Annotated in this window: 49 protein-coding genes (1 of these 49 running past the window's edge); 25 read left to right on the plus strand and 24 right to left on the minus strand. The window is 65.9% G+C overall.

The genetic code is table 11. The features are described 5' to 3' along the window. Positions 1-200 precede the first annotated feature (200 nt). The 6 genes from VGV07_RS06775 to VGV07_RS06800 all read left to right on the plus strand — a co-directional run bounded on the left by VGV07_RS06775 (position 201) and on the right by VGV07_RS06800 (position 8,965). On the plus strand, positions 201-1,097 hold the full coding sequence (locus VGV07_RS06775; protein ID WP_326867930.1) for a sugar ABC transporter permease: 897 nt from the start codon (positions 201-203) through the stop codon (positions 1,095-1,097). A gap of 5 nt (positions 1,098-1,102) precedes the next feature. Then, positions 1,103-1,957 (plus strand): carbohydrate ABC transporter permease, encoded by an 855-nt coding sequence (locus VGV07_RS06780; protein WP_326867931.1) that lies wholly within the window; start codon positions 1,103-1,105, stop codon positions 1,955-1,957. A gap of 15 nt (positions 1,958-1,972) precedes the next feature. Then, positions 1,973-4,528 carry a GH116 family glycosyl-hydrolase gene (locus tag VGV07_RS06785; protein ID WP_326867932.1) on the plus strand — a complete coding sequence of 852 codons (2,556 nt, stop codon included), beginning with the start codon at positions 1,973-1,975 and terminating at the stop codon, positions 4,526-4,528. Positions 4,529-4,530: 2 nt separating this feature from the next. Next, positions 4,531-5,649, plus strand: coding sequence for a sn-glycerol-3-phosphate ABC transporter ATP-binding protein UgpC (locus VGV07_RS06790; RefSeq protein ID WP_326867933.1), 1,119 nt, complete (start codon positions 4,531-4,533; stop codon positions 5,647-5,649). A gap of 152 nt (positions 5,650-5,801) precedes the next feature. Then, positions 5,802-6,851, plus strand: a complete 1,050-nt coding sequence (locus VGV07_RS06795; protein ID WP_326867934.1) for a DUF4185 domain-containing protein — start codon at positions 5,802-5,804, stop codon at positions 6,849-6,851. A gap of 89 nt (positions 6,852-6,940) precedes the next feature. Next, entirely contained in the window at positions 6,941-8,965 is a 2,025-nt protein-coding gene (locus VGV07_RS06800) for a putative bifunctional diguanylate cyclase/phosphodiesterase (protein WP_326867935.1), read from the plus strand. A 167-nt stretch (positions 8,966-9,132) separates the two neighbouring features. On the opposite strand, the gene VGV07_RS06805 is transcribed toward VGV07_RS06800, so the two are convergent. The 15 genes from VGV07_RS06805 to VGV07_RS06875 all read right to left on the minus strand — a co-directional run bounded on the left by VGV07_RS06805 (position 9,133) and on the right by VGV07_RS06875 (position 25,767). Then, positions 9,133-10,158, minus strand: a complete 1,026-nt coding sequence (locus VGV07_RS06805) for an aldo/keto reductase (RefSeq protein WP_326867936.1) — start codon at positions 10,156-10,158, stop codon at positions 9,133-9,135. A gap of 28 nt (positions 10,159-10,186) precedes the next feature. Then, on the minus strand, positions 10,187-11,209 hold the full coding sequence (locus tag VGV07_RS06810) for an ABC transporter ATP-binding protein (RefSeq protein ID WP_326867937.1): 1,023 nt from the start codon (positions 11,207-11,209) through the stop codon (positions 10,187-10,189). Beyond that, positions 11,206-12,240, minus strand: coding sequence for an ABC transporter ATP-binding protein (locus tag VGV07_RS06815; protein ID WP_326867939.1), 1,035 nt, complete (start codon positions 12,238-12,240; stop codon positions 11,206-11,208). The genes VGV07_RS06810 and VGV07_RS06815 overlap by 4 nt, the downstream gene beginning before the upstream one ends. Next, positions 12,240-13,100, minus strand: coding sequence for an ABC transporter permease (locus tag VGV07_RS06820; protein ID WP_326867940.1), 861 nt, complete (start codon positions 13,098-13,100; stop codon positions 12,240-12,242). Before VGV07_RS06820 ends, VGV07_RS06815 begins: the two co-directional genes overlap by 1 nt. Further along, positions 13,097-14,101 carry an ABC transporter permease gene (locus VGV07_RS06825; protein WP_326867941.1) on the minus strand — a complete coding sequence of 335 codons (1,005 nt, stop codon included), beginning with the start codon at positions 14,099-14,101 and terminating at the stop codon, positions 13,097-13,099. The genes VGV07_RS06820 and VGV07_RS06825 overlap by 4 nt, the downstream gene beginning before the upstream one ends. Before the next feature lie 218 nt (positions 14,102-14,319). Further along, positions 14,320-16,101: an ABC transporter substrate-binding protein gene (locus VGV07_RS06830; protein WP_326867942.1), complete on the minus strand. Its 1,782-nt coding sequence runs from the start codon at positions 16,099-16,101 to the stop codon at positions 14,320-14,322. A gap of 228 nt (positions 16,102-16,329) precedes the next feature. Then, on the minus strand, positions 16,330-17,514 hold the full coding sequence (locus tag VGV07_RS06835) for an enolase C-terminal domain-like protein (RefSeq protein WP_326867943.1): 1,185 nt from the start codon (positions 17,512-17,514) through the stop codon (positions 16,330-16,332). 253 nt (positions 17,515-17,767) lie between these two features. Further along, positions 17,768-18,658, minus strand: coding sequence for an amidohydrolase family protein (locus VGV07_RS06840; protein ID WP_326867944.1), 891 nt, complete (start codon positions 18,656-18,658; stop codon positions 17,768-17,770). Between the two features lie 7 nt (positions 18,659-18,665). Then, positions 18,666-18,971 (minus strand): L-rhamnose mutarotase, encoded by a 306-nt coding sequence (locus VGV07_RS06845; protein ID WP_326867945.1) that lies wholly within the window; start codon positions 18,969-18,971, stop codon positions 18,666-18,668. A 19-nt stretch (positions 18,972-18,990) separates the two neighbouring features. Then, the gene (locus VGV07_RS06850; RefSeq protein ID WP_326867946.1) at positions 18,991-19,782 is read right to left on the minus strand and encodes an IclR family transcriptional regulator; all 792 of its coding nucleotides are present in this window, start codon (positions 19,780-19,782) and stop codon (positions 18,991-18,993) included. Positions 19,783-20,298: 516 nt separating this feature from the next. Next, positions 20,299-20,910, minus strand: a complete 612-nt coding sequence (locus tag VGV07_RS06855) for a glutathione S-transferase family protein (protein WP_326867947.1) — start codon at positions 20,908-20,910, stop codon at positions 20,299-20,301. Between the two features lie 204 nt (positions 20,911-21,114). Further along, the gene (locus VGV07_RS06860) at positions 21,115-21,795 is read right to left on the minus strand and encodes an RraA family protein (RefSeq protein ID WP_326867948.1); all 681 of its coding nucleotides are present in this window, start codon (positions 21,793-21,795) and stop codon (positions 21,115-21,117) included. Positions 21,796-22,190: 395 nt separating this feature from the next. After that, positions 22,191-23,228 (minus strand): LacI family DNA-binding transcriptional regulator, encoded by a 1,038-nt coding sequence (locus VGV07_RS06865; protein WP_326867949.1) that lies wholly within the window; start codon positions 23,226-23,228, stop codon positions 22,191-22,193. 44 nt (positions 23,229-23,272) lie between these two features. After that, positions 23,273-24,169 (minus strand): amidohydrolase family protein, encoded by an 897-nt coding sequence (locus VGV07_RS06870; RefSeq protein ID WP_326867950.1) that lies wholly within the window; start codon positions 24,167-24,169, stop codon positions 23,273-23,275. 8 nt (positions 24,170-24,177) lie between these two features. Then, on the minus strand, positions 24,178-25,767 hold the full coding sequence (locus VGV07_RS06875) for a hypothetical protein (protein WP_326867951.1): 1,590 nt from the start codon (positions 25,765-25,767) through the stop codon (positions 24,178-24,180). Between the two features lie 177 nt (positions 25,768-25,944). Between VGV07_RS06875 and VGV07_RS06880 the strand changes: the two genes are divergently transcribed. The 5 genes from VGV07_RS06880 to VGV07_RS06900 all read left to right on the plus strand — a co-directional run bounded on the left by VGV07_RS06880 (position 25,945) and on the right by VGV07_RS06900 (position 31,164). Continuing rightward, positions 25,945-27,036 carry a Gfo/Idh/MocA family oxidoreductase gene (locus VGV07_RS06880; RefSeq protein ID WP_326867952.1) on the plus strand — a complete coding sequence of 364 codons (1,092 nt, stop codon included), beginning with the start codon at positions 25,945-25,947 and terminating at the stop codon, positions 27,034-27,036. A gap of 432 nt (positions 27,037-27,468) precedes the next feature. Continuing rightward, positions 27,469-28,755, plus strand: coding sequence for an ABC transporter substrate-binding protein (locus VGV07_RS06885; RefSeq protein ID WP_326867953.1), 1,287 nt, complete (start codon positions 27,469-27,471; stop codon positions 28,753-28,755). A gap of 248 nt (positions 28,756-29,003) precedes the next feature. Then, on the plus strand, positions 29,004-29,933 hold the full coding sequence (locus VGV07_RS06890) for a sugar ABC transporter permease (RefSeq protein WP_326867954.1): 930 nt from the start codon (positions 29,004-29,006) through the stop codon (positions 29,931-29,933). After that, positions 29,930-30,811 (plus strand): carbohydrate ABC transporter permease, encoded by an 882-nt coding sequence (locus VGV07_RS06895; RefSeq protein WP_326867955.1) that lies wholly within the window; start codon positions 29,930-29,932, stop codon positions 30,809-30,811. The genes VGV07_RS06890 and VGV07_RS06895 overlap by 4 nt, the downstream gene beginning before the upstream one ends. Then, entirely contained in the window at positions 30,808-31,164 is a 357-nt protein-coding gene (locus VGV07_RS06900) for an L-rhamnose mutarotase (RefSeq protein WP_326867956.1), read from the plus strand. The genes VGV07_RS06895 and VGV07_RS06900 overlap by 4 nt, the downstream gene beginning before the upstream one ends. A gap of 182 nt (positions 31,165-31,346) precedes the next feature. Here VGV07_RS06900 and VGV07_RS06905 read toward each other — a convergent pair whose 3' ends face one another. After that, positions 31,347-32,252, minus strand: a complete 906-nt coding sequence (locus VGV07_RS06905) for an IclR family transcriptional regulator (RefSeq protein WP_326867957.1) — start codon at positions 32,250-32,252, stop codon at positions 31,347-31,349. A gap of 162 nt (positions 32,253-32,414) precedes the next feature. Here VGV07_RS06905 and VGV07_RS06910 point away from each other — a divergent pair, with 162 nt between their 5' ends. Both VGV07_RS06910 and VGV07_RS06915 read left to right on the plus strand, forming a co-directional pair. Then, on the plus strand, positions 32,415-33,437 hold the full coding sequence (locus VGV07_RS06910) for a succinylglutamate desuccinylase/aspartoacylase family protein (protein WP_326867958.1): 1,023 nt from the start codon (positions 32,415-32,417) through the stop codon (positions 33,435-33,437). After that, a complete protein-coding gene (locus tag VGV07_RS06915) occupies positions 33,434-34,372 on the plus strand; it encodes a threonine ammonia-lyase (RefSeq protein WP_326867959.1) in 939 nt (312 codons plus the stop codon). The genes VGV07_RS06910 and VGV07_RS06915 overlap by 4 nt, the downstream gene beginning before the upstream one ends. A gap of 168 nt (positions 34,373-34,540) precedes the next feature. Here VGV07_RS06915 and VGV07_RS06920 read toward each other — a convergent pair whose 3' ends face one another. From VGV07_RS06920 to VGV07_RS06935, 4 genes are read right to left on the minus strand one after another with little or no spacing between them, the layout of a single operon-like run. Next, positions 34,541-35,833 carry a class II D-tagatose-bisphosphate aldolase, non-catalytic subunit gene (locus tag VGV07_RS06920; protein WP_326867960.1) on the minus strand — a complete coding sequence of 431 codons (1,293 nt, stop codon included), beginning with the start codon at positions 35,831-35,833 and terminating at the stop codon, positions 34,541-34,543. Further along, entirely contained in the window at positions 35,830-37,875 is a 2,046-nt protein-coding gene (locus tag VGV07_RS06925; RefSeq protein ID WP_326867961.1) for an ROK family protein, read from the minus strand. Before VGV07_RS06925 ends, VGV07_RS06920 begins: the two co-directional genes overlap by 4 nt. After that, positions 37,875-38,735: a transcriptional regulator gene (locus tag VGV07_RS06930; protein WP_326867962.1), complete on the minus strand. Its 861-nt coding sequence runs from the start codon at positions 38,733-38,735 to the stop codon at positions 37,875-37,877. The genes VGV07_RS06925 and VGV07_RS06930 overlap by 1 nt, the downstream gene beginning before the upstream one ends. After that, entirely contained in the window at positions 38,735-40,735 is a 2,001-nt protein-coding gene (locus tag VGV07_RS06935; RefSeq protein WP_326867963.1) for a DUF5107 domain-containing protein, read from the minus strand. Before VGV07_RS06935 ends, VGV07_RS06930 begins: the two co-directional genes overlap by 1 nt. A gap of 275 nt (positions 40,736-41,010) precedes the next feature. Here VGV07_RS06935 and VGV07_RS06940 point away from each other — a divergent pair, with 275 nt between their 5' ends. Genes VGV07_RS06940 through VGV07_RS06950 form a run of 3 tightly spaced genes read left to right on the plus strand, consistent with a single transcriptional unit; the run spans position 41,011 to position 44,701 of the window. Beyond that, the gene (locus tag VGV07_RS06940; protein ID WP_414649918.1) at positions 41,011-41,616 is read left to right on the plus strand and encodes a 2Fe-2S iron-sulfur cluster-binding protein; all 606 of its coding nucleotides are present in this window, start codon (positions 41,011-41,013) and stop codon (positions 41,614-41,616) included. After that, positions 41,613-42,566 (plus strand): xanthine dehydrogenase family protein subunit M, encoded by a 954-nt coding sequence (locus tag VGV07_RS06945; RefSeq protein WP_326867965.1) that lies wholly within the window; start codon positions 41,613-41,615, stop codon positions 42,564-42,566. The genes VGV07_RS06940 and VGV07_RS06945 overlap by 4 nt, the downstream gene beginning before the upstream one ends. Beyond that, positions 42,563-44,701 (plus strand): xanthine dehydrogenase family protein molybdopterin-binding subunit, encoded by a 2,139-nt coding sequence (locus tag VGV07_RS06950; protein WP_326867966.1) that lies wholly within the window; start codon positions 42,563-42,565, stop codon positions 44,699-44,701. Before VGV07_RS06945 ends, VGV07_RS06950 begins: the two co-directional genes overlap by 4 nt. 200 nt (positions 44,702-44,901) lie before the next feature. On the opposite strand, the gene VGV07_RS06955 is transcribed toward VGV07_RS06950, so the two are convergent. From VGV07_RS06955 to VGV07_RS06965, 3 genes are all read right to left on the minus strand, one after another. Further along, positions 44,902-45,465: a nucleotidyltransferase family protein gene (locus tag VGV07_RS06955; RefSeq protein ID WP_326867987.1), complete on the minus strand. Its 564-nt coding sequence runs from the start codon at positions 45,463-45,465 to the stop codon at positions 44,902-44,904. Beyond that, complete coding sequence (locus tag VGV07_RS06960) at positions 45,458-46,450, minus strand: XdhC family protein (protein ID WP_326867967.1); 993 nt, start codon at positions 46,448-46,450, stop codon at positions 45,458-45,460. The genes VGV07_RS06955 and VGV07_RS06960 overlap by 8 nt, the downstream gene beginning before the upstream one ends. A gap of 205 nt (positions 46,451-46,655) precedes the next feature. Beyond that, on the minus strand, positions 46,656-47,396 hold the full coding sequence (locus tag VGV07_RS06965; RefSeq protein ID WP_326867968.1) for a FadR/GntR family transcriptional regulator: 741 nt from the start codon (positions 47,394-47,396) through the stop codon (positions 46,656-46,658). A gap of 151 nt (positions 47,397-47,547) precedes the next feature. Between VGV07_RS06965 and VGV07_RS06970 the strand changes: the two genes are divergently transcribed. The 5 genes from VGV07_RS06970 (at position 47,548) to VGV07_RS06990 (ending at position 52,773) form a co-directional block, all read left to right on the plus strand. Then, positions 47,548-48,198 carry a GDSL-type esterase/lipase family protein gene (locus VGV07_RS06970; RefSeq protein WP_326867969.1) on the plus strand — a complete coding sequence of 217 codons (651 nt, stop codon included), beginning with the start codon at positions 47,548-47,550 and terminating at the stop codon, positions 48,196-48,198. Between the two features lie 112 nt (positions 48,199-48,310). Continuing rightward, complete coding sequence (locus VGV07_RS06975) at positions 48,311-49,294, plus strand: substrate-binding domain-containing protein (RefSeq protein WP_326867970.1); 984 nt, start codon at positions 48,311-48,313, stop codon at positions 49,292-49,294. Between the two features lie 304 nt (positions 49,295-49,598). Then, positions 49,599-50,642, plus strand: coding sequence for an ABC transporter permease (locus VGV07_RS06980; protein WP_326867971.1), 1,044 nt, complete (start codon positions 49,599-49,601; stop codon positions 50,640-50,642). After that, positions 50,642-51,409: an ATP-binding cassette domain-containing protein gene (locus tag VGV07_RS06985; RefSeq protein ID WP_326867972.1), complete on the plus strand. Its 768-nt coding sequence runs from the start codon at positions 50,642-50,644 to the stop codon at positions 51,407-51,409. The genes VGV07_RS06980 and VGV07_RS06985 overlap by 1 nt, the downstream gene beginning before the upstream one ends. A 200-nt stretch (positions 51,410-51,609) precedes the next feature. Next, complete coding sequence (locus VGV07_RS06990) at positions 51,610-52,773, plus strand: serine hydrolase domain-containing protein (protein ID WP_326867973.1); 1,164 nt, start codon at positions 51,610-51,612, stop codon at positions 52,771-52,773. Between the two features lie 172 nt (positions 52,774-52,945). Here the strand turns inward: VGV07_RS06990 and VGV07_RS06995 are convergent, their stop codons facing one another. Further along, the gene (locus tag VGV07_RS06995; RefSeq protein ID WP_326867974.1) at positions 52,946-53,266 is read right to left on the minus strand and encodes a nuclear transport factor 2 family protein; all 321 of its coding nucleotides are present in this window, start codon (positions 53,264-53,266) and stop codon (positions 52,946-52,948) included. Positions 53,267-53,754: 488 nt separating this feature from the next. Between VGV07_RS06995 and VGV07_RS07000 the strand changes: the two genes are divergently transcribed. The 4 genes from VGV07_RS07000 to VGV07_RS07015 all read left to right on the plus strand — a co-directional run. Continuing rightward, positions 53,755-55,104 (plus strand): extracellular solute-binding protein, encoded by a 1,350-nt coding sequence (locus VGV07_RS07000; RefSeq protein WP_326867975.1) that lies wholly within the window; start codon positions 53,755-53,757, stop codon positions 55,102-55,104. 142 nt (positions 55,105-55,246) lie between these two features. Further along, positions 55,247-56,164 (plus strand): sugar ABC transporter permease, encoded by a 918-nt coding sequence (locus VGV07_RS07005; protein WP_326867976.1) that lies wholly within the window; start codon positions 55,247-55,249, stop codon positions 56,162-56,164. Then, positions 56,161-56,988, plus strand: coding sequence for a carbohydrate ABC transporter permease (locus VGV07_RS07010; RefSeq protein WP_326867977.1), 828 nt, complete (start codon positions 56,161-56,163; stop codon positions 56,986-56,988). The genes VGV07_RS07005 and VGV07_RS07010 overlap by 4 nt, the downstream gene beginning before the upstream one ends. A 23-nt stretch (positions 56,989-57,011) precedes the next feature. Next, positions 57,012-57,671, plus strand: partial view of a Gfo/Idh/MocA family oxidoreductase gene (locus VGV07_RS07015; protein ID WP_326867978.1) — the 5' portion only. It continues 597 nt past the right edge of the window; the window shows 660 of its 1,257 coding nt (coding positions 1-660); the start codon lies at positions 57,012-57,014; its stop codon lies off the right edge, out of view.

The raw sequence follows: 57,671 nt of genomic DNA on the forward strand, positions 1-57,671 counted from the left end.
ACCAGATTTTCATGCGGTACTTCAACGCCATCATGACCGACGAAATGACCATTCCTGATGCCGTCGCCAAGGCGGACCAGGAACTGACCCGCTCGTTCGAGCGCATCAAGCGCGTCACCCAGTAGTCCTCCCCCGGACTGCCCGCGTCGGACCCTCGGGTTCGGCGCGGGCACTTGGTTCTCCTCCGGCCCGAGATGGTTATGGCGACGCGACGACTCTCCGACCTCCGCAAGGCGCAGATGCAGGCGGGCTATGTGTTCGTGCTGCCCTCGATCCTGCTCTACGCGGCCTTTGTGCTGGCGCCCGTCGCCATCACCATCATCCTCAGTTTCACCTATTACGACATCAGCTTCGGCGCCGACTGGGTGGGGTTCGAGAACTATGTGCGCTTCCTCACCGAGCCGCGCTCGCTCGAGATCTTCTGGAACACGCTGCGCTTCGCCTTCCTTGCGGTGAGCTTCAACGTGGCGGTCGGGCTGATCCTGGCGCTGGCACTGAACCGGGCGATGCCGACGTTCATGCTCTACTTCTTCCGCCTCGCCTTCTTCCTGCCGGTGATCATCTCGGCGGCGTTCGTGGCGGTGGTGTGGAGCTATTTCTACAGCGTCGATTTCGGCGTCATCAATTACTACCTGGCGCAGCTCGGCATCGGGCAGGTGCCTTGGCTGTCGTCGTCGAAATTCGCCATGACTTCGATCGTCATCATGGATGTGTGGAAGAACACCGGCTTCTTCATGATCATCCTGATCGCGGCGCTGCAGGGCGTGCCCAAGCCGATCATGGATGCTGCCTCGATGGATGGCGCCTCGGCCTGGCGGCGGTTCTCCCGCATCACCCTGCCGTTCATTTCGCCGGTGCTGTTCTTCTGCATCGTCTTCGCCTCGATCGGCGCGCTGCAGGTGTTCGAGTCGATCATGATCCTCACCGGCGGCGGGCCGGGCGACTCGACCCGTTCGCTGTCGATCTACCTGGTTGACGAGGCGTTCGGCAGCTTCGAGCTCGGCTACGCCGCGGCAGTCAGCGTCATCATGATGATCCTCGTTCTCATCATCACCATCATCCAGATCATCGGCTCGCGCCGCTGGGTGCGGGAGTAGCGGCCATGCAGACCAGATCCATGCAGACGCGCGAAGCCAAGAAGTGGGTCGATCGCGCCATCATCGCGGTGTTGCTGCTGATGGGCATCCTGATGCTGATGCCGTTCTTCTGGCTGTTCTCGATGTCGTTCCGCCCGGCGGCCGAGGCCTACAAGATGCCGCCGAGCTTCTTTCCGCCGAGCTTCGACCTCAGCAACTACCAGACGGTGCTCGAGTCCTCGGTGCCGTTCCTCAAGATCTACTGGAACAGCCTTTATGTTGCTGTGCTGGTGACCATCGGCCAACTCGTCACCTGCACGCTCGCCGCCTTCGCTTATGCGCGGCTCAGGTTCCCAGGCCGCGACAGCCTGTTCTTCGTCATGCTGATCGGGCTGATGTTTCCGGCGCAGGTGACGATCCTGCCGATCTACCTCGGCTACGCCAAGCTCGGCCTGCTCAACAACCCGATCGGGCTGGTGCTGATGGGGCTGACCTCGAGCTTCGGCGTATTCATGCTGCGCCAGTTCCTGCGTTCGCAGCCCAAGGAGCTCGAGGAAGCGGCGCTGATGGATGGCGCCGGCTACTTCAAGATCTTCTGGCGCATTTCGCTGCCGCAACTGATGCCGGCGCTCGGGGCGCTCGCCATCATCACCTTCACCGGGGCCTGGAACGCCTACTTCCAGCCGCGGGCGCTGATCACCTCGCAGGACTCGATGACCCTGCCGATCGCGATGGACCTGCTGCGCGGCTACATGAGCCAGGGCAACCTGTCGGTGGTCATGGCCGCGATGAGCATGGCCATCCTCCCCGTCGTCCTCCTGTTCCTCGTCGCCCAGAAGATGGTGATCGAGGGCGTCACTTTCTCAGGCATTCGGGCCTGACCAATGGATTTCAGCATGAGCAAGACCGACAAGCGTTTCATCTACGAAGGCGACCGCCTCGGCCATATCGCCTTTCCCCTCGGCGGCATCGGCGCCGGTGGCCTGGCGCTGTCGGGCAGCGGCAGGCTGGTCGACTGGTCGATCCGCAACCGGCCGGGGCTGCAGAGCTTCAACGGCTACAGCCACTTCGCCATCAAGGCCGAAGCCGGCGGCGAGCTGCTCGATGCGCGGGTGCTGAACGGCCCCTATGAGGGCCTCCCCACCGGCTCGCCGACGACGCGGAAATTCTTCGACGGGTTCGGCTGGGGCGCCAACCGCAACACGCTGGCCGGGGTGCCGCATTTCGAGGGCACCACGTTCACCGGCACCTTCCCGGTGGCCGAGGTGGCGTTCCATGATGCAACCTTCCCCGGCGAAGTGAAACTCACCGCCTGGAGCCCGTTCATCCCGACCAACGAGCGCGATTCCTCGCTGCCGGCGGCGATGTTCGAGATCGCGGTGACCAACTCGGGCAAGGGGCCGATCGACTACACCATCGGCGGGACGCTGGGAAACCACGGCTGCCAGAACGGCCGGCACAGCTATGCCGAAGCGAGCGGAGTGAAATCGCTGCTCCTCACCGCTGCCGACCCGCTGCCGGACTGGCAGACGGGTGACGTGTCGATCGCCACCGATGCCGATGATGTGGATCATCTCGACTACCATTTCCGTGGCCAGTGGTTCGACGATCTCAACCTGTTCTGGCGTGAGTTCGCGCGGGCAGGGCGGCTGCCCGAGCGGCACTACGACAAGCCGCGGCTCAACAGGAACATGTTCGACCAGCCCGAGCACGGCACGCTCGCCGCGCGGGTCACCGTGGCGCCCGGGGAGACGAAGACCATCCGTTTTGCCATCGCCTGGCATTTCCCGGTCGGGCAGGTCTACTGGCGCCCGGGGCAAGTCAACGGCGAGACCGGCACCTGGCGCAACTACTATGCCAGCCAGTGGACCAATTCCGGCGCGGTGCTGGCCGAAGCGTTCGCGCGCTGGGACGAGTTGCGCGCCCCGACCTTCGCCTTCCGCGACACGCTGTTCGGCACCTCGCTCCCCGTGGACATCGTCGATGCGGTACAGGGGACGATGAGCATCCTCCGCACCGCGACGGTGATGCGGCTCGAGAACGGCGAGTTCTGGGCCTGGGAAGGCCAGTTCACCAACGAGGGCAGCTGCGAAGGCTCGTGCACCCACGTCTGGAACTACCAGCAGACACTGCCCTACCTGTTCCCCGGGCTGGAGCGGACGCTGCGCGAGACCGACTACGCCTACAACCAGCTGCCCAATGGCGGGCTGACCTTCCGGCAGATCATCCCGCTCGGCTCGGCCTTCTTTCCGCTCAACCCCTGCGCCGACGGCCAGTTCGGCTCGGTCATCAAGACGTATCGCGACTGGAAGATTTCCGGTGATACCGAGTGGTTGAAGCGGTACTGGCCGAAGGTGCGGGCGGCGCTCGAATACGCCTGGTCGCCCGACAATCCGGACCAGTGGGACCCCGAGCGCACCGGGATCCTCTGGGGCCGCCAGCACCATACGCTCGACATGGAGCTGTTCGGGCCCAACTCGTGGCTCTCGACCATGTATGTCGCAGCGCTGAAGGCCGGTGCCGAAATGGGCCGCGCTGCGGGTGACGCAGCGTTCGCCGCCGAGCTCGACAAGATGGGGCAGGCGGGCGCCGATTACCTCAACCGCGAACTGTTCAACGGCGACTACTTCATCCAGAAGACCGACCTCGGCGACAAGGCGCTGATCGAGAAGTTCGATCAGGCCGCCGGCAAGGTCGGCGTCATCGCCGACGGCTTCATGGAGACATACTGGTCGGACGAGTACGGCCAGATGAAGTACCAGTTCAACGATGGCTGCGCGACCGACCAGATCCTCGGGCAATGGCATGCCGACCTCGCCGGGCTCGGCAGCTTTCTCGACCCCGACAAGGTGAAGACGGCGCTGGCCTCGGCCTACCGCCACAACTATCGGGCCGACCTCAAGGGGCATTTCAACCCCTGCCGGGTCTATGCCTATGAGGACGAAGGCGGCGTGCTGATCGCCACCTGGCCCGCAGGCACCACCAAGCCGGCGGTGCCGGCGCCGTACTCGGAGGAGGTGTGGACCGGGCTCGAATATATGCTCGCCTCGCACCTGATCTTCCGCGGCCTCACCGACGAAGGCCTCGACATCGTCCGCACGGCGCGCGCCCGGCACGACGGGCATCGCCGCAACCCCTGGAACGAGATCGAGTGCGGCAGCTACTACGCCCGCTCGATGTCGAGCTTTGCGCTGGTCAACGCCTGGTCGGGGTTCAGCTACGACCTGACCAAAGGCGAGATCGGCTTTGCGCCGAAGGACACCGGCGACGGGAGCTGGTTCTGGTCGGTGGGCGAGGGCTGGGGCGTGGTGACACGCAGCGGCAACGAGGTCCGCCTCGAGGTGCGCTATGGCAGCCTCGATCTGACAACGCTGAGCTTTGCCGGGACCACTGCCCGCATCGGGCGGAGGCTCGGCGCCGGCGACACCGCAGATCTGGCAATCGGAGGCTGAGCATGGCGGAACTGCAGCTCAAACAGGTGCGGAAGAGCTTCCAGAGCCTCGAAGTCATCCACGGCATCGACCTCACCGTCGAGGATGGCAGTTTCACGGTGTTCGTCGGCCCCTCAGGCTGCGGCAAGTCCACGCTGCTCAGGATGATCTCGGGGCTCGAGGAAACCTCGGACGGCGAGATCTGGCTCGATGGGGCGCGCTGCGACCACCTGCTGCCCTCGGCGCGCGGCATGGCGATGGTGTTCCAGTCCTATGCGCTCTATCCGCATATGAGCGTCGAGGAGAATCTGCGCTTCGGGCTCGAGAACCAGAAGCTGGGCAAGCCCGAGATCGCCGCTCGCGTCGACAAGGCGGCGGAGATCCTGCAGATCAAGCACCTGTTGAAGCGCCGGCCCAACCAGTTGTCGGGCGGGCAGAGCCAGCGCGTCGCCATCGGCCGCGCCATCGTCAAGGAACCCAAGGTGTTCCTGTTCGATGAACCACTATCGAACCTCGACGCCGAGTTGCGGGTGAAAATGCGCTCGGAGATTTCGGCGCTGCACCGGCGGCTCGGCACCACCATGATCTATGTGACGCACGACCAGGTCGAAGCCATGACCATGGCCGACCGCATCGTGGTGCTGCGCGAAGGGGTGATCGAGCAGGCCGGGGCGCCGATCGAACTCTATGCCCGGCCGCGCAACCAGTTCGTCGCCGGCTTCCTCGGCGCGCCGCAGATGAACTTCTTTGCCGGCAGGCTCACGGAGGCGGGAGAACGGCTTGGCGTGGAGCTGAACAAGGGCGGGCCGGTGCTGAACCTCGCGCGTCGCGAGGGGGCGGTGAAACCTGGCGATGCGGTAACGATCGGGGTGCGCCCCGAGCACCTGATCCCCACCGCCAATGGCGCGCTCGCCGTCGAGGTGCTTTCCACAGAAGTGCTGGGCGCCGAAACCGTGCTGCACGGCAAGACCGCCGGCGGCGAGCAGGTAACCGCCACCATGCGCGGCATCCTTGCGACATCGCGCGGCGACACGCTGCGCTTCGAAATTGCTGATGCCTTCACCCACGTGTTCGACGCCAACGGACTGACCCTGCAGCCGACGCGGGCGTGGACGGATGACTATATGAGGAAGATTGCGTGATGCGGATGTGCTGGACAAAAGGCCCCCTCACCCGGCCTTCGGCCGACCTCTCCCCCAAGGGAGAGGTGAAGCTGCGGCACGATCTCGCCCCACGGACACCTCTCCCTGGGGGGAGAGGTCGCCGCGTAGCGGCGGGTGAGGGGGCCTTTGCGGTGGCTCTGCTCGCCCTCTTCGCCACCCCAGCCCTCGCCACCGACTACAGCGTCACCTCCGAGAAGGTGAAAGCCCTCACCGGACCCAACGCGCCGGCGCCGATGAAAGGCCCGGACATCTGCGGCACCGATCTCGGCACCATGGCCGAGATCGACGGCAAGGTCGTGCTGGCTTTCGGCGATACCTTCGGCTGGAACGACAATGCCTGCATCCGCTTCGGGCCGAACTGGCGGTCTAATGTCGTCGCCTTCACTTCCGACCTCGATGCTTCGGACGGCATCGTCATCGACGACTGGGTGAAGGGTGAGGACGGCAAGGCGGTCGAGATCGCCAAGGGCGCGCACCAGGATGCGTTCAAGGGCGAGCAGACCAAGATCCCGACTGCCATGGTGACGGTCGGCGATACGCTCTACCTCCACTACATGTCGGTGAACGGCTTCTCGTCGATGGGCGGCGTATGGCTCTGCAACTGGTCGCGCTTCATCTCCTCCAAAGACGGCGGCAAGACCTGGAGCCCCGGCCCGGACGAGTTCGGCAGCTTCAAATCGAGCTTCAACATGCTGGCGCTCTCGGCCCAATCGGGCGCCGGCAACGAGGATGGCAAGTATGTCTATGCTGTCGGCACGCCTTGCGGCCGCTTTGCCGGGGCGCGCGTCGGGCGCGTTGCGGCCGACAAGGTGCTCGACACCAAAGCCTGGGAGTATTTCGACGGCAACGGCTGGGTCAGCGACCGGGCGCAGGCGGTCGAGGTGATCAAGCCGGGCGCCGGCGAAGGCTCGCTGGTCTGGAACCCCGGCATCAAGCTCTGGATGTACACGACGCTCAACGAGCTGTCGGAAGCGATCGAACTCCGCTTCGCCGAGCGGCCGGAAGGTCCGTGGTCGGCGCCCAAGGTGCTGGCCCGCGGCTCCGACTATGCCCAGGCCTATGGCGCCTACATGACCCCCTCATGGATTTCCGAGGACGGCCTGGCGTTCTGGTTCGTGATGAGCCAGTTCGGTCCGTACAACACCTATGTGATGAAGGCGACACTAACGCCCGATGGGTAAAACTACGGGACTCTGCGCAGTCATATTGGGTCAAGTCGTTAACTCGGGGCTGCGTAGGTTCGAAAGGACCATTGTACCCAGGCTGTTCCATGCAGAAGCGTGGCGGGCCGTTGCCCTCCGACAAGAAGTCGAGCCTCAGGCTTGTTGCCGTTGCGTGGCCCTTCATCGCCATCATTGTCACGCAGGCCATTCTCGCCACCTTCAGCTTGCAGATGGTCACGTCGCTCAGGTCCTATGTGACCGGCGAGAGCATGTGGTCGAAGGGCCAACATGACGCGATCTACTTCCTCAGCCGCTATATCGACACCACCCAGTCGAGCTACCTGGAGCGGCACCGGCAGGCGCTGAGCGTGCCGCTCGGCGACCACGATGCGCGGGTCGCGCTCGAGGCCAGCCCGCCCGACCTCGTGGCGGCGGCGGACGGGTTCCGGCGCGGCGGCAACCATCCGGACGATATTCCGGGGCTGATCTGGCTGTTCCAGAATTTCTCCTGGTTCAGCTACATGAGCGCCGCCATCGAGGATTGGCGCAATGCCGAAGTCACCCTGTTCCAGATGGAGGACCTGGCCGACGAGATGGCGCGGGCAGCCTTGGTGCAGCCATGGCAGCGGCGCGACTGGGCCGAACGGCTCGACGCCATCAACGACCAGGTGACGCCGCTCACCCACGCCTTCTCCAACTCGCTCGGGCAGGGCACGCGGTTCGTGCAGACCAGCCTGCTGGTCGCCAATCTCGCTATCGCGGCTTTGTTCGTGGGGCTGACGCTGTGGCGGCTCAACAGTTTCCTGAGGCATCGTCGCTCGATCGAACACGAGCTGTCCTGGCGCGCCTCGCACGATGCGCTCACCAAGCTGCCAAACCGCGCCGCGTTCGAGCGGGCAGTGGAGCAGGCGATCGCCGACAGCTCGGCGACGGCGCTGCTGTTCGTCGATCTCGACCAGTTCAAGGTGGTCAACGATTCCGGGGGGCACGCCGCCGGCGACGAACTGCTCTGCGTCCTGGCCGATCGGCTGCCGGGCCTGCTCGGGCCTGGGGCTTTGCTGGCCCGGCTGGGCGGCGATGAGTTCGGCGTGCTGCTCAATACCGGTTCGGTCGACGAGGGGCTGATCACCGCGCAGCAGCTGCGCCGCGCGGTAGCCGAGCTACCCTTCGTGTGGAACGATCAGCATTTCGCGGTTTCCGCCAGCATCGGTTTCGTACGCCTCGACCGCACCGTGGGGAGCCTCGCGACGGCGCTGCGGGCGGCTGACATCGCCTGCTACATGGCCAAGGAGAAGGGCCGCAACCGCGTACACGTCTACTCTCCCGATGATGCCGAACAGGCCGAGATGGCCGGCAATATCGGCTGGGTGCAGCGGCTGCAGCGGGCGCTCGACCGCGACAGCTTCGTGCTCTACGCCCAGGACATCGTGCCGCTGAGCCGAAAGGCCGACAGCGAGCATTGCGAGATCCTGGTGCGGCTGGCCGACAATGGCGACCTGATCGGGCCGGGCCGCTTCATCCCGGCGGCCGAGCGCTTCGGGCTGATGCCGCAACTCGATCGCTGGGTGGTGCGTCATGCGCTCGAAGTTATCGCGATGCGCATGGAGCAAGGGGTGAAGCCGCATCGGTGCACCTATGCCATCAACCTCAGCGCACCGGCGATCGGCGACGAAAGCTTCCTGCCGTTCCTCAAGCGGCAGTTCGAGGTGACGGGGGTGCCGCCGCAACTGATCTGCTTCGAGATCACCGAGACCAGCGCCGTCGCCAATCTGGAGCGCGCCGCCGCCTTCATCACCGCACTGAGGGGGATCGGGTGCAAGTTCGCGCTCGATGATTTCGGCGCCGGCATGTCGTCGTTCCACTACCTGAAGCGCCTGCCGGTCGACTACCTGAAGATCGACGGCGGCTTCGTCAAAGGCATGCTGCGCGACAGCACCGACCGGGCGGTGGTCGAAACCATCAACCACCTGGGCCATGTCACCGGCATCAAGACGGTAGCCGAGTTCGTCGAGACGGCGGATGTCCTCGCGGCGCTCGAGGCGATCGGGGTGGACTACGCCCAGGGGTATTTTATGGGGATCCCGAAGCCGTTCGCGGCGGAGGTGGCGGAGGTGGAGCGGTTGTCGGCTTAGGGGGGCTGGATGGTGCGGTATCCTCCCCCGCGTGGCGGGGGAGGGGGACCGCCGAAGGCGGTGGAGGGGGGATGAAATGCCGATGGTTTGGCCGCCCCCTCCACCAGCTTCGCTGGTCCCCCTCCCCCGCCACGCGGGGGAGGATCACGGAGAGGCCGGTGCCTCGCTCACCCCGGCACCGGCGCCGCCGCATCGATCAGCCCCGCCGCCTTGAGATCTCCCCAGAACGCCACCGGGATCGCCTCCTGCAGATAGCCGATATTGCTCGTCACTTCCTCGGGCTTCGCGCCGCCCGGGATCACCGACACGACCGTGGGATGCGCGAGGGGGAACTGCAGTGCTGCGGCCTGCAGCGAGACGCCGTGCTTGGCGCACACCGCCTGGATGCGGCGGACCTTGTCCTGCACCTCTTCCGAAGCGATGCCATAGCCGTAGCGGGCAGTTGGGCCGGGGCCGGTGGCGAGGATGCCGGAGGCGTAGGGGGCGCCGATGATCACCGAAATGCCGTTGTCGAGGCAGCGCTTCAGCCCGGTGCCGAGCGCCGCCTGATCGAGCAGGGTGTAGGGCATGGCGACGATGCAGAAATCGAGCGGCACCTGGGTGGCGAAGCTCAGCAGCGACGGGGCGGCGTTGAGCCCCATGCCGATGGCCTTGATCTGGCCCGACGCCTTCAACTCCTCGAGCGCCTTGATGCCACTGCGGACCATGTCCTCCATGCGGGGGCCATCGGGGTTGCTGGCGAGCGAGGCCTCGGGGTCGTGAATCAGCAGCGCATCGACGCTGTCGAGGCCGAGCCGCAGGAGGCTCTGCTCGTAGGAGCGCATCACCCCGTCATAGCTGTAGTCCCAGACGATCTCCATGTTCAGCCCGCCGCCCCAGGGGGTGCGGTCGAAGGTCCTGGGGTCGGCCGGGCGACGGAAATAGCGGCCGACCTTGGTGGTCAGCAGAAACTGATCGCGCGGCTGATCGATGAGGAAATCGCCGACCCGGTGCTCGCTGAGGCCACGACCATAGAACGGCGCGCTGTCGAAATAGCGCACCCCGCCGTCCCAGGCGGCTTTCAGCGTGGCATGCGCCGTCTCGCCGGAGACGCGGTGGTACATGCCGCCCAGATGGGCGGCGCCGAACCCCATGGGCGGCAGTTCGAGAGCGGTGGAGCCGACGCGATGCCGGTCGGTGAGCTTGATGGACATGGTCGGTGCAATCGGTTCGAAATGAAAATCAGGGTGCAGTAGCGGCGATAGGATGGTTCGGCGGGCGGAAGGCTGAGGCCACGTCGTCGCTCGCCGAAACCGGGGCGTCGCGATAAAGGAAGCAGGTGGCGAGCCGCTCGCTGTCGGGCACGTATTTGGGCGGCAGGTTATCCCAGCACATCTCCATGACATGCGGGCAGCGCGGCGCGAACTTGCACCCCGGGTTGGGGCGGGCAGCGGAGGCCTCGGACACCGGTATCTCCTCGCCGCCCCAGGCCTTGGAAAGGTCTGGCAGCGGGATCGAGGAGACCAGCAGCTGCGAGTAAGGGTGTTTTGGCGTGCCGATCACCCGCTCCACTGCGCCGGCCTCCGAGACGTTACCGCGATAGAGGATCAGGATGTTGTCGCAGATCTGGAAGGCGGTGGTGAGGTCGTGGGTAATGTAGACGATCGAAATGCCGAGCTCGCGGTTGAGCGTCTTCAACTCGTCGAGAATGGTGGCGCGCAGCGACGCATCGACCATCGACACCGGTTCGTCGGCGACGATCAGCTTGGGCCTGAGCAGTACGGCGCGGGCCACCATGATGCGCTGGCGCTGGCCGCCGGAGAGTTCGTGCGGGAAGCGGCCGAGTGTATCCTGGGGCCTGAGGCCGACCCGCTTCAGCGCATCCTCGATCATGGCCCGAGCGGCGCTTTCGCTGTCGGCGAGCTTGTAGCGTTTCACCGGGGTCTCGAGCACGTGGTCGATCCGGTAGAACGGGTTGAAGACGTCGAAGGGATCCTGGAACACCGGCTGCACTTCGCGGCGGAACTGCCGCTGCTCGGCGCCGGTCATCCTGGCGACGTCCTTGCCCTGGTAGAGCACCTGGCCATGCGAGGGGTTGATGAAGCCCAGCATCATCCGCGCCAGCGTGGTCTTGCCGCTGCCGCTCTCGCCGGCCACGGCGGTCATCGACGGGCTGGTGTCGGACAGCGACAGGGTGACGTCGTTGAGCGCGGTGAAGGCGCCATAGGTCTTGGTGACACCACGCATTTCAATGAGTGTGGTCACGGGCGGAGCTCCTGGTGGGCACGGGTCATCGGCGGCAGCGGCGGCAAAGCCGCATGCTCCGGATAGAGGTGGCAGGCGGCGCTCTGGCCCGGCGCCACTTGCTGCAGCAGCGGCGTCTCGCGCCGGCAGCGCTCGAAGGCGAGGGGGCAGCGCGGATTGAAGCTGCAGCCGGGCGGCAGGTCGACCAGCGGCGGCGGCAGGCCGGGGATGCCGGTGAGCTCGCGCTTCACTTCGATGCCGGGGAGGCTATCGACGAGAAGCCGGGTGTAGGGGTGCTTGGGGCTCTCGATCATCTGGCGCACCGGGCCGATTTCGACGAGCTTGCCGGCATACATCACGCCCACCGTATCGGCGAACTGGGCGATCAGCCCCATGTCGTGGCCGATCAGCACCACGGCAGCGCCGAGCCCATCCTGCAGGCGGCCGAGCGTCTGCATCACCTGGCGCTGCACCACCACATCAAGGGCACTGGTGGGCTCGTCCGCGACGATCACCTTGGGCGAGAGCGAGGTGGCGATGGCCATGGCGGCGCGCTGCTTCATGCCGCCCGAGAGTTCATGCGGGTAGCGGCGCGCTACTTCCGGGGCGAGGCCGACATTCTTCAACAGCTCCTGGACACGCGCGTCGAGCTCGGCGCGCTTCATCCCCGGCTTGTGGGCGACGATGGCGTCGATCATCTGCTCTTCGAGCCGCATCACCGGGTTGAGCGAGCTCATGGCGCCCTGCGGGATCAGGGCGATGTCGCGCAGTCGCGTTTCGCGCAACTCCTTGGTGCTCATCTTGAGAATGTCGCGGCCGTCGAGCTCCACCGAGCCGCCGGCGATGCGGCCGGGGGCGCGGGTGAGGCGCATCAGCGCCGTCGCCATCGTGGTCTTGCCCGAGCCGCTCTCGCCGATCAGCCCGAGCCGTTCGCCGGGCCGCAGCGAGAACGATACATCGTTCACCGCCTTGGCCGGGCCCTTGCCGGTGTCGTAGTGGACGTTCAGACCTTCGACGACGAGGATGGGTTTCAAGTCTCGAGCGACAGACATCAGCGCCTCGCCAGCTTGGGGTTGGCAAAGCGGTCGAAGCCGACCGAGGTCAGGAACAGGCCGATGAAGATCAGGGCGATCACCACGATCGGCGGGCCCCACCACCACCAATAGCCGCGCAGCACCGCCGAGGATTGCTGGCTCCAGTAGATGGTGTTGCCGAGCGTCATTTCGTCGAGCGCGCCGAGGCCGAGCGCCTCGAGGCCGATGACGGCGAGGATCGAGCCCGAGACGGTGCCGACGAAGCTCGCGACGATATAGGGCATCAGGTTGGGCATGATCTCGGTGAAGAGGATTTCCCACTGGCTCTCGCCGTTCACCCGCGCCACTTCGACATAGGATTTCTCGCGGATGGTGAGCACCTGGGCCCGCACCGTGCGGGTGGTGAACATCCAGCCGAGCGAAGCCACCACCAGCGCCATGATCACGGTGTTCATGCGGTCGATATTGCCGGCAATGATGACGAGGATGGCGATGGCCGGCACGGTCAGGAGCGCGTCGGAGATCACCCGGATGACGGCGTCGACGATGCCGCCGAAATGCCCGGCGATCAGCCCCAGCGCGGTGCCGAAACCGACGCCGATGAAGCCGGCGATCAGCCCCATCTTCAACGTGTTGGGGGTGGCGTAGATCAAGAGAGTCCACATGTCGCGGCCCTGGGAATCCGTGCCGAGGAGGTACTCGGCGCCGGGGGGTCTGCGCGGCCGCACGGCGCCGACCTGAGCATTCACCGCATCGACGAAGAACGGGCCGATGACGCTGAACAGCACGATGGCGAGGAGGATGCCGAGGCCGAGCAGCAGGACGCCGCTGATCCGGCCCTGCTCGTAGTTGCGCCGGAGGGAGGTCAGAAAGCTCATCGCCGGATCCTCGGGTCAAGCAGTGGGTAGATGAGGTCGACGAGGAACAGCAGCACCGCGAGCGAGACGATCAGCATCAGCACCACGCCCTGGATGACGAAGTAATCCTGGCCGCGGATCGCGACATAGAGGAGCGAACCGAGTCCTGGGTAATTGAAGATCACCTCGACCAGCACGGCGCCGGACACCACCGAGCCGAGCGACAAGGCCAGGGCGGTGACCTGGGCGAGCAGTGCATTGCGCATGCCGTACCAGACGAAGATGCGCTGCGGGTGCAGCCCCTTGGCTTCGGCGAAGGTGATGTAATCTTCGCCCAGGACCGAGACCATCTGGCTGCGCATGCCGAGGGCCCAGAAGCCGATATTGCCGAGGATAATGGCGAGGCAGGGGAGGAACGCGTGCCGCAGGATATCCTCGGTGGTGGCCCAGTCGAGCCGCATGATGCGGGTGGTGTCGACGCCGCCGGCGGGTGGGAACCACTTCAGCACCACGGCGAAGAAATAGATCAGGATGATGGCGAGCAGGTAGAACGGGATCGAGGTCAGGATCATCATCAGCGGCACGATCGACTTGATGGTGCGCCCCGATCCCGGCCAGGCCAGCCGGGCGCCGAGGAGCGAACCGACGCTGAAGGCGATCAGGGTGGCGACCGCCAGCAGCGTCACCGACCAGGGCAGCGCATTGCCGATCATGGTCGAGACCTTCTCGGGGAAGTTGGCGAACGACACGCCGAGATCGAGCCGGAACAGGTCGAGCCAGTAGTTGAGGTACTGCTCGAGGATCGGCGCATCGAGCCCGTACTTGGCGCGATAAGCGGCCGACACGGCCTGGATATCGACATTCTGCGCGCCGCCAGTGGTCTGCAGCCGGGCCAAGGCGGTCTGCACCGGATCGCCGGGAAGGAGGCGCGGAATGATGAAGTTGATGCTCACCGCGACGAAGACGATCAGCAGCAACTGGCCGAAGCGGGTGGCGAGGTAGCGGAGGAGTTCGCGGCTCATCGGAGGACCAATTCGGTGGTGGTGCACCGCAAACACCAAATACTCGATGTCATCCCTGCGAAAGCAGGGACCCAAGCCTCCGCCAGCGCCAGCCGATAGTTGGGTCCCTGCTTTCGCAGGGATGACACCGGTGGGTGTTGCACTACTCAGTCTCCCAGGAACTGTTGGTCAGGTCGCGGGCGGCAGTAAATGCCGCCCGCGGAGGTCGAGGCCGGCGCTTACTGCGCGCCGGTGGGCTTCAGGTTGTGGATCACCACGTTGAACGCTTCCCACGGGGTGTACGGGGCAACGTACGGGTCGGCCGCGGACGGCCAGCCGGTCCAGTAGGTGTTGTTGAAGGTCACCACATGGTACTCCTCGAGCATGTCGATCTGCGGCAGGTCGCGCAGCGCGATGTCGAGGGCCGCGACGGCGTTCTTCATGTACTCGGAGTTCGGATCGGTATCGGCCGGGACGGCGTCCATGGCATCGATCAGCTTGTCGTATTCCGGGTTCATGTAGCGTGAGGCGGCGATGGCGTTCGGGATGTTCTCGCCGAGCGGCCGGGCGAACTTCGAATGGTAGTGCTGCAGGGTCTCGAGCGGTTCCGACAGGCTGCCGCAATGGACGAAGATCATGGTGTCGAAGTTGCCCGACTGGATGTCAGGCAGCCAGGTATCGTCCACCGGAGCCTGCACCGCATCGAAGCCGGCGTTCTTGAACTGCTGGGTCAGCGGGGCGAGCGTCGGCTGGATAAAGGCCGGGGTGCGCACCGTGACGGTCAGCGGCTTGCCATCCTTGGCCCAGAGGCCATTGGCGTCCTTGGCGTAGCCTGCCTTGGTCATGTACTCCTCGACCTTGGCCGGATCGGGATTGTCGAGATTGTACTTGTCGAGCACGGCCTTGAGCGGGCTGCCCTCGCCGAGCCAGGTGCCGGCCATGTAGTTGGAGAAGGCGAAGGTCACCGGCTTCTGGCCGCCTTCGTAGCCGATGTCGTTGATGGCGGCGCGGTCGATGGCATAGTTCATCGCATAGCGGACGTTCACGTCGTTCCACGGCTCACGCATCTGGTTGAACACCAGCGAGTAGTCGCAGCCATCGGGAGCGCCCCAGTTCGGGCCTTCGGCGTTCCACGAGCTGAGCTTGTCGTTCTGGGCGCGGGCGGCCTCGAAGGTGCCGATCAGGAGCTGGCGGCCACCGTCGATCTGGTTGGCGATGTGCAACTGGCCCATCGCGTCATCGCTCGATACCGGGACGAGCGTGATGCGCTTGGGGGCCGGCAGATCCTGGAAGCCGACCTTGGCGCCCCACCAGTCGTCGCGACGATCGAAGATCTCCTGCTGGTTGGTGGTCGAGACCAGCTTGTAGGCGCCGGTGCCGACCGGCCAGCCCTTGGCCGGGTCGTAGTTGGTGAAGGTCGCGATGTCCTGACCTTCCCAGATATGCTTGGGCAGGATCGGGTAGTGGTTCTCATGGCCAAGGGCCAGGAAGTCGCGCACGAAGCGCGGCGCGGCCTTGGTGAAGTTGATGGTGACGTTCAGCGGATCGACGACGGTGACATCCTTGATCCACTCCTTGAACGCTGCCGAGCCGCCGACTTCCGGCGGGGCATCGCGCACCGCCTCGAGGGTGAACTTCACGTCGTCGGCGGTGAACTTGGTGCCATCCGACCACTCGACGCCGTCACGCAGCTTGATCGAGGCGCTCATGAAGTCCGGAGCATACTCGAAGCTCTCGGCCTGCCAGGGGATCAGCGTGCCGTCGTTGAGGTTGGTATAGAACAGCGCCTCGTTGATGGTGATCTGCATCACATCGCGCTGGTGGGTGACCGAAGTCAGGTAGGGGTGCCAGTTCTCGGTATTGGCGAACTGCGCCGGCTGGTCGCCCCACGGGGTCAGCACCAGGGTTTCGTTGCGCGGCATGTCGGCCACCTGCGCGAGCGCGGTCGATGCCAACAACGGCACCGCCAGCAGCGCGATGGCGCCGCCGATGAGGTGCTGCTTGATGGATGCACGGTTCATAATGGTCCTCCTCCGGCCGGTTCGCGGCCACTCGTTGAATTGCTCCGAGGCGGGGCAGGGCCTCGCCACCTGGTCGCTTCTCCTCGCGGGTCCCCCATCCACCGGGTCATCCCCGCGAAAGCGGGGACCTCCGTTTGCGATGGTGCGGCAGGCGAGAAAACAGAGGTTCCCGCTTTCGCGGGAATGACCCGGTGGATGGGATGAGATCCCGCCCACCGGCCTCGATACTCAGAGCGCCATCTTCTCGATGGCGTCCTTGCTCAGTCCGTGGCCGAAGCCGGGCTCGTCGCTGACCACGACGTAGCCATCCCTAGGGACGGCCATGCCGGGATAGTTGTTGGTGTGCTTGAGCGGGATACCGGGGGCGCCGCCGACGAAATACTCACCCCAGCGCGAGTTGGGCGCCGAGTAGTTGAAGTGCTGACCATAGGGCGTGTTCATGCCGGCATGGCAGATCACTTCCAGGCCCGAGGCATCGGCGATGGCGGTGATCTTCTGCACCGCGGTGAAGCCGCCGACCCAGTTGATATCGGGCTGGAAGATATCGACGACGCGATCCTTGGCCGCCTCGAAGAAGGTGTAGGGGGTGTACCAGTGCTCGCCGGTGGCCAGCGTCTGCCAGGGCAGGCGTTCGCGCAGCGCCTTGTGCGAGGTGTGATCCTCGGGGATCAGACAATCTTCCATCCACTTGAGGTTGAACGGCTTCAGCCGATGCGCGAGGCGCACAGCGAACTCGACGTCGAAGGCCATCCAGCAATCGAGCATCAGCTCGACGTGCGGGCCGATCAGTTCGCGCGCCTTGCCGACAAAGGCTTCGTTCTTGTCGAGCGCTTCGAGCCCATCGGCGGTGCCGTAGGGGCAGGCGAGCTTGGTGGCCTTGAAGCCCAGCTCCATGTGCCAATCGGTATCGTTGCCGGTGGCGTAGCAGAACTGCTTGTCGCGGGCTGCGCCGCCGGCGAGCTCGTATACCGGCAGCTTCAGCACCTTGCCCTTGAGGTCCCACAGCGCCAGGTCGATGCCGCTGATGGCATAAGAGGCAAGGCCCGAGGAGGAGTAGGGGGAGGTGATGCGCATCATCATGTCCCACAGCTTCTCGGTGGCGAGCGCGTTCTCCTCATGCAGCAGCGGGCCGATATGGTCGTTGATCAGGCTGATGGTGGGCTGGCCGTAGCCGGTGACGCCGAAGCCCCATGAGCCGTCATCGGCGGTGACGATGACACCGACCGCCGGGAAGGCATTGTTCCAGCTCGAGCGCAACGCCTTGTAGCGCGGGTAGCGCGACATCGGGTTGGCGACTTCGGCATCCTTGGTCCAGGGCGGCCGGCGCGCCGTGCCCTTGTCCTTGCCCTCGTCGTAAATGCCGCCGGCAATCGGGTTGGTGATGGCAAAGGCTTCGATACTCTTGATCTTCACTCAAAATCTCCTGGTCGTCGTATTTGGTCGGGCGCCGGCGGCGGCAGGTCAGTTGGGGATGCAGGGCGTTCGCCTAGGCGGCGCGTGCACTGGCCTCTCGGTGCTCCTCCACCGTGAAACGGGGGAGGGGGACCGCCGAAGGCGGTGGAGGGGGCGGCAGGATGCGCCGGTGTGTGTGGTCGCCCCCTCCACCAGCTTCGCTGGTCCCCCTCCCCCGCTGCGCGGTGGAGGACCACTGAGAATCTGGTGCTCCTCATGTCTGATCGCCGGGGATGCGGTAGAACTTTCGCGCATTGTCACGGAACAGCCCGGCGCGCTCGGCTTCCGAGGCGCCTTCGGTGATCTTGGCGAAGGCCTTCCAGAGCGTTGGGAAGGTGCTGGTCAGCTTGTCGACCGGGAAGTTCGAAGCGAACATCGCCCGCTCCGGCCCGAAGATTTCGAGTGTCTCCAGCACCAGCGGCCGGAAGCTCTCGGTGGTCCATTGGCGATCGAGCATGCCGAGGCCGCTGATCTTGACGGCGATGTTGGGGCGGGCGGCGAGCTCACGCATCCCAGCCTTCCAGGCTTTCCAGCCCGCAAGGTCGCGGTCGGCCCACATGCCGGCATGGTTGAGGATGATCTGGGTGTTGGAGGCAACGCCGGCGAGCTTGGCTGCCTGCGTCATCTGGTGCGGGTAGAGCTGCAGATCGAAGCTGAGGCCGCGGCGGCCCAGTTCCTGCAACCCGCCGATCCAGCCCGGCTCATCCATCAGGTCGCGGGTGATGTAGTTGAGCTTGGGGTCGGCGTGCCGGTTCACCACCTGGCGGATGCCGCGCATGATCGGAAAGCCGGAATGGCGGTCGAGCAGGGCGCCGAAATCCGGCGCCGCGAGGTCGCCATGCGCCACGAGCACGATCGGCACCGGGCTCCGATCGGCCACCGCCTGCAGCGTTTCGGACTCCTTCACCGGATCGGTAGGGAAGGCCTCGACATGCACCGCGCCGGTGATCTCGATCTCGTCGCCGCCTTCCTCGAGATATTCCTCCAGCAGGTAGCTGCGCGAAATGGCGGCATTGGCACCGCCTTTGCCGGGCTTCTCAAAATGCGGGTAGATGCGGGTCCAGAGGTCCCACAGGTGGATATGCGGATCGACGACTTTCAGCATCTGAGCCTCAATCCAGCCGGAACACTTGTTCGACCGGCCAGGCCTTGGGTCGGGCATCCTCGTGGGTCTCCATGTGGGGCTCCATCCACTTCCACCACTTCAGCACCACCGGATCGACGCCCTCGGTCTGCGATGGAGCGTTGTCGGGCTTTTCGAGATAGGCAAAGAGCAGCAGGTCGTAGCGGTAGATGGTGTAGTTGGAGACGCCCTGGCTCTTCAGCAGCGCCACCATTTCGGGCCAGATTTCGTCGTGCTTGCGCTTGTACTCGGCTTCCTGGCCGGGCTTCAGCTTCATCACCCATGCTGATCGCATCGTCGTAAGTTCCCTTGGATCAGGTTGTCGATGTGGCGAGCGCCCGCTCGCCGGCCTGCGGCGGCGGCCACTGGCCGCTGTAGCCGAGCCGCTTGCTGACGGTGCTCGCTGCTTCGTTGAGGAGATCGACCTGCGGCTGGATCGCAGCGCCGGGCGCCTTGGGGGCCGGGCCGGAAATCGAGATGGCGCCGACCGGGCGGCCGAGGCGGTCGACGATCGGCACGCCGACGCAGAACACGCCGACCACCACTTCCTGATTGTCGATCGAGTAGCCGCGCTTGCGGATGCGGGCGAGCTCGGCGCGGAGCTCGGTGGGGTCGGTGATGGTGTAGCGCGTGAACGTTGTCATCGGCTGGTCGAACACACGCTGCTGGTCGGTCTCGCCGAGGAAGGCGAGGATCGCCTTGGCGCTGCCGCCGCAATAGAGCGGTCCGCGCGCGCCGATGCGCCAGTCGAGTTGCATGTTCTCGTTGCCGCGCACCTTGTCGATGCACACGCACCCCTCGCCGCTCAAGACGTTGACGTTCACGGTCTCGCGGGTCTTTTCGGCGATCGCTTCACAGAACGGCCGGGCCAGCCGGGGAAAGGCGACGCCATCGAGCTGCAGGTCGGTGATCGCCAGCAGCCGGTAGGACAGTTGCCAGCCGCCCTCGGCATTACGTTCCACCACGCCCTCGTCGCTCAGATCGATGAGCAGCCGATGCACCGAGCCGACCGGCAGGCTGAGTTGCTGCGCCACGGCGCGCACCCCGAGTCCACCCTTGCGGGCAAGCAGGTCGAGAACCTGGATGGCGCGCTTGATGCTCGACATCTAGCGCCCCGCGCTCCGGCGTTCGCTGGCCGCGGTGTGCATAACTTGACAACCCCTCTGCTTGCCTTCCCCACCGGGTGTCATCCCAGCGAAAGCTGGGACCCAACTCGCCGTCGGGCTCGAGCTGCGAGATGGATCCCTGCTTTCGCGGGGATCACGCCGAGTGGGTGGAGGACATGGGGTATCCCACGACGCTCCTACGGCGGTGTCGTCAGTCCATCGCTCGAACAGCAGCGTGTCCACGCTTGCACTTACCGGATCGCAGGCAAACCTCCGGCATTCACGCCCCACGCCCTAGACGTCAGGTGCGTGCTGAACCGCACGGCTTGCCGCTTGACCGGCCTCCCTCTCCTCGAAGCCGCAGACCCCCGATTTTTGTTCCATGGGTGGAATGCAGCGTTCCAATAGTGAACGCCTTCACCCGAGGTGAGTCAACCGAGAACGGTCTAAGACTTACGTCGCGTGGTCGGTAAGTGCTTGTTCGGATTAGATATATTCTACCATGTGGAACGCAGATCAGGCGAGCCCGGCGAACGGCTCGCGCCACGCCTCGAGCTGGTTCAGCCGATCATGCCAGCGCCGGATGTTACCGTAACCAGCAATCGGGATGCCAGCCGCTTCGGCAAAGGGCAGGGTGGTGGCGACACGGAAATCGGCATAGCTCAGCCGGCCGCCGACCAGCCAGTCACGCCCTGCAAGCACCCGGTCGAGGATCGGGCCAAGCTGGCGAAGATCCGCCTCGGCTTCGGCGAGCGCCGCGACGTTGCTGGTCCAGCCGGGCACGTCGACCATGGTGACGTTTTCGAAAACATAAGTGCCGCCGGCGCGGGTGAAGTGATGGGCGCTCCAGCTCACCCATTGCAGCATCTCGTCGAGCCGGTCGAGCTGCCAGAAATCCGAGCCGGTGAGCTTCGCCAGGCGCAGCGTGATCGCATCGGTCTCCCACAGGCTCGTGCCGTCGTCTTCGACCAGCACCGGCGCCAGTGTGTTGGGGTTGAACGGCCGGATCATCTCCTCGTCGGCGCCCTTGGGCTGGATACGAATAAACTCGACCGGCGCCTCAAGGTAGCGCGCCGTGGCTACGGCGACGCGTGGGTTGATGTTGTGGGTGTAGTAGAGCCTGCGCATGATCGAGCCTTCCGGAAAGCGGCGCCACCACGGCGCCTTCTCGGTTGGTCGATCATGTCATGCGCCATTCGACATCGTGGTCTCAGCAGTTCGAGGCATTTCACATCCCGAGCGACGCCGCTCCGCCAGCCGGCCGTGCTGCCTGGTTGGTAGCAGCGACGGCGGGCTTGTGCAGCGACATCAGGAAGTGTGCTCCAGCCGACATCAGAGCACCCCATACCTGGCGTAGACGTCGCGCAGGAAGCCGCCGGCGCGCAGTTCGTTCATCGAGTGGTGCTCGCCATTGACCTTGTCGAAGGCCCGCTTCAGCACTTCGGCTTCGACCGCCTGCGGCACGACGACGACGCCATCGGCATCGCCGAACACCAGGTCGCCGGGCTCGACCCGCACGCCATCGACGATAACCGGCACATCGACGGCCTGGATCTGGCCGCGGCCCTTGGAATCGAGCGGTGCGATGCCGGCATGGAACACCGGCAGCGCCAGTTCGCGGATCCCAAGGATATCGCGGACGAAACCGTCGGTGACGCAGCCGGCGGCGCCGCGGGCGTGGGTGGCAGTCGAGAGCAGGCTCCCCCAGGGCGCGATGCGCGAGGATCCGCCGCAGGAGAACACCGCCACGTCGCCCGGCTTCATGTCATCGACGATAGCGATCTCGAGCTCATAGGGGTTCGACCCCTCGGCGACGAACGGCACTTCCATGTACTGCCCGGTGCGGGCCCGGCCGCAGAGCTTCAGGCTCTCGTCGAGCGGCCGGATGCGCGGCGACATCGCCTGGTTCCAGATGCCGATGGCATCGAGCGCGTCGCTCAAGACGGCGGAGTAGAGCTGCTGCCAGCCCTCCGGCAACGGCGGGTTCTGGCGCGGGGTAAACACGGAAGTCACGGGGGACGCCCTTTCTGGGAGGTGACGGTCTATGCAGTACATGTTGCACATGTAACGTTAAAGGTATTAGGGGAGTCAAGCGGGGTTTTGAGCGGTGTGGATGGGAGGGGTGGTTGCGGAGGGGGCGGGTGTCGGATCGTGGAAAGACTGGTGGCTCCCACGACCCCCTCTCTTGCGAAAACTAAGGACTTAGCTGCGCTAAGCCCAAGTTTTCGCTTTCTCCCCCGCCAAGGGGGAGAGTCCCGACTGATGCGCCAGCGCAAGCGGAGGGCACCGCTCTTCTCCCCCTTGGCGGGGGAGAATGGAATTTCTTGGGCTTAGCTTCTTGGCTAAGCCTTAGAAATTCCAAGAGAGGGGGCGCTGGAGGGCACGAGGCCGCAACCTGCTGCTGCCCCTTACGTCGTGAACCCCGGGTCGAACACCACCGGGAGCACGTGGTCGCGCAGGGCGAAGCTGCCGGATTTGAGTCTTGCCAGCATGGCTTCGCCAGCGCGTTCGCCGACGGCATAGGCGGGAGAGATCACGGTGGTCATGTGCGGGCGGGCGTAGCGATGGGCTTCGAAGCCGTTGAAGCCGACCACCCTCACATCCTCGGGCACGCGCACACCGCGGTCGGTGAGCAGGAGCATCGCGGCAGTCGCCACCGGATCGTTGGCGCCGACCACGGCGCCGGGCAGGGGGTGGGTGTCGAGATAGGTGGCGAAGGCCGCCTGCACGTCGGCGAACGATTCGCTGGCCGCCTCGAGCACTGTGACTTCCGCGGTGCTGCCGGCCGCGGCGATGCTGTCGCGGATGCCGGCGACGCGGTTCTCCACCGCGGGCCAGGGCTGGTGCGGTATCACTGCCAGGATGTCGGTCACCCGGCGGGCGAGCAGGTGATCGCCGATCAGCCGACCGCCGCCCCGATCGTCCTGGCGCACGGTGCAGAGGTCGGCTCGGGCGTTCGGCAGTTCCTGCTGGAACACCACCACCGGCTGGTTGAGATCGGCGAGCCGCTCGATGGCCGCGAGGCGCTCAGGCTTCGGGCCCGAGATCATGGCGCAGAAGCCTGCGACTTCGAAATTGCGCATGATCATCGACTGCGCCAGCGCGGCCCCCGGCATGCCCTGGATGGTGAGGGTGTAATCCGCATGGTTCAGCACGTTGGCCAAACCCGCGACCACCTGGCAGGTGAAGAAATCGGCGAGGAAAGCCGGCTGTTCGTCGACGATCACCATGCCGATCGAGCGCTGTTCGGCGACGCGGAGGTTGCGGGCATTGGAGGAGCGGCGATAGCCCAGCCGCTCGATCTCGCGCTCGACCCGCTTGCGGGTCGCGGGGCTCACGTACTGGGTGCGGCCGTTGATGACGTTGGATACCGTCATTGGCGACACCTCGGCGGCCTTGGCCACATCCTTGATCGTCGCCCGCGGCGGCCGCTCGTCACCGCTCATGGCGGAATTCACCTCAGTGGAATGCTCTGCACCTACATATATCGTTACATCCCAACGCGATAGAGCCGGTTGGCATTCTTCCAGAACACCGCCTCGGATTCATCATCGGAAAGCCCCTCGAGGATCAGCTTGAAGGCACCATAGGCCTGGTCGAACGTCGCCGCCAAACCCAGCACCGGATGATCGGATGCCAGCATGGTGCGCTCGGTGCCGAAGGCCGCGAGGCAATCGAGCACCACCGGGCGGAGGCTGTCGAGGCTCCAGTGCGGATCGTAGGCGACGAGGTCGGAGACCTTGATCGCGACGTTCGGGGCGCTGGCGAGGGCGGCGAGCCCGGCCCGCCAGTGCGCCATACCCTCATCGCTGCGATCGAAGGGCGAGCCGCAGTGGTTGATGATGAAACTGAGGTTGGGGAAGGCGCGCGCCAGTTCCAGCGCTTCGGCGGCCTGCCAGGGCGAGATCATCAGGTCGAATGACAGGCCGAGCTGGTCGAGGTGCCTTAGGCCGGCCCGCCAGGCCGGGCTGCTCATCCGGTGCCTGTCGTTCGAAAACGAGCGGGCCGGATCGGGATGCCAACTCAGGATATCCCTGATGCCGACGACCTTGCCGTGTTCGGCATAGCGATCGAGGATCTCGGGCGTCTCCGGTGCATCGAGGATGGCGTTGCCGACATAGCGGCGCGCCATCCAGTCGGGCTTTTCGAGCGCATCGAGCCAGGCGAGTTCGGCGAAGGGCTCACCCGACTGCCAGCCGGCTTCGACATGCACGGTGCCGACGACATGGTGGCTGGCGGTGTCGCGCAGGTAGTCGGCCGGCAGGCAACTCTCAGCCAGCACGCCGGTGGCGCCGCGCAACCAGGGGTGCTTGTCGAGCGAGCGGTCGAACAGATGGTGGTGTGGGTCGATGATCGGCCCGGCATAAAGACCAGTCGCGTCGCGCATATTGTCGTCTAGCGTCCCATGTAGCGCCGGCGGCTGATCTGCTCGCCCAGCGTCAGCCAGCGACGCGCCGGCTCCCCGTGCAGCAATGCCATGATCCGCAATGCTTCGCCCTGCAATTCTTGTAGCCGCGCCACCGGCAGGGTCTGGTTGGCATCGATTTCCTCGGCGATGGCGATGAAGCGCTCGGCCTGCTGTTGCCCACCGAGCCGCGGCGCGAGTTCATTGGCGACGAATGCGTCCCAGCGCAGCGTCGGATCCCAGCCGAAGCGCGAGAAGGCAAGGTAGCTCAATTCCACCGTGGCGTAGTAGTCGGACGGCTCGCCCCAGACGGTCAGCCCTTCCATGCCGAGCTCGCGCCCGCGCACCGACATATCGGCGAAGGTTTTGGCGTTGAAGGCATAGCGCTCGGTGCGCTCGTCGCCGTTCCACTGGCAGGCGAACTGGCAGCGCAAGACGTTCGGCTGCGTGGGGAGGCTCGCAACATAGTCGGTGGCGAGTTCGGTGCGAAGGCGTTTCCAGAAGCTGCGGTTGGCGGTGTGCTGGTAGATGGCGCCCTTGGGCAGCCGGTGCTGCGCCTCGGTCGCTACGGGATCGAGGAGGTTGTCCCACTGCATCTCGCAATAGATCCAGAGGTCCGGCCGCCTGGCCTTGGCGGCGCGATAGAGCCGCGGGAAATTCTCGGCCATGTCGGTATGCGACCAGGAATCGCCGTGGTCGTCCTTGCGGCGCGCCGCCTCCGCATCATTGGCGCGGCGGGCGACGCAGCGCTCGCAGCCGCAGACGCCATAATCGCCGCTCTCGATATTGATGCCGCCGATCTCGAAGGTTTCGCTCAGCCAGGCGACGGCTTCCTCCATCCAGTCGATCACCTCCGGGGCGCTCGGGCAGGCGCTGACGGTGTAATCGGAATGCGGGAAGTTGAGCGGGAAGGCGAGGTCGGCGATCTGGAAGCCGACATCCTTCTCCATCTTTGCCGCATGCTGCGGGTTGGCCTTCAGCCAGGTCGAGAGGTTGTACTTGTGCTTGCCCTCCCAATAGACCCCGCCATAGGCGCCGATGGCGATGCCGGGGATGATGCGCACGCCGCGCTCGTTGCCATAGCGACAGAGTTCCTTGGCCGCTTCGATGCCGCCATGGCTGTCGCGCAGGAACCCATAGACGGTGATGCCGCCGATGCGGTTGATCGAGCAGAAATCCACCAGCCGCTTGTAGTCGGCAAGGAAGCCGCCGGGTGGCTTCTGGAACGGGTTGAAGACGCCGATCTCCTGCTGGCCGATTTGCGACAGCTCCCAGTTGGTGGAGTGGTCCCAGGTCCAGAAGGTGCGGTAGGCGAGGCCGGGCTTGCCGGTGACCGGCGTGGCCCAGGCGGCGAGATCGAGCCTGTCGGAGCTGCGCTGGATGATTTCCTCGACGCCGTAGATGACGCCGGAGAACGGGCCACCGCGCACAACCAGCGCATCGCCCTCCATGGCGATGGCGAATTCACCTTCAGCAAGGGCGGGATCGAGCACCAGCCGCACGTTCGGCAGCGTATCGCCGAAGATGTCGCGCAGGCGGCGGGCTGCGTGTGGGTGTTTGGTCTCGCCGTCGATGGCCATGGTGCAAAATCCTCCCATTGGTGGTCACGTCGCACTGCCGGAGCCTGCCGGCAATCCTTGACAGAGTTAAGCAGCGCTCCTATCAAATATCAACATCAACTATCGCCAGTGATAATTGACGCGTTCGACACCTGCCCTCTCCCGGGGCGCTGAAAGCGAGCGCGTGATGGAGACCTCATGACCTCGACGACGCTTCCCGCCGCCCTTGCCGACCTGCAGCAGGTGTGGCCGATGCCGAGCCGGCCCCGGCCGATCACCATTATCGGCGCCGGCGGCATCGTTCGCGACGGGCACCTGCCGGCCTACCGCAAGATGGGCCTGCCGGTCGCAGGGATCTTCGACGTCAACGGCGATACCGCCAAGGCGCTGGCGGCGGATTTCGGCGTCGAGGTGGTGCACCCGACGCTCGAGGCGGCGATCGCCGCCTGCGGCACCGACGGCATTTTCGACCTGGCGCTGCCGCCGGCGGCACTGCTCGGCACGGTCGAGCGGCTGCCGGCCAACAGCGCGGCCCTGATGCAGAAGCCGGTGGGGCCCGACCTTGCCACCGCGCGCCAGATCGTTGCGGCGATCGACCAACGTTCGATCACTGCCGCGACCAACTTCCAGCTGCGCTACACTCCCTCGATGCTGGCGATCCGCGATGCGGCGCGCAAAGGCCTGCTCGGCGAGATCGTCGAGGTGGAGGTGCGGCTCGCGGTCTATATGCCGTGGGAATTGTGGAGCTTCATCCCGCATCTCGATGCGGTGGAGATCCCGCTGCATTCGATCCACTATCTCGACTGGATCCGCTCGCTGCTCGGCGAGCCCGAGAGCGTCTATGCCAAGGCGGTGAAGCATCCTCGCTACCCGAGCCTGGCCGATGCGCGCTCCTCGATCATTCTCGACTATAGCGACCGGGTGCGCTGCGCGTTGTCGCTCAACCACACCTACAATTACGGGCCCGAGCATATCGAAGCGACGATCCGGGTCGAGGGCACGGCAGGCTGCGCCCATCTCACCGTCGGGTACCTCGTCGACTACGTGAAGCCGGTGCCCGAGACGCTGGAAATGACCATTGCCGGGGTGCCGTGGACGACGGTGCCGCTGGTCGGCGGCGAGCGGGTGCCCGATGCCTTCGGCTTCGTCATGGCGAACCTGCAGCGCTTCGTTTCCGGTGAGGACGCGGTGCTCGACACCGATGTGCATGACTCGATCAGAACCATGGCGCTGGTCGATGCGGCGCTGAAATCGAGCCGGCAGGGTGGGGTGGTGCCGGAGGCGGTGTGAGGGGGGCACCAGCGAAGCTGGTGGAGGGGGGAGCAAAACTCTCAGTCGCTCGTCGCTTCGCTCCGATCGCACAACCTGCGGTTGCGATACCCCTCATCCGCCCTTCGGGCACCTTCTCCCTCAAGGGGAGAAGGCAGGTTGGCGACTCTTGCCGCCCCCTCCACCGCCTTCGGCGGTCCCCCTCCCCCGCCACGCGGGGGAGGATCACGGAGAGGCCGGTGGCATCGCTCAACTTTTGTATAAGAAATTACACTTTCATATTGGAAACTTGCTGTGCTAGCGTCACGGCACTGACACGGGACGTGAAGATGCGCGTCCGAGGGGTGTGTCGATGGAGTGATCGGGGCGGCGGGGCGCCGTCCCGGCGCCGACAGGGGATAACGGCGTGACGGGCTTCGGGCCGGCGCCGGGCATCAGAGGAAGGGATTTCAGATGAGAGTTGCTTCGAAAGCGGGCTGGCGCATTGCCGCCGGCGCGGTGGCGCTGACGGCGATGATGGGGCCGGCGCTGGCGCAGGATGTCACCACCATTCGCGTGCTCAACTGGCAGCCGGGCGGTCCCGATTACTGGGCGCAGCTGGTGGCGGCGTTCGAAAAGGCCAATCCGGATGTGAAGGTCGAGCTCGAGACCGTGCCGTTCGATCGTTATCCGAGCGTCCAGGGGCCCTATATCGCGACCAAGAGCGGCCCCGACGTGATGGAGAACAATGCCGGCCTCGAGCTGTTCGACCGGCGCAGCGCCTATGTGCAGCTGCCCGAGGACGTGCTCGCCGCGGCGAGCGATCTCATCACCTATTCGGGCGGCTGCCTCAACTACGACACCACCCAGCCCTGCTACGGGTTGCCGTTCGGCTACCAGGGCAATGTGATGTACTACAACAAGGCCGTGCTGACCGAAGCCGGGCTCGATGCGGCCAATCCGCCGAAGACCTGGGACGAGATGGATGCAGCCTGCACGGCGGTGAAAGCCATCGGCAAGACCTGCCTCGCGCACGGCATGACCGGCGTGTTCCCGGCCTACTGGAACTTCCCGGAAGTCGCCCGCAACTTCCTAACCGAAGACGATATGCGCGCCATCATGGCGGGCAAACTCCCCTGGACCGACCCGAAGATGGTGTCGATCCTCGAGGCCATGGCCGCGATCGGCACGACGCGCGGCTGGATCAACTCGAGCTCGCCCTCGATCTCGATGCTGCCCGATGGCGCCGACATCTTCCAGAGCGGCAATGCCGCCTTCGCCTCGACCATCATCGCCGATGCGGTGAACTGGGCGGCGTTCGGCGCGGCTTTGGGCGATGAGAATGTCGGCGCCATGCGCTGGCCGGTGCTGGTGGCCGATGCGCCGCTGGCGCAGAGCTTCAGCGGCACCGAGAGCTCGGTGTTCGGCGTGACGCCATGGAGCACCAAGCAGGAAGCGGGCTTCAAGTTCGTGAAGTTCGTCGCCGGAGTCGAGAACGCCAACCTCCTCGCCAGTGTCGCGGGCGGCATCTCGCTCAACAAGAACGTCGATCCGAACGCGCTGCCGAAGTCTGAGGCGCTGGCGCAGATCCAGGAGATCATCAAGACGCCGACCCTGCATGTCGGCGTGCTGCTCTCCGGCCAGGAAGCCGACGCCCTGGCGCGCGGCTGGCAGGAAGTGACGCTGGGAACGATCACGGTGGCCGACTGGACCGCCCAGATGCAGACGGCGCTCGAGGAGAGCCCGAGCAAGGCGCAGTAAGCGGGGAAACGGGCTGGGTCGCCTGTGTTGGCCCGGCCCTCACCCCACCCACCAGCTGTCATCCCAGCGAAAGCTGGGACCCAACTATCAGCTGGTGCGGGAGGTGAGTTGGGTCCCTGCTTTCGCAGGGATGACATCCGGTGGTGAGGTAAGATTTGAGCCTACCACTGGCAGTCAGCATCCAATCACCCATCGACCATGCGGAGCCGGTTTGTCGGCTCCGCTCTCTCAACGGGCACTGATAAAGCATGACCCAAACCCACCAGTCATCGAGCAGCGGCCTGATCCGCACCCGGAAGCGCCGGATGCGGCCTGAGCTGGTCCTTGGCATTGCGCTGGTGGTGCCGGGGATCGCGCTGGCGGTGATCTTCAAGCTGGTTCCGTTGGTCCGCGCTTTTATTCTCAGCCTCTACCAGACGCGCGGCTTCGAGGAGCCGAAGTTCGCCTGGTTCGCCAACTACGCTTCGATGTTCAAGGACCCGGTGTTCGCGACCTCGTTCAAGAACGCGGCTCTGGTGTTCGTGACTCTGCCGGTATGGATCTTCCTGCCGCTGGTGCTTGCGCTGCTGATCTTCCAACGCTCGCCGGGGTGGAAGCTGTTTCGCGCGGTGTATTTCCTGCCCTACATGATCGCGCCTGTTGTCGTCGGCATCATGTTCCGGCAGATCCTCGCGCCCGATGGGCCGCTCAATGCCTTCCTGATCTTTATCGGGCTGGCACCCTTGGCCATCGAATGGCTGAACGGGGCGACGAGCGCGCTGTTCTCGCTGACCGCGGTGGCGCTGTGGAGCTTCTTCGGGCTCGGCGTCCTCACCTATCTTTCGGGCCTTTCGACGGTGCCCGACGAGGTGATCGAGGCGGCGCGGCTTGATGGCGCCGGGTTCTGGCGACTGCTGATCGAGATCGTCACGCCGCTCCTCAAACCGGTGATCGGCTACTGGACGGTGCTCTGCACCTCGTCGATGCTGATCTGGATGTTCCCGCTGATCTATGCGCTGACGCGCGGCGGGCCGGGCAGCGCCACCATGCTGCCCGAGTATCTGGTGTTCACCACCACCTTCGAGTTCCTCAATCGCGGCAAGGGTGCGGCCATCGGCATGGCGCTGTTCGTGTTCGCGGCCATCGTTTCGGCCTTCGTGGTCCGGCGCATGTATGCCGAAGGAAAGGCCAGCAAATGAGCCTCGCCACTGTCTCCGAGACCGTCCCCGACGAGGTGGCGCCGGGCAGCAATCCGCTGCTGCGCTCGATCGTCAAATGGCTGGTGACCTTCATCCTCGTGGTGGTGGCGGTGGTGGCGCTCTATCCGCTGGTGTTCACCGTCCTCAACTCCCTGAAGACCCGCACCGGCTATGCGCAGAACCCGCTGGGGCTACCGCTCGACATCAGCTTCGAGAACTATGCCGATACGTTCGTCCGCATGGATGTGCCGCGGCTGTTGTTCAACAGCATAATCACCACCGGCGGCGGGCTGCTGCTCTCGACCGTCGCGGCTTTGTTCATCGCCTATGCGGTGACCAAGCTGCGCATCAAGGGCGGCAACCTGATCTTCCTGTTCATCATCGCCATGCTGGTGATCCCGAGCCAGGTGGTGATCTACCCGCTCTACGAGACCATTCTCGACCTGGGGCTGGGCGGCACCTACCAGGGGTTGATCTTTTCCTATGCGGCGTTCGGCCTGCCGATCAGTACCTATATGCTGGCCGCGTTCTTTCGCGCCATTCCGGACGAGCTGATCGAGGCCGCCCGCATCGATGGGGCAGGGGAGCTGCGCATCCTGTTCCAGATGATGCTGCCGATCTCGACCCCGGCGATCGCGGCGCTGTCGATCCTCAACTTCGTCTGGATGTGGAACGACCTGCTATTGCCGCTGGTGATCATGGGCGGCTCGGACAAGACCACCTTGATGGTCGGGGTGGCGCTGCTCTCGGGCCAGTATGATGTGTCGATTCCGTTGATCAGCGCCGGTTTGATCGTTGCGCTGCTGCCGGTGATGATCGTCTACTTCCTGTTCCAGCGGCAGATCCTCTCGGGTGCGCTGGCGGGGGCGGTGAAATGACGGCTCGCGATACGGCGCCAGGTGAGGCGTTCCTCTACATCTACCGGCTGAAGCCCGGCATGGGCCCGGCCTATGACGAAAAGCACCGCGCGGTGTGGCCGGAGATCCTGGTTCTGATCGATGCGGCCGGAATCTACGACTACCAGATCTGGCGGCACGAGGAGATCGTGGTCTGCCGGATGCGGGCGAAGGCTGGGTTTCGCGCTGCTTCGGCGGCGACCGCGGCGTCGGAGGTGCAGCGGGCCTGGACGGCGTCGATGGCGGAGATATTTCTCTCGATTGGCGATGCAGAGGGCGAGCCGCTGTGGCTCGACGAGGTGTTTTCGCATCGCGTTGGGGAGACGACGCGATGAGGGTGGGCACTATAGCTGATGGGCTGGTGCGGGAAACGTACCCCCCACCCTGTCCCTCCCCCGCAAGGGGGGAGGAGACGCTCACACTGGCGTCGGTGTTTTGGTCTCCCTCCCCCTTGCGGGGAGGGGACAGGCGTGGGGGTACTCTTCCCGCACCGGCCTTTGTACTGCGTCTAAGATCGTCAAGTCGGCCGCGCCGGCGGGCGTTTTTCGCGGATCGGAGCCAGCGGAAAATTCGGTTCGATCAGCGTGCCGTCGAACAGCTGGGTGATGGCCTTGGCCGCTTCGAACTGGGCGCGGCTCGCGGCTTCCAGCGATACCCGCTCCTTGGAAGAGGGCAGATACGGCATAGTAAGCACGGCCAGCGCGTGGCCGTTGGCGTCGAGGATCGGGAAGCTCACGTCGGTGATGCCCTGCAGCCCTTCGCCGGCGATGATCTCGTAGCCGGTGCGGTGCAGGGTTTCGACCCGGCGCTTCAGGGCCACCATGTCGGTTTCGGGCGCGGTGCGTTCGATCTCGGCCATCACCCAATCGCGGATCGCCGGCGGCTGGAAGGCCAGCAGCAGGCGGCCCGAGGCGGTGGAGGCCGCGGGGTTCTGGGTGCCGACGCGGAGGCGGAAGCCGAGCGGTGCAGGGCTATCGACCTGCGCCACGACGCGGATGGCGAGGCGATCGAGAATGGCGATATGCAGCGCCTGGTAGGCGGCGATCGAGGTCGAGTACATGATCGGCAACGCCGCATCGAGCAGCCGGCGCATCGGCGGATACTGGTTGGCCAGCACGTGCAGGTGGTTGGAGAGAAAGAACCCATCCTCGCCCGGCCGGCGCTGGATATAGCCGCGGCGCTCGAGCGCCATCACCACGCGATAGACTTCCTGCAACGAGCGGCCGAGCAGCTGCGCGATCTCGCTCTGGGTGATGCCCTTCGACTGCTGGGCCAGGAGCTCGATCACGTCGAGCCCCTTTTCCAGCGCCGGCACGCCATAGGCGAGCTTGTCGCCGGCTTCGCTGTCCGCGTTCTTCCGTGCCGCCCGCTTGGGCTTTTCGGGCGTCGTCGCAGTGGCGGCAGCGCGTCCGGTTCTGGCCATTCAATTGGTCTCCCTCGGCATTCTGGTGGCAGAGCCGATGCTGCAGTGCAAGAGCCGGAACGGCGCAAGGCACAGCGCATCGACTATCACAAGAGAACGTAGACTATCACCTGTAAAATTCGCCTGTCTGGGCACCCCTGAGATCACGACCAAGAGCAGAACATGGACCGCAACATTTCACAGAAGCTGGCGACCGCGACGGTGGACTTCGACAAGCCGGGCAAGCAGGTCGGGTTTTTCCACATCCCGCTGTCGGTGCATGACGATGCCTGGGGCGTGGTGCCGGTGCCGGTGGCGGTGATCAAGAACGGCGCGGGCCCGACGGTGATCCTCGAAGGGGGCAACCATGGCGACGAATATGAGGGGCCGATTGCGCTGGGCGAGCTGATCCGCGAGCTCGACCCGGCCGATGTGCAGGGCCGGCTGATCTTCATTCCGGCGATCAACCTCCCCGCGGTGAACGCGGCGCGGCGCACCTCGCCGATCGACGAAATCAACATGAACCGCACCTTCCCGGGCGACCCGCTGGGCACCACGACGCGGCAGATCGCGGCCTATGTGAACGACGTGATCTTCCCTATGGGCGATGCGTTCATCGACCTCCATTCGGGCGGCTCGTCGCTCGATATCATCCCGAGTTCGGTGATCGAGCCGGGCGCGACGCCCGAGCAGCACGCGGCCAATGTGGCGGCGGCCAAGGCGTTCGGCACCGAAATCGCGGTGGTGATCGACAATCGCGGCGACCCGCGCACCGCCACCGCCGCTGCTGCGGCGCAGGGGATGACGGTGATCGGCACCGAGATGGCGGGCGGCGGCACGGTGTCGGTCGATGCGCTGGCGCTGTGCCGGCGCGGGGTGCGCAATGTGCTGGCGCATCTGGGCGTGCTGCCCGAGCGGATGGCGAGTCCGGTGGCCGGCGATCCGAAGCTGTATGACCTCGGCCCCAAGGCACATGTGATCGCCGAGGATGATGGGGTGTACGAGCCGCTGCACAAGCTCGGCACACCAGTGGAGGCGGGCCAACTGGCCGGACGCATCCACTTCCTCGCCAATCCCGGCCGGACACCGGTCGAACTGCATTACCGGGCGAGCGGCATCCTCTATGGCCGCCGGCAGCCAGGCCGGGTGCGGCCGGGCAATTGCTGCTTTGTCGTCGCATCTCCCTATGAGGCCCCCGCAGCATGATCACGCTTGCCGACATCAACGCTGCCGCTACCCGTATTGCACCCCATGTGCGACGCACCCCGACCATCGAGGTGCGGGCGCTATCCGCGCCGCTGACGCCGGCAAAGCTGTCGCTGAAGCTCGAGAACCTGCAGGCCACCGGCTCGTTCAAGGCGCGCGGCGCCACCAACAAGCTGCTGTCGCTGCCGCCGGAAGCCCTTGCGCGCGGCATCGTCACCGCCTCGGGCGGCAACCATGGGCTGGCCGTGGCGCGGGCGGCCAAGCTCGCCGGGGTGACGGCGACGATCTATGTGCCGGAGAACATCACCGCGGCAAAGGTTGAAAAGCTGAAGCGCTGGGGCGCCACAGTCGATATTATCGGCAGCGTCTGGAACGAGACCAACCTCCATGCCCTCGCCTTCGCCGAAGCCAAGGGCGCGGCGTATTTCCACCCCTTCGCCGATGCGGCTGTCATGGCCGGGCAGGGCACGGCGGCGCTGGAGCTTTTGGCCGATGTGCCCGACCTCGACGTGGTGCTGGTCGCCATCGGCGGCGGCGGGCTGGTGTCGGGCATGGGCGTCGCGCTCAAGGCGCTGAAGCCGAAGGTGAAGATCATCGGCATCGAGCCGGTTGGATCGCCGACGCTGAAGGCATCGCTCGATGCCGGGCACGTGGTGCGGCTCAACGAGGTCACGAGCCGCATCGCCACGATGAGCTGCGCCGAGACCGACCCTGATGTCTTCGACGTGGTGCGCTCGGTGGTCGACGACGTGGTGCTGCTCAGCGACGACGACATGCTGGAAGCGAGCCGCTGGCTGTGGTTCGAACTGGGAATCGCAGCGGATCTGAGCGGCGCCGCGGCCGTGGCGGCGCTGATGACCGGACGTGTGGGGTATACGGCCGGGACGTCGGTGGGGGCGCTGGTGTGCGGGGCCGGGCCGGAGGGGGTGGCTTAGCGGCTCGCCGCCGCCGCCGCCGGTGGCTGTGGACCCCCACCCCTGTCCCCTCCCCCTAAGAATGGGGAGGGAGACGCTCCCTCTGATATCGAGGCTGACGTCTCCCTCCCCCTGTTTGAGGGGGAGGGGACAGGGGTGGGGGTCAGCCCGCGCCGCTGTGGCGTTGGACTACTTCGCCACCCCGATGCACGCAAAATACGGCACCAGTGCCGTCTGCACCTGGGCGTAGATCAGCGCCCGCGCCCAATCCGGCGAACGAGCTTCCAGCCGTTCTGCCCGCGCGATCACTTGTGGCGCAAAGTACTGCTCGAGCAGCGGCGCCAACGGCTTCTTCGTATCGAGCGCTGCCAGCAACTGCCCGACCGCTGCTGTCGCCTGTGGCTGGGCCCAGTAGTAGCGGATGCGGTCGGCGTAGCTGAAGTGGCGGAGCAGTTTCAGTGTCGCGGCGTCGCCGGCATAGTGCTTGGCCCAGTTTTTCGGGTTCTCCAGCATCAGCGCTTCCATCACCGGGGCGATCGGCTGACGGTCGGCATCCGGCGCCAGCCAGGTCGCAACACCATCGAGCGCATAGACCGCCTGGCGATAGGCGAAGGTGAGGGCGGGGCCGACCTTCAGCACGGCGAAGTGCCGCCGGGCAAGCGCCGGGAACACGTCAGGGTACTGGTAGTCCGTCGAGTGTGCCTCGAAGCTCAGGCCATCATGGCCATCCAGCACCGGCGACAGCAGGTCGGGTGAGGCCACATCGAAGCGGTGGATGTGGTCGGGGGCGAATTCGAGGCCCGGCTGCACCACGAGGCCGACGGCACGCTGCCAGGCGGTGTGCTCAAGCCCGAGTGCAGCGAAGGCGTCGCGGTGCGCCGTGATCGTGGCGCGGGCGTTGGCGGGCTCGGTTGGGGCGATACCAATGGGGCCTTCCTCGGCGCGAGCGCCACCCGGCGGCGGCACTTCGGTGCCGAACATGTAGCTGAGCGATGTTGGGTCGCTGGTCGCGGCTTCGCAGATGGCGGCGAGGTCGGCGGCGCGGACGGCACTCAGCGCATCGCCGACGGCGGCGGGCTCGCCGGCACAGCCTTCGGAGCAATCGAGGTGGATCTTGGTGAACCCGGCCTGCACATAGGCGGCGACGAGGTCGCGGGCATTGGCCATGGCGAGCTCGGCGGGCTGGTCGCGCCAGGCCTGCGGTCCGAGGTGATCGCCGCCGAACAGGACGCGCCCGCCATCGACGCCGGCCGTCGCCGCAATCGAGCGGACGAAGGCGATGAAGTCCGGCGGAGTCATGCCGGTATAGCCGCCGAACTGGTTCACCTGGTTGCTGGTGGCTTCGATCAAGAGCGGCACGTCCCATTCATCGGCCAAGAGCAGCGAAGCGGCCAGCACATCCGGGTGGGCCGAGCAGACCGAGGGCAGGGCCTCGCCGGAGCCGTTGCGGTTGCGGGCGATGAGATCGCGGAGTTCCCTCATTTGCGGGCTCCCGCCACCAGCATGGCGGCGCCGCGCACGCCGCTGGCATCGCCGAAGCGGGCCGAGGCGAAGGCCGGCTGGCGCACGCCGGGCAGCATTTTTGGCGCGAAGGTGCGGGCGAGGGTTTCGGTCAAACCGGGGATGTTGGAGAGGCCGCCGCCGATCACCACGCAATCGGCATCGATGGTCAGCTGGATGGTGTGGATCAGCTCGCCGAGGATATCGAACCAGGTGTCGAGCACCTGCGCCATCGCTGCATCACCAGCGGCGGCACGTTCGACGATGGCAGCGGAATCGACCGCTGCACCGGTCAAGTGTTTGGCGATGCGCGCCATGCCGGGGCCGGAGAGCAGCGTTTCGTAGCAGCCGGTGCGGCCGCAGCCGCAACTGAGGATCGGCAGGCTGTGGCGCTGCACCAGCTCGGCCGGCAGGCCGAAATGGCCGACCTCACCGGGCAGGCCATTGTGACCGACGACGAGCTTGCCATCCACCGTGACGCCGCCGCCGACCCCGGTGCCGAGGATCAGGCCAAACACGGTGCGGTAGCCGGCGCCGGCGCCGCCATTGGCTTCGGAGAGGGCGAAGCACTTGCAGTCATTTTCGACCGGGATGGTGCGGCCGATGCGAGCCGAGAGATCAGCACTGAGGGTGTGGCCGGTGGCCGGCACGTTGGAGGTCATCGAGATGCCGGTAGCGGGGTCGATCAGGCCGGGCAGGCCGACCCCGAGCGCCACCTTGCTGCCGGCAGTCTGGTCGAGCCAGCCGACCGCGCCCTCGAGCGCCGCGAGCAGCTCCTCATAGCTGCCCTTGGCAGTGGGGAAACGCTGGCGCTCGATGACTTCGAGCCGGTTGTCGAACAGTCGCGCCTCGATCTTGGTGCCGCCGACATCGAGGGAGCCGAAGACCTGCGGGCCAGCTTCGGGCAGCGGGTAGAGCTTCACACCGGCGACGACGCGGGTGAGGTTGCCCGAGGCGAAGGGGTTGTCGACGGTGAGGCCGAGCTTGTGCGACCAGATCACCGAGAGCAACTGCGCCACCATGACATAGAGCACCGACGACCAGGCGTCGTTGCCGACCGATGCCACCGGGATGTCGGCGGCGGCAGTGGCGTCGCCGAGCCGCAGCACGACGTGATCGCCGAACTGTGCCGCGACCTCGGTGGCGAGGTCGATGTCATAGCGGCGGGTGTGCGGGTCGGAGGAGAGCAGCACGAAGACCCGGGTCTGCGCATTGGTGATGGCCTTGGGGCCATGGCGGAAGCCAAGGGTCGAATCCCACGAGGTGGGGATCTGGCCGGCTGCCAGTTCCAGCACCTTCAGTGCGCTTTCGCGAGACGAACCGGTGAGCGGGCCGGAGCCGAGGAACACGGCGCGTTCCGGCACGGGGAGGGCGATCAGCCGGTCGAGCTGCCCTGCCAAAAGCGTCTCGGCGCCATCGGCCAGCCGCGCCATGAGCTCGGCGACCGGCGCGGGCGGCGCCGGGTCGAACACGGCGAGCGCCGTCAGCAGCATGGTGGTGTAGCTCGACGTCATGGCAAAGCCGCTGTCGTCGGTTTCGGGTGGCAGCACGATATTGCGCAGTTCCCCCGGGCCGGCATTGTCGGTGCGGGCCAGCGCGCTATTGGCGTTGCAGGTGATGTGCAACCGATCGGCTTCGGGCGCGTGCGCCGCCAGCAGGTCGAGCGTGCCGATGGTCTCGGAGCTGTTGCCGCTGCGGCCGAACGACACCACGAGGAGCTTAATGCCGGGCCTGAGGTAATTGCGCGGCGCAGCGATCAGGTCGGTCGACGGAATGGCGCGGAAGCGGACCGGGCCGGGCGCGGTATTGAGGTAGCTCGCCAGCGTCTCGCCGACAAAGGCCGAGGTGCCGGCGCCGCAGAACCAGATTTCGTCCGGCCGGCGCTCGGCGATCCAGGCCGTTACCTCCGCGGCGATGGTCGCAAGACGCGGGCCGAAGCTGCGCCAGATCGCGGGCTGGCGCCGGATCTCCTTGGTGGTGGCCCAGCGGTCGAGGTCGGTGGCGGGGAACGGGGCGTCGGTCATCAGTTGCTTCCTTCCGGCTCGACCCGGTGAACGGCGACGCCATGCTGCTCCAGCAGGGCGGCGGTTTCATCGGAAAGGCCAGTGTCAGTGATCACGGCGTGGATACGGTCGGCTGCGCAGATCCGGTGCAGGGCCGGAGCGCGGAACTTGGTGGAGTCGGCGAGGACGATCACCCGCTGGCTCACCGCCACCATGGCGGCGTTCTGGTGCGCCTCGGCCTCGTTGAAGGTCGACAGGCCCAGCACCGGGTCGATGGCGTCGGCGCCGAGGTAAATGGTGTCGAAGCGCATGCCGCCGACCGTGCTCTCGACCATGCGGCCGGAGAGCGAGTTGGATTCGAAACGCACCGTGCCGCCCGGCAGCATGACGGTGTGCTGGCTGGCGCCGCGAAACGCCTCGGCGATGTTCAGCCCCGTGGTCATGATCACCAGCGGGTTGGCGGCCCTCAGGTTCTCCGCAAAGAGCTGCGTGGTCGAGCCGGAATCGATAATGATCGAGCGGTCATCGCCGACCAGCGACAGGGCGAAGCGGGCGATGGCGCGCTTGGCGGCAAGGTTGACCACCGCCTTGTCGCTGACGCCGGGATCGATGAACGCCCCTTGCGCTTCGCGAGCCAGTGACATGGCGAGCGCAATGCGAAAATCGGGCAGGCCCTTGAAGCCGAACTGGCGGCAAAACCGCAGCACGGTGGGCTCGCTCACGCCGGCGGCGCGGGCAATCTCCTGCAGCGGCTCGCGGATGAAGGCCTCGGGCGAAGCGAGGAGGTACCCGCCCACCAGTTGGAACGCCTTGTTGTAGCCGCCGAGCCCCAGCGAGATCGACTGAATCAGCGTCGGGGCCGTGGGCTCCAGTGCCGCCATCACTTCACCTCATCGACGGCCCGCATGCGGAAGTTGAGATGCGCCGGCACCGGATGCTGCTTGAGCCGCTCGGCCAGCTCTGTTGGCGTAGGGGCGCGTTTCAGCGCCTGCTGCAGACGGCCCCGCTGCAACCCGACCCAGAGTTCGTCGAGGAGGGTCTCACCTTCGCGCACCGTCGCGAAATGGCGGTCCAGCAGGCGTTCGAGCAGGTCGAAATCGCCTTCCGACGCCGCCACCATGGCGCGGCCCAGGTGCACGCGCTCGTCGGTGAGCGCCGAGGCTGGAAGGCCCGATGCAAAGGCGCGCAGCCGCTCGAGCCGGCCGTGCTTGACCAGGAGGCTGACGATCTCGGCGGCAAGCGCCGGCGGCGCGTCACCACTGGCCCAGGCAGCGAGATAGTCACGGTCGGCGGCATCGGGGTCGTTGGTGACCAGCGCTCGCTGGCGGCGGCCGAGCCAGGTGGGCTTGAGCGCGATGGAGCGTTCGAACAGGGTGCGCGCCGCGTCGCGATCGCCGTTGTCGAGCGTCGCGATGCCGAGCAGCAGGGCGTGCAACCAGGTCTCGCCCTGCTTGTCGCGGCTCTTTTCTAGCGCCGCCACCCAGACGGGCGAGACGGCGAAATCGGCGGGCACGCGCTTGAGGCTCGCGTCCGAGAAACGGCCGGTGGTTGCCAGCTCATCCCAGCAATCGGTGGGGTGCGGCACGGCGAAATCGAGACCCTGGGCGAGCGGCTTGCCGGTGAGCTTTTCCTGGCGGCTGCCCCAGGGCGAGCCATCGGTGAGCCGCTTGCTCACTGGCCGGCGCGACACCTCGGTGAGGAAAGCATCGACATCGGTGAGCTCGGTGGCGGGGAAGCGGGCGTCGATCGCCACGGCCGCGGCGCCGACGGCGCGCTGGTAGTCGGCGGCGTGCACCTCGGTGGGGTCGACGCGGAGCGCGCCATAGACCTCAGTCCAGTGCACTTCGCTGTTGGGTGCGAGCTCGAAGCGCTGGTTTTGCGTCGGGGCGATACCACTCTGGATTTCGATGTAGTCGCCCTCGCCGGGACGGGCGAGGTAATCCATCCACTGCTGGCCGCCGGTACCGGTGCCGAAATAGAAGAACTTTCGGCCCTTGAGCGCCGCGGTCGCGGTCTGCGCGAGGCCGACGCCGTCGGCATCGAGCCCGGCGATGAACAGTCGCTCCGCATCGGGCTTCCTGAAGAACACCGAGGTCGAGTCGCGCCAATTATCCGGATAAGAGCCGTCGAAACGCTCGAGATCGGGGAAGGGAAAACGCGCCAGCTCGTTATTGGGTAGCACGTGCTCGATCGAGTAATCGGCGGGAGCTAGGACGCGCATGCCCTTCGACATCGGCGCCGCGACATTGGTCCACCAGTAGGCGAGCTTCACTGCATCGGTGCTGTTGACGATGCGGCCATGCACATAGAGCCGGTCGTCGTCATCGGGCAGAAACAGGTCGATCTGCCAGGTGGCTTCGACGATGCGGTCGAACTCATAGATGCGCAGCACCGAGCCGCGTTCGGTCTCGACTATGCCGGCAAACACCTGGGCGGTGGTGAAGGGGGTGTGGCCGGGGATCAGGCCGTTCCACTCGATGCCGCCGGAGAACCAGGCGTTGAGCGCGGCGAGGTTGGCCGGCTGGAACACCGGATTGGTGAACACCAGGTCGCGGCCGAGCTTCAGATCGCGCAGTTCCATCAGGCGGCCGCCATATTGCGGCGCCACGGAGACGCGCAGCCGCCCGTTCTCCAGCGTCACCAGTTCCATCTCGCCCGGCTCCTGCGAGCGATCGTAATCGTCGTAGACCCGGTAGGGCAGGATCGAATCCTTGCCCCAGTTGAAGCCGTGGGCGTTTTCCTCGTCGGTGAGGCCGCGGTTGGGCGGGGTGTTCTTGTCGATCGTCGGCTGCTGCCAGCGGAAGCGGGGCAGGGTGCTGGGGCCGCCCAGGTTCGACATCGGCAGTCGGCGCGACGTTCTGGTGATGGTGGTCTTGGTCATTGGCGCCTCCCCGGTCGTACAAGCGCGGCGAAAGTACACGGTGTTTGTAGTTTTGCAACATAGATGTTTGTGAAACTACATTGTTGTTAAGGTGCTGGAGTTGGGCACGTCTTGCCTTCTCCCCTTGTGGGAGAAGGTGGCCGAAGGCCGGATGAGGGGTGCGCGCAACGAAGTGTAGCGCGACCGGAGCGTAGCGACGGGCGACAAGGTACGCGGAGAGAACCCCTCATCCGCCCTTTGGGCACCTTCTCCCACAAGGGGAGAAGGCACTCCGTCTGCCGCTGGTGCTCGTCACGGCACTGGCTTTTTCCCAAAACCGCACTACGCTTGCTCCTGCTTTCTCGAGGGGGAAATCCATGACCGCCACGCCCCGGCTGCCGGTGACGCTCAGCGTCAACGGCGAAACCCATGTGCTTACGCTCGATCCACGGGTGACGCTGCTCGACGCGCTGCGCGAGCATTTGCTGCTCACCGGCACCAAGAAGGGCTGCGACCAGGGGCAGTGTGGGGCCTGCACGGTGCTGGTGAACGGCCGACGCATCAACAGCTGCCTCAGCCTCGCGGTGATGCACGAAGGCGACGAGATCTCGACCATTGAAGGGCTGGGGACGCCCGAGGCATTGCACCCGATGCAGGCGGCGTTCGTTACGCATGACGGCTTCCAGTGCGGCTATTGCACGCCGGGGCAGATCCTTTCGTCGCTGGCGGTGATCGAAGAGATCCGGGCCGGGGTGCCGAGCCACGTGACCGACGATCTCGAGGCGCCGATCCCGCTGAGCGACCAGGAAATCCGCGAACGGATGAGCGGCAATCTCTGCCGCTGCGCCGCCTATCCCAACATCATGGCGGCGATCCGCGATTATCTGGGAGAGGGTGCATGAAGCCGTTCAGCTATGAGCGGGCGGCGAGCCCGGCCGAGGCAGTGGAAGCCGCGGTGGCGCGGCCGGGGGCGCGGTTCATTGCCGGCGGCACCAACCTGCTCGACCTGATGAAGCTCGGCATCGAGGCGCCGCAGCACCTGATCGACGTCAATCGGCTATGGCTCGATACGATCGAGCCGACGGCGGAGGGCGGCTTGCGGATCGGGGCGCTGGTGCGCAACGCCGACCTTGCGGCGGACCGGCGGGTGCGGCGCGATTATGCAGTGCTGGCGCGGGCGCTGGTGTCGGGCGCCTCGGGGCAGTTGCGCAACAAGGCGACGACGGCGGGCAACCTGATGCAGCGCACCCGGTGCCCCTATTTCTACAATACCGATATGCCCTGCAATAAGCGGCGGCCCGGCTCGGGCTGCGCCGCCATCGGTGGTTTAACGCACAACCTCGCAGTGCTCGGGGTGAGCGATGCCTGTATCGCCACCCACCCCTCCGACATGTGCGTGGCGCTCCGGGCGCTCGATGCGAGCGTCGAGACGGTCGGCGTGGGCGGACGGACGCGCTCGATCCCGATCGCCGACTTCCACCGGCTGCCGGGGGATCGGCCCGATATCGAGACGGCGCTCGAGCCGGGTGAACTGATCACCGCGGTGACGCTGCCCGCACCGCTTGGCGGGGTGCAGCTCTACCGCAAGGTGCGGGAGCGCGCCTCCTATGCGTTTGCCAATGTCACGGTGGCGCTGGTGGCGCGTGAGGGGCAGATGGTGCGGCTGGCCTTTGGCGGGCTGGCGGCAAAACCCTGGCGGGTCGAGGTGGCGGAGGGAGGAGCCGACCCCGATCTCGCTGCGGACCTGGCGCTGGCAGGGGCGACGCCCACCGAAGACAATGCCTACAAGCTGCCCTTGGCGCGACGGACGCTCAAGGCGACGCTGGCGCAGGCGACCGAGGTCCGGTCATGATCGGGCAAGGAGTTATTGGCCAAGCGATCAGCCGCACCGATGGGCCGATCAAGGTCACCGGGCGGGCGGCCTATTCGGCCGAACGGCAGGATGCCGGGCCGACATTGCATGGCTACATCCTCGGCGCCGGCATCGGCAAAGGCCGGGTGGCGCGGATCGATATTGCGGCGGCCGAGGCGGCGCCAGGGGTGCGGCTGGTGTGGACGCATGAGAATGCGCCCGAGCAGGGGCCTGCCGAGGGTATTGAAGGCGACATGATGGACCGGACGCGGCCGGAACTCGCCAGCGACCGGATCAACTACTACGGCATGCCGATCGCCTTCGTGGTGGCCGAGAGTTTTGAGGAGGCGCGCGCCGCCGCCGGGCTGATCACAGTTGAATACGAAGTTGAGGCCGGAGCGTTTGCGCTTGATGGGTTCGGGCCGAACCTCAACTGGCGGCGGCCGTCGCAGGCGGGCGATATCGACAAGGCGATGCGCGAAGGGCCGGTGACGGTCGAACAGACCTACAGCACGCCCTACCATTTCTCGCAGCCGATGGAGCTGCATGCCTGCATCGCCGACTGGCGCGACGGGCACCTTCATCTCTATCTCACCGCGCAGATGGTGAACCAGCTGACCACCGGGCTCGGCAAGACCTTGCGGCTCGACCCCAGCGCCATCAGCATCGACAGCGCCTATGTCGGCGGCGGTTTCGGCTCGAAGATCGTGCTGCATTGCGAGGCGGTGCTGGCTTCGCTCGCGACCATGGCGCTGGGCCAGCCGGTGAAGCTGATGCTGACCCGGCGGCAGATCTTTACGCTGGTCGGGCACCGGCCGGCTTCGATCAGCCGGGTGCGGCTTGCAGCGACGCCGGATGGGCGGCTCACGGCGCTCGGCCATGATGCACTGATCCAGGTGCGCACCGACGATGCCTGGGACGAAGGCGTGTCGTCGGTGGGCAAGGCCCTTTATGCCTCACCCAACCGGCTGACCCGGCAGGCGCACCAGGCCCTCGACGTGCAGCCGGGTGAGCCGGTGCGCGGGCCCGGCGAGTTGCCAGGGCTGATGGTGCTCGAATCGGCGATGGACGAGCTGGCCGAAAAGCTCGGCATCGATCCGGTCGAACTGCGACTCAGGAACGACACCCAGATCGACCCCGACAAGCGGTTGCCGCTGAGCGGCCGTCGACTGGCCGATTGCCTCCGCGAAGGGGCCGAGCAGTTCGGCTGGTGCGACCGCCCGACCATACCGGCGAGCCGTCGCGACGGGCGCTGGCTGGTCGGCTATGGCGTCGCCTCGTCGATGCGCGGGCATTACCAGACTTCGGCCGAGGTGCTGGTGCGGATCGAGCCCGACGGTCTTGTGATCGTCCGCTCCGACATGACCGATATCGGCACCGGCACCCACACCATCGTGGCGCAGGTGGTGGCGGAGGCGCTGGGCGTGCCGATGAGCCAGATCAAGGTGGAGCTGGCGCATACCAAGCACCCCAAGGGCAATGGCGCCGGCGGCTCGTGGGGCGCGGCCAACACCACCGTCGCCGCCGACCGGGCCTGCGCAGCGCTGCGCCAGCGGATCGCGGCGGTGGCAGGGACGAGCTACAACGACATTTTCGCCGAGGTGCGCCGGCATTTCCCCGATGGGCTGGAAGAGAGAGGCAGGACGCTCGATAACAAGGACGATCCGAACTACCAGACGCACGCGCAATACACCTATGGCGCGTCGTTCGCCGAGGTCGGAGTGGATATCGATACCGGCGAAGTGCGGCTCAGGCGGATGCTCGGGGTGTTCGCGGCTGGCCGCATCCTCAACGCCAAGACAGCGCGCTCGCAGCTGATCGGCGGCATGATCTGGGGGGTAAGCGCCGCGCTGCAGGAAGCCGGCGCGCTCGACCCGCGCCACGGCCATTGGGTCAACGGCGATTTCGCCGAATACCTGATCCCGACCCATGCCGACATCCCCGCGATCGACGCCATCATGCTTGAGGATTTCGACGACAAGGCCAACCATTTGGGGGTGAAAGGCATCGGCGAACTGGGCGCCGGCGGCACCGGCGGCTCGGTGGCCAACGCGGTGTACAACGCGACGGGGGTGCGGGTACGGGACTTTCCGATCACGCTGGCGAAGCTGTTGCCGGGGTTGCCGGGGCGGTGATGGTGCAGTCGGGAGTCCCTCTCCCGCAAGCGGGAGAGGGTGCGCCGACTGCGAGGCCCGCTGCACTACCCACTCCCCTAAGGGCGAGGGGACGCGTGTTGCACCGCCGGTGAGCCCATCGCCCCCTCGCCCCTCTGGGGAGAGGGCGGCGGTGAGACCGAAGGGCTCACCGCGGGGTGAGGGGCCAAGCACACAAATCCCTATGCTTGATCGAAATCCCCGCGTGTGTCGAAGTCTCGTGCCAGAACCTGCGGCGCTTCAACGAGTCTTGCATTGGCGAGCAGGTGTCTAGCGCCGTGGTCACCGGAAATTACCATGAGCTCGGGGAACAGCCGCCGTGCAAACACTGCCGGTGGCCCACGCGAATTGTCGAATCCGGTCGCTACGACATCGCTGGTCGCCAACGCGGCGATCAGTTCCGTCAGGTGCTCCGTTGTAACGTTCGGCATGTCGGCGAGGCAGACCAGCAGCATCTCGGCGCCGAGTTCGATGGCACGTTGCGCGCCGAGCGCCAGGGAGGCGCCCATGCCCTGTTGCGGGTCCGGGTTTTCGACCAGTTCGAAGCCGCGTTCGGCGAAGACGTCTCCGCGCGCCGACGGAGCCGGCGGCACGATGGCAATGCGGTGCGCCAGCGGCATGCCCACCAGCGTGTCGGCGATATGGGCGGCCAGCGGCTTGCCGGCATGGGGATAAAGCAGCTTGTCGCCGCCGAAGCGGGTCGAGAGGCCGGCCGCGAGGACCACCGCGGCAATCGGCTCAGGCACGGTCAAGCTGGGCGCGGGTAGCTGAGATCTGGGCGAGCACCGAGAGCGCCAGCATGCCGGGGTCGCGGGCCCGGTCGATCAGCCCGATGGGGCCGCGAATGCGGTCGATGGCTTGTGGCGAGAGGCCCATGGCAGCCAGTCGGGCGCAGCGCAGGGTGTGGGTTTTGACGCTACCGAGCGCCCCGACATAAAAGCCATCAGCCGCGGCGGCGCGGGCAAGGATGGCATTTTCCCATTCGTGCTCGTGGAACAGCAGCACCGTCGCCGTCCACGGGTCGATCGGCAGCGCGAAGGCTTGCGTCGGGGTGGTGAGGATTTCGATCGGCACGTTGAGCGCGGCGAGGGCGTGGGCCGAGCTTTCGTCCGGGGTGGCGAGCCGCAGGTCGAACTCGGCGGCAGCGCCGACGCGGGCCATCACCTCGAATTCGGGGCCGCGACCGACCAGCAGCAACCGGGTGCGCGGCTGGTAGCGGCGGACGAACACGCCGTCGTGCCAGCCCGTGGGGGCCGGGCTGTCGGTGATCGTGGCCGTCGAGCGTGCCGGGTCGAAAGCGATGGCGAAGGCCTCGCGCCGCTCGAAGCGGGCGATGGCTTCGGCCAGCAGTCCGGCGCGCGGTTCGACGTGCAGCATCAGGTCGACGCCGCCGCCGCAGGGAAAGCGGATATCGATGAAGCGCGAACCGCGACCGAAGCGGAAGGTCCGGTCCTCGCCGGCTGCGATCAGCGGCGCGAACTCGGCGGCAATGGCGGGCTCGACGCAGCCGCCCGAGACATGGCCGAGGTGCCGGCCATCCGCCAGCACCGCCATATGGGTGCCGAGCGCTTTGGGGGCGCCGCCATCGATGGCCGAAAGGGTGACGAGGGCGCCCGGGATGCCGAGCGCCTGGGCGCGCGCCAGGAAGACGAATGGCGCGAGTTCGCGATCCATCCCCGCAAAGGCTGCCGGCGCGAGATCGTCCTCGCCATGCTCGGCTCTGGCCAGCATGCGCTCTCCTCCAAATGTTGGGTGGAGACTAGAGCTTTTCGCGGATGAACTGAACCACCCTCGATGTCATCCCAGCGAAAGCTGGGACCCAACTATCCACCTGCGCGGGCTGAGAAATGGGTCCCAGCTTTCGTTGGGATGACAGCCGGTGGGTGGGCAAGGACCGAGCCCAACCACAATGGCGGTGCTGTGCAACTTTGAAGCGCTAAGCCGACACGGTCTCGCGGACCAGCGCCCGGCGCAGCAGGTCGGCGGCGGCCTCGCCATTGCCGGCAGTGAGCAGGGGGGCGAGACGGGCGAGCGCCACGAGGTCGACGTACACGACGAGGCGATCGAGGAAGGCGGCATCGTCGGTCAGGAGGCTGCCGACGCAGGCGGCGGTGAACGAGGTGAGGAACCGGTTGCCGCTGGCATTGGCGATCTCAAGCAGCAGCGCGGCGAGCCCGGTGCGCCTCGCCTCCGGGGTGCCGGCGCCGGCGAGGCTGCGCACCGCCTCGGCGATCCGGCCGGCATTGCGGCGGCCGGCGGCTTCGGCGGCCATGGCGGGCTGCGTGCTTGCGATCGCCCCCCAGAGCTCCTCGCTGACACGGGCCGAGCCGAGCTTCCGCGACCAGGCGATCACCTCGGGGTTCAGCATGTCCCAGCGGCTGCGGTCGAGCACCATTGTGCCGCGCTTGCGCCGGGTCTCGACGAGGCCCTTGGAGGCAAGGCCCTTGATGGCTTCGCGCAGCGCCGTACGGCTGACGCCGAGATCGGCGCTCAGCTGGTGCTCGTTGGGGAGGATGCTGCCTTCAGGAAAGTGGCCCGACGCAATGGCCTGGAAGATCTCGCGCGCCACGAGGCGATTGAGATCGTCCGGCTCGTGCTTGACGGTGTTCAGCCCGCCGGGCGAAGCGACGGCCGAGTGGCGCAGGGGGATCGGGTCCGGGCGGCGATAGACGGTCACGCGTGCGGTCTTTCCAACAGCATTTCGCCGGGTCGGCTCGCCATCGACACGCGAATCCACCCGGTTGTCATTCTCATTAGGTAGGATTTATACCTCAGGCTGCATCGCCAAGGCAATGCCGGTGCGTCGCGACTCGAGGGAACCGCTTCACATGCCTACCATCGTCTGCTTCGGCGACTCCAATACCTGGGGCTGCCCGCCCTTTGCCAATATCGCCCAGACGCCGGACCGGATCGTGCCGGCGCGGCGCTGGGCCAATGTGCTGGGGCGCGAGCTCGGCCCGGATGCCTGGATCGTCGAGGAGGGGCTCAGCGGCCGCACCACGGTGTTCGACGATCCGATCGAGGGCGTGCACAAGAACGGCTCGCGTACGCTGATCCCGATCCTCGAATCGCATGCGCCGATGGACGTTTTGATCGTCATGCTGGGGACCAACGACTTCAAGGACCAGCTGTCGATCACCGCCTACAACTCGGCGCGCGGCACGCTGACGCTGATCCAGATGATCAAGGGACACTTCGCCATGGTGGACCACCCGCCGGAGGTGCTGGTGGTGACGCCGCCGGCGATCACCGAAGATGCCGAGCCGGCGATGTGGGGTGTCGGCCATCAGCGTTGCCGCGACCACGCGCACTATCTCGAGCAGGTGGCGCATCGCACCGGGTGCTTTCATTTCGACGCCAACAAGGTGGTGCGGGCCGGGATCGACGGCATTCACATGGATGAAGCGGCCCACGAAGTGCTCGGCAAATCGCTGGCGGGCGAGGTCCGGGCCATTCTCAAGATGCGAAACCTGCGGTGAGTGCTTTACATCATACATAATACATAATAGTCGTGATGACGAAGGCGCAGTGAGCGCCTCGCGGCAGGCGTGCGTCGGGAGGATGCGGGCCGTTGCCATTGGGGAGGACATAATGAATTTCAGCAAACTGGGCGCGCTGACGCTCGCCGCCATAATGGCTGCCGCAGCGCCGTTCGCCACAGCGCAGGCGCAGGAAGATGTGATCATCATGCTGGGCGGGCCGAGTTCGGATCCGTTCTGGGGCGCGGTGCAGCAGGGTTTCGACCAGGCCACCAAGGATTATGGCGTCAAGACGCAGTGGACGGCGCCGGCAGATTTCAACGACATCGTGCCTGTTTATACCAAGATGTTCGAAGCAGCGATCGCCCGGAAGCCGGCCGCCATCGCGGTGGGCAACTTCTTTCCCGAGCCGACTGAGCCCTTGATCAAGCAGGCGGCGGCCGAGGGCATCCCGGTCATCATCATCAACTCGGGCGGCGCCAAGTACCAGGAGCTGGGCGCCATCGGCTTTATTGGCGAAGACAGCTACCAGATGGGCTACCAGGGCGGCAAAGTGGCGGTTGGCAAGGGCGTCAAGAACGGCCTCTGCATCAACCAGATTGCCGCCAACCCGGTGCTGGAGCAGCGCTGCCAGGGCTATATCGATGCCGTCACCGAAGCCGGCGGCAAGGCCAAGATGGTGATCCTCGCCTCCGAGGATATCGGCAACAGCCAGAAGGTGCAGGCCGCGGTCAGCGCCATGCTGATGCAGGACCAGAGCATTGACGGCATCGTGACGCTGGGCGTGGCGGTGGGTGTCGATGCACTGGAGTCAGTCAAGCAGGTGCGCGCCACCGGTCGCGCCGTCGACCTTGGCACCATGGACCTCGGCAATGCCGTGCTCGAGGCGGTGGCCGCCGGCGAGATGAGCTTTGCCTCCGACCAGCAGCCGTTCCTGCAGGGCTATTACGGGGTGATGATCCCGCTGATGTACAACAAGTACAAGATGGCCCCGTCGGGCGTGATCAGCGTCGGCCCCTACATGGTGACGCAGGAAAACGCCGCCGCCGTGCTCGAGGTCAACAAGTCCATTCCGGGTTCGCGCGGCGCGAACTGACGGGCAGGGGCGGGGGAGTTGGACGCACCCCCGCCCTTAGCGCCTTAGGTGAGCGACGCCCGGGTTTCTGCAGTGATGCTGTGGCAGACCTACAAACTCGATGTCATCCCTGCGAAAGCAGGGACCCATGTCACCGCCTGCACCAGCCGCGATTTGGGTCCCAGCTTTCGCTGGGATGACACCGAGTGTGGGGGAGCAACGGTACCTGGTCGCTCCCCTCCCATCTCAATTGAGGGTGGGGAGCAGAGCCTCGCCTCATCTCCACCATCTGCGATAGCCTCTCAACTTCGACGGTTCAGCTGAAATGACCACTGCCATGGAAACCACCATCGCCGATCCGCCTGCTCCTCCGACCCGCTTTGGCATCCTGGAGCGGCTGCTCAGGATCGTGTGGATCGGGCCACTGATTGCGGCACTGGTGATCTACCTGTTCTTCGTCATCGTCGGCGGCGGTTCGGGGTTCTTCTCGATCCCCGGCACGGCCGGGTGGCTGAATACCGCGGCGGAGCTGGGGATCATCGCGCTGCCGGTGGGGTTGCTGATGATCTCGGGCGAGTTCGACCTCTCCACCGGTTCGGTGGTCGGGGCCGCCTCGATCATCGTGGCGCTTGGCACCGGTTTTTACGGGCTGCCGATCGAACTCACCATCGCCATGGCGCTGGCGATGGGGGTCGGGGTCGGCTGCTTCAATGCGCTGCTAGTCAATGCGACGAAGCTCCCGAGCTTCATCGTGACGCTCGCTTCCAACTTCATTCTCGCCGGCACCGCGCTGGGGCTGAGCCGGCTGATCTCGGGCTCGTCGAACGTCTCGCTCAAGGATGCCGGCTGGGCCGAGGCGGTGCTGGGCTCGAAGTGGATGTTCTTCAACGTCTCGGTGCTTTGGTACCTCTTGGCCGCCGTCCTCGCCGCCTGGGTGCTGAAGCAGACCCGGTTCGGCAACTGGATCTTCGCCACCGGCGGCAACCCTGACGCGGCCCGGCGGGCTGGTGTGCCGGTGGCGCGGGTCAAACTCATCCTCTTCATCTGGACTGCCGTATCGGCGGCGTTCGTCGGCATCATGTCGGCGGTGATGTACAACCAGGGTAACGCCGCCTCGGGGCAGGGCTATGTGTTCCAGACCGCCATCGCCGCCGTGATCGGCGGGGTGCTGCTGCAGGGCGGCTTCGGCTCGGTAATCGGCATCGTGCTCGGCACCTTCATCTACGGCATCGTCAGCCTGGGGCTGTTCTACACCGGCTGGCCCACCGACTGGCTCGCGACCTTCATCGGCGGGCTGCTGGTGATCGCCGTGCTCACCAACAACCTGATCCGCGAGCTGGCGCTGAACCGGGGAAAGAAGAAGCTCTGATGACCGCGCTCATGACGCTCGAAGGGGTCACCCGAACCTTCGGCAACAATATCGCCCTCAACGACGTCAGCCTCGAAGCGCACCCGGGCGAGGTGCATTGCCTGCTCGGCGACAATGGCGCCGGCAAGTCGACGCTGATCAAGATCATGTCGGGGGTGACGCCACCGACCATCGGCACGCTGACTTTCGACGGGAAGCCGGTCGCCTTCCGCTCGCCGCGCGACGCGCAGGCGCATGGCATCGGCACGGTGCACCAGGATGTGGGCTCGATCCCCTTGATCTCGGTGGCGCGCAACTTCTTTCTCGGGAACGAACCGACCAAGGGCTGGGGGCCGTTCCGGCGGCTCGACCACCAGACGGCCAACCGCATCGCGCTCGAGCAGATCCGGGAGATGGGGATCCGCCGCATTGCCGATGCCGAGCAGCTGGTCGGCACCATGTCGGGCGGAGAGCGGCAAGCGCTGGCGATCGCCCGAGCGCTGTATTTCGGCGCCAAACTGCTGATCCTCGACGAGCCAACCGCGGCGCTCGGGGTGAAGGAAAGCAAGATCGTCATCGACCTGATCAAGCAGGCGCGCGAGCAGGGTATCGCCCTGGTGTTCATCACCCACAACGCGACGCATGCGCTGAGTGTCGGCGACCGGTTCACAGTGCTGATCCAGGGGCGGGTCGCCAGCCAGTTCAAGCGCGGCGAGAAGACCCGCGAGGAAGTGCTGAACCTCATGGCGGGCGGCGAGGCGTTCGATGCGGCGGGGCATGGGGATTAGCGGCTGGTGTCAGCGCGTGGGGCTCACCCCCACCCAGCGACGCTAGTTCGCTTCGCTCACAAGCTTTGCTGCCCTCCCCACAAGGGGGAGGGAGGGCGGTAGCCGCACGGTTTCGGTTCTATCGTCTCCCTCCCCCTTGTGGGGAGGGATCAAGGGTGGGGGTGCCACGCGCACCGGCAGAAGTGAAGGCGGGGGAGCCAATGAACTACCAATCGCAATCGGCGCCGGTCGAGGGCCACGTCGCGCCCGGCTTCGAAGCGGTGGCCGAGGAGTTTGCGCGGAATTTCACGGTGCGTGGCGATGTCGGGGCGGCGTTCGCGGCGGTGCATAAGGGCGAGCTTATCGTCGACCTGTGGGGCGGCATGGCGGCGCCGGGGCGGCCGTGGCAGGCCGATACGCTGCAGGTGATCTATTCGGGCACCAAGGGGCTGTTCGCCGGGTGCGTGCTGAAGCTGGTCGAGCGCGGGCAGCTCGATCTCAACGCGCCGGTGGCGAAATACTGGCCGGAGTTCGCGGCGAACGGCAAGGGGCGGGTGCTGGTGCGGCACGTCACTTCGCATTCGGCCGGCCTGCCGGGGATCGCAACGCCGCTCGGCGCGGCCGACTATACCGATTACGAACGGATGGAAGAGCTGCTGGCGGCGCAGCCGCTGGCCTCCGACCCCAATGCCTTCCATTGCTACCATGCGGTGACCATCGGTTGGCTGGTGGGCGCTTTGATGCGGCGGATCGATGGGCGGACGCTCGGACGGTTCTTTGCAGAGGAGATTGCCACCCCGCTGGGGCTCGATGCCTATATCGGGCTGCCCGAGGCGCTGGAGCCGCGGGTCGGGCGGATCGAACTGGGGCCGGGCATGCTGGCCTATGACGAGGCATTCGGCGCCGAGCAGCGGGCCGACCCGGTGTTTCATTCGATCTGGGGGAACCCGCCGCTGTTCCCCGAAGAGCTTCCGTGGAACACCCGCGCCTACCACGCGGCCGAGATCGGCGGCGCCGGCGGCATCGCCACGGCGCGGGCGATGGCGCGCTACTACGGCTGCATGGCGCAGGGCGGCAGTATCGACGGGGTCGAGATTTTGAAGCCGGAGACGGTCGCATTGGGGCGGGCGGAGCAGAGCCGCTTCATGGACCCCTATATCGCCGAAGCCATGGCGTTCGGCGTCGGCTGGGCGCTGCAGACCCCGCAGGGCCGGTTCGGCCCGGCGCCTGATGCGTTCGGACATTCAGGGGCCGGCGGCTCGATCCACGGGGGGTGGCCGACCGAGCAGGTGGGGTTCAGCTATACGATGAACCAGATGCGGGGCGACCCGGAGGATCTGAGGTCCCGGCACGTGCTGAAGCGGTTGTATGAGATAGTGCGGTAGGGTGGGGCTAATCCGGTGTGCTTGGCGCCCCTCACCCCGACCCTCTCCCCCCGCGGACGCTCTCGCGTCCGCTAGGAGGGGCGAGGGGGCGTTGTGGCACTGCCCGTGCAAAGTGCGTCCCCTCGCCCCTCTGGGGAGAGGGCTAGGGTGAGGGGCGCCAAGCACACCAGCCCTAACTGATCACCAACCGTGCAATCCGCCCACCCGTCAGCGTGAAGGCCATGGTGCCCTCGCCATTGAAGCCATTGCCGCTGACGGCCAGCCGCACCCGCCAGGCCTCAGCCCCATTCGGCTCGACCTCGAGCAGTCGGAACTTCGACTGCACGCCGATATTGTCTGTCTCGTTCCACTTGGCGATGCCGGCGCGGCCGGTGAAGTCGCGACCCCAGTCGCTGAGGAAGGCGTCGGGGGTGAAGGTCTCGAGGAAGGCGTCGCTGTCGCCGGCATCGGTGGCGTCGATAAAGCGCTGGATTACGGACGGGGTGGTACTCATGGGTGGGCTCCGGTGGGGTGCGCAAAGTTGTAGCGGGTGGTGTGGGCGGCGGACAGTCGGATGGGAGTGCAGCGCGCTTGGCGCCCCTCACCCCGGGGTGAGCCCTTCGGTCTCACCCCCGCCCTCTCCCCAGAGGGGCGAGGGGGCGATGGGGGCACCGCCAGTGCAAAGTGCGTCCCCTCGCCCCTCTGGGGAGAGGGTTAGGGTGAGGGGCGCCAAGCACACCGGCCAAGCCGCCACCCATTCTAACCGACCGACCGTCGGTCCCAGATCCCTACGACTTTTTGCGCAACGGCGAGTCAAATCCTGCCGCTTGACCGGGTGTCGCTAGCCGTGTCATCGTTCAGCCTATGGATAGGCGTTCAGCATAGTGAACGATTGGCGCGCAGGTCGCCGACCACTTTGCCCGCTTGTCTCCGACCGATCATCACGCCTCCCGATGCCCGGGAAGCGATGAAGCGCTCGTGTTCCTTGGGAGGAAAAGCAACGTGTCCAAGACCACCCTAACGCAATTCACGCCGAGCCGGCGCGCCGTACTTGCTGGTCTCGCCGCCTCGCCGTTCGCGCTTGCCGCAGGCAGCCATTTCGCCATGGCGCAGCCGACCAGCGGCACGCTGTCGATCGGCATTCTCGATTGGGCCGAAACCGGCATCAAGCCGGTGTTCGCCGCCTATGAGGCAGCCCGCCCGGGCGTCAAGATCGACTACTCGATCCTGCCCGGCGATGGCCCGGGCCTGCGCCAGGCGCTGCTGTCGCGCCGCCTCGCCAACAAGCTGCCCGATATCACCTATCTCGCCGATATCTTTGCCACGCAGTTCGCCAATGCAGAGGTCACCGCCGACATGCGGCCGTTCCTGACCTCGGGCGGCCCGATCACCATGACTTCGCTGGCCAAGCCCTTCCTCGACCAGTACCTCGTCACCTCGGGCCCGAACAAGGACGGCATTTTCGGCCTGCCGATTGGCGCCGATACGGTGGTGCTCTACTACAACAAGAAGCACTTCGACGACGCGGGCATCCCGTACCCGAACGACGACTGGACGTTCGAAAAGCAGATCGAGGTCGCGACCCAGCTGACGCAGAAGAACGGCAACGTCACCACGCGTTACGGCCTCGCCGCCTCGGTGCCGTGGCACGCGACTTACGTGCCGGGCATCGAAGCCTTCGGCGATACGCTGCTCGACGAAAACAACATGTACAAGCTGCAGACGGAAGCGGCGATCAAGGTCTTCACCATGTACTGGGACCAGGTGAAGGCCGGCGTCATCGCCTCCTCGCCGCAGCAGACCCAGCTCGGCGGCGGCTACCAGGCGTTCGGCGCCGGCACCGTGTCGATGCTGCAGTCGGTGCGCGCGCTCACCCCGCTGATCCGCTCGGTAACCACGGACGATTGGGATGTGGCGCTCGAGCCCAAGATCAACGGCGTGCGCAAGACCGGCATGGGCTCGATCGCCCAGGCGATCACCCCGCAGGGCATGGCGAACAATCAGGAGCTCGCCTACGACTACCTCAACTGGTTCTATTCCGAAGACGGCGGCATGAAGATCCTGGCCGCCGGCTACGGCACGGTGCCGCCGGTCGAGGCGCTCTACAACAGCCCGATCTGGACCGATCTGCCGGGCCCGCCCTACGACAACCGGGTGTTCGCCGAGTCGATCCAGTATGGCGCGATGAACCCGACTTCGATCCCGGCCGACGTGCAGGTGGTGGTCGATACCGAGCTCGCGAAAGCCGAAGAGTCGGTCGTCCTCAACAACGTGCCGGTGGCCGACGCGCTGAAGGCCGCCGAAGCAGTCATCAACGAGGCGATGGCCCGCGTCATGGCGGCCGGCGGCTGATCAACAAGAGGTCTGCCGCCGCTTGCCTCCTCCTGAAGCGGCGGCTTCTCCAGAACCGGCTGCACCCCTCCCGCAGCCGGTTCTCCCTTTCGCAACGGGACCTAGTCTTTTGAGCAAGACCGACACAGCCGATGACCCCGGCATGTCTGCGATCGTGCGGCCCGCGCCGCGCCGCAGAACGAGCCGCACCGACTCCCCGTTCTGGGCCGCCCTGTTCGTCGGGCCAAACTTGTTCCTGTTCACCGTGTTCATGGTCATCCCCATCGTCTGGGGCTTGGCGCTCAGCCTGTTTGACTGGAACCTGATCTACGAGCCGCGCTTCGTCGGGCTCGACAACTATGTCGCCTTGCTCAACGACGCGCGCGCCATCAACTCGGTGTCCAAGACCGTCTACCTGCTGGTGCTCGGCGTGGTGCCGACAGTGTTCCTGTCGTTCATCCTCGCGGTGCTGATCAATACCAATTTCCCCGGCTACAGCGTGTTCCGCACGATGTACCTCTTGCCGATCGTCATTTCGCTGGTGGCGTCCGCAGTGCTGTGGCGCTTCATGTACGATCCGCGGGTCGGCCCGATTGCGCAACTGCTCGGCTTCTTCGGGGTGTCCGGGCCCAACTGGCTGCAGGATACCACCTGGGCCATGCCGGCTTTGTCGCTGGTGATCGTCTGGCTGCGGCTGCCGCTCGGCATCATCCTCTATCTCGCGGCGCTGCAGCAGATTAACCCGCAGCTGCTCGAGGCGGCCGAGATCGACGGGGCGGGCCCCTGGGCCAAGCTCCGCCATATCATCTGGCCCAACGTCATGCCGGTGACGCTCTTGATCCTGGTACTGACGCTGCGCGGCATCATTTTCGACAGCTTCGACATCGCCTTCGTGATGACCAAGGGCGGGCCGCTCAACTCGACCGATATCCTCGCTGTCTACATCTACGATCTCGCCTTTGCCCAGTTGCGGCTCGGCTATGCCTCGGCGCTCTCGACGGTGCTGTTCGTCATCGTCACCATCCTGGCGCTGATCTTCAACCCGCCGCGCCGGCGCCCGACCAATGGAGATCCGGTATGAGTGCAGGGCACCACTGGCGTCGCCGCTTCCACGTCTCGACGGTGATCTTCTTCGGCCTCCTGATGGCCGCGCCGTTCTACTGGATGATCATCAACTCGTTCAAATCGAGCCGTGAGGTGGTGGCCTACCCACCGACCTGGTGGCCGACCGAGTGGCATTTCGAAAACGTCTTCGCGGCGCTGACCTTCCTCGACTCGACCGCCATCATGAACTCGGTGATCTTCACCGCCGTCATTACCATCACGCAGCTGACGCTGGTGGTGATGACCGGCTTCGCGCTCGCCAAGATGCAGTTCTTCGGGCGCGGCGCGATCCTCGGGCTGTTCATCATGACGCTGTTCGTGCCGGGGCAGGTGGCGACGATCCCGACCTTCATCCTGGTGCGCAACCTCAACTGGATCGACACCTTCATGGGGCTCTGCATCCCCATTATCGCGCAGACCAGCTTCGGGGTGTTCATCTTCCGGCAGTTCTACGTCTCGATGCCCAACGAGATTCTCGATGCGGCCAAGATCGACGGCGCCAACTGGGGGCAGATTTTCGTGAGGATCGTGCTGCCGCTCTCGGGCCCGCCGATCGCCGCCTATACCGCGGTGACGGTGCTGACCGCCTGGAACATGTATGCCTGGCCGCTGATCTCGACCACGGAGCGGGACATGCGGGTGCTGCCGCTGGCGCTGGCCGGGCTCGGCCAATCCTTCTCGCAGACGCCGCCCAATATCGCCATGATGGCGGTGCTGCTCTCGACGCTGCCGATCATCATCTTCTTTATTCTCTGCCAACGCTATTTCATCAACGGCCTCGGCGGCTCGTTGAAGGAATGAGCAGGACCTAGCTGGAGCTAATCGTGACTACAGTACCAGTCTGCCTCGTCGGATGCGGCGGCATGGGGAGCCGGCATGTGCAGGGCTTTGCCCGGCTGCAGCGCTCGGGCCTCTCCAACGTCCGGCTCGTCGCGGTGTGCGACGTGCGGCAGGATAATGCCGAGCGGGTGGCCGGCGAAGCCGAAAAGCTGCTCGGCTACCGGCCGAAGATCCTCCTCGCGATCGACGATGCGGTGGCCGACCCGGAGATCGCGGCGTTCGACGTGGTGACCGAGGCGTTCAGCCATCTGAGCGTGGTGCTGCCGGCGCTGCGGGCCGGCAAGCACGTGCTGTGCGAGAAGCCGCTGGCGCTGACGGTGCGCTCCTGCCAGGCGCTGATCGATGCGGCCAAGGATGGCGGCGCGGTGCTGGCGACGGCGGAGAATTATCGCCGCGATCCGACCAACCGGCTGGCCAAGGCGGTGATCGATTCCGGCGTGCTTGGCCCGATCCACCTGATGGTGCAAACGATGATCGGCGGCAGCGACCGGATCATCATCACGCCGTGGCGGCACTTCAAGGACAAGGGCGCCATCGGGCTCGACATGGGCGCGCACCTCACCGACATCGTGCAGTATTATTTCGGGCCGTTCCACGCGGCCTTCGGCAAAGGCTTCATCGCCGAGCCGATCCGGCGCCGGCAG

Source organism: Devosia sp. (assembly GCF_035944845.1).
In the GTDB taxonomy this organism is placed as follows: domain Bacteria; phylum Pseudomonadota; class Alphaproteobacteria; order Rhizobiales; family Devosiaceae; genus Devosia_A.

Bases quoted from the DNA above. Each gene is read 5' to 3' on its own strand.
- VGV07_RS06935 (WP_326867963.1), bottom strand. From the start codon at position 40,735: ATGACCAAGACCACCATCACCAGAACGTCGCGCCGACTGCCGATGTCG.
- VGV07_RS06785 (WP_326867932.1), top strand. From the start codon at position 1,973: ATGAGCAAGACCGACAAGCGTTTCATCTACGAAGGCGACCGCCTCGGC.
- VGV07_RS06885 (WP_326867953.1), top strand. From the start codon at position 27,469: ATGAGAGTTGCTTCGAAAGCGGGCTGGCGCATTGCCGCCGGCGCGGTG.
- VGV07_RS06880 (WP_326867952.1), top strand. From the start codon at position 25,945: ATGACCTCGACGACGCTTCCCGCCGCCCTTGCCGACCTGCAGCAGGTG.
- VGV07_RS06840 (WP_326867944.1), bottom strand. From the start codon at position 18,658: ATGCTGAAAGTCGTCGATCCGCATATCCACCTGTGGGACCTCTGGACC.
- VGV07_RS06925 (WP_326867961.1), bottom strand. From the start codon at position 37,875: ATGACCGACGCCCCGTTCCCCGCCACCGACCTCGACCGCTGGGCCACC.
- VGV07_RS06900 (WP_326867956.1), top strand. From the start codon at position 30,808: ATGACGGCTCGCGATACGGCGCCAGGTGAGGCGTTCCTCTACATCTAC.
- VGV07_RS06845 (WP_326867945.1), bottom strand. From the start codon at position 18,971: ATGCGATCAGCATGGGTGATGAAGCTGAAGCCCGGCCAGGAAGCCGAG.
- VGV07_RS06930 (WP_326867962.1), bottom strand. From the start codon at position 38,735: ATGGCGGCACTGGAGCCCACGGCCCCGACGCTGATTCAGTCGATCTCG.
- VGV07_RS06825 (WP_326867941.1), bottom strand. From the start codon at position 14,101: ATGAGCCGCGAACTCCTCCGCTACCTCGCCACCCGCTTCGGCCAGTTG.
- VGV07_RS06970 (WP_326867969.1), top strand. From the start codon at position 47,548: ATGCCTACCATCGTCTGCTTCGGCGACTCCAATACCTGGGGCTGCCCG.
- VGV07_RS06820 (WP_326867940.1), bottom strand. From the start codon at position 13,100: ATGAGCTTTCTGACCTCCCTCCGGCGCAACTACGAGCAGGGCCGGATC.
- VGV07_RS06990 (WP_326867973.1), top strand. From the start codon at position 51,610: ATGAACTACCAATCGCAATCGGCGCCGGTCGAGGGCCACGTCGCGCCC.
- VGV07_RS06800 (WP_326867935.1), top strand. From the start codon at position 6,941: ATGCAGAAGCGTGGCGGGCCGTTGCCCTCCGACAAGAAGTCGAGCCTC.
- VGV07_RS06780 (WP_326867931.1), top strand. From the start codon at position 1,103: ATGCAGACCAGATCCATGCAGACGCGCGAAGCCAAGAAGTGGGTCGAT.
- VGV07_RS06855 (WP_326867947.1), bottom strand. From the start codon at position 20,910: ATGCGCAGGCTCTACTACACCCACAACATCAACCCACGCGTCGCCGTA.
- VGV07_RS06945 (WP_326867965.1), top strand. From the start codon at position 41,613: ATGAAGCCGTTCAGCTATGAGCGGGCGGCGAGCCCGGCCGAGGCAGTG.
- VGV07_RS06830 (WP_326867942.1), bottom strand. From the start codon at position 16,101: ATGAACCGTGCATCCATCAAGCAGCACCTCATCGGCGGCGCCATCGCG.
- VGV07_RS06975 (WP_326867970.1), top strand. From the start codon at position 48,311: ATGAATTTCAGCAAACTGGGCGCGCTGACGCTCGCCGCCATAATGGCT.
- VGV07_RS06865 (WP_326867949.1), bottom strand. From the start codon at position 23,228: ATGAGCGGTGACGAGCGGCCGCCGCGGGCGACGATCAAGGATGTGGCC.
- VGV07_RS07005 (WP_326867976.1), top strand. From the start codon at position 55,247: ATGTCTGCGATCGTGCGGCCCGCGCCGCGCCGCAGAACGAGCCGCACC.
- VGV07_RS06985 (WP_326867972.1), top strand. From the start codon at position 50,642: ATGACCGCGCTCATGACGCTCGAAGGGGTCACCCGAACCTTCGGCAAC.
- VGV07_RS06995 (WP_326867974.1), bottom strand. From the start codon at position 53,266: ATGAGTACCACCCCGTCCGTAATCCAGCGCTTTATCGACGCCACCGAT.
- VGV07_RS06815 (WP_326867939.1), bottom strand. From the start codon at position 12,240: ATGTCTGTCGCTCGAGACTTGAAACCCATCCTCGTCGTCGAAGGTCTG.
- VGV07_RS06980 (WP_326867971.1), top strand. From the start codon at position 49,599: ATGACCACTGCCATGGAAACCACCATCGCCGATCCGCCTGCTCCTCCG.
- VGV07_RS06895 (WP_326867955.1), top strand. From the start codon at position 29,930: ATGAGCCTCGCCACTGTCTCCGAGACCGTCCCCGACGAGGTGGCGCCG.
- VGV07_RS06890 (WP_326867954.1), top strand. From the start codon at position 29,004: ATGACCCAAACCCACCAGTCATCGAGCAGCGGCCTGATCCGCACCCGG.
- VGV07_RS06875 (WP_326867951.1), bottom strand. From the start codon at position 25,767: ATGGCCATCGACGGCGAGACCAAACACCCACACGCAGCCCGCCGCCTG.
- VGV07_RS07010 (WP_326867977.1), top strand. From the start codon at position 56,161: ATGAGTGCAGGGCACCACTGGCGTCGCCGCTTCCACGTCTCGACGGTG.
- VGV07_RS06870 (WP_326867950.1), bottom strand. From the start codon at position 24,169: ATGCGCGACGCGACTGGTCTTTATGCCGGGCCGATCATCGACCCACAC.
- VGV07_RS06775 (WP_326867930.1), top strand. From the start codon at position 201: ATGGCGACGCGACGACTCTCCGACCTCCGCAAGGCGCAGATGCAGGCG.
- VGV07_RS06905 (WP_326867957.1), bottom strand. From the start codon at position 32,252: ATGGCCAGAACCGGACGCGCTGCCGCCACTGCGACGACGCCCGAAAAG.
- VGV07_RS06915 (WP_326867959.1), top strand. From the start codon at position 33,434: ATGATCACGCTTGCCGACATCAACGCTGCCGCTACCCGTATTGCACCC.
- VGV07_RS06960 (WP_326867967.1), bottom strand. From the start codon at position 46,450: ATGCTGGCCAGAGCCGAGCATGGCGAGGACGATCTCGCGCCGGCAGCC.
- VGV07_RS06805 (WP_326867936.1), bottom strand. From the start codon at position 10,158: ATGTCCATCAAGCTCACCGACCGGCATCGCGTCGGCTCCACCGCTCTC.
- VGV07_RS06920 (WP_326867960.1), bottom strand. From the start codon at position 35,833: ATGAGGGAACTCCGCGATCTCATCGCCCGCAACCGCAACGGCTCCGGC.
- VGV07_RS06850 (WP_326867946.1), bottom strand. From the start codon at position 19,782: ATGTCGAGCATCAAGCGCGCCATCCAGGTTCTCGACCTGCTTGCCCGC.
- VGV07_RS06790 (WP_326867933.1), top strand. From the start codon at position 4,531: ATGGCGGAACTGCAGCTCAAACAGGTGCGGAAGAGCTTCCAGAGCCTC.
- VGV07_RS06950 (WP_326867966.1), top strand. From the start codon at position 42,563: ATGATCGGGCAAGGAGTTATTGGCCAAGCGATCAGCCGCACCGATGGG.
- VGV07_RS06910 (WP_326867958.1), top strand. From the start codon at position 32,415: ATGGACCGCAACATTTCACAGAAGCTGGCGACCGCGACGGTGGACTTC.